The sequence below is a fragment of the Polaromonas sp. AER18D-145 genome (assembly GCF_002379095.1).
Taxonomy (GTDB): domain Bacteria; phylum Pseudomonadota; class Gammaproteobacteria; order Burkholderiales; family Burkholderiaceae_C; genus Polaromonas.
This window is the reverse complement of sequence record NZ_NBZV01000014.1, coordinates 1-57,671: the sequence shown is the minus strand read 5'-3', so window position 1 is coordinate 57,671 and position 57,671 is coordinate 1. Positions and strand designations below refer to the sequence as shown.

At 59.6% G+C, this 57,671-nt stretch carries 53 protein-coding genes (1 of these 53 running past the window's edge); 14 read left to right on the top strand and 39 right to left on the bottom strand.

Features of this window, described 5'->3' with window-relative positions; genetic code table 11:
- From wecB to B7G52_RS09305, 26 genes are all read right to left on the bottom strand, one after another.
- Positions 1-259 carry the 5' end (the start) of a non-hydrolyzing UDP-N-acetylglucosamine 2-epimerase gene (gene wecB / locus B7G52_RS09425; protein ID WP_096697351.1) on the bottom strand. 881 nt of this gene lie to the left of the window's left edge, so the window shows 259 of its 1,140 coding nt (coding positions 1-259); its start codon is at positions 257-259; its stop codon lies beyond the left edge, outside the window.
- Entirely contained in the window at positions 252-1,262 is a 1,011-nt protein-coding gene (locus B7G52_RS09420; RefSeq protein WP_096697350.1) for a polysaccharide biosynthesis protein, read from the bottom strand. The genes wecB and B7G52_RS09420 overlap by 8 nt, the downstream gene beginning before the upstream one ends.
- 15 nt (positions 1,263-1,277) lie before the next feature.
- Positions 1,278-2,138, bottom strand: a complete 861-nt coding sequence (locus tag B7G52_RS09415; protein ID WP_096697349.1) for an SDR family oxidoreductase — start codon at positions 2,136-2,138, stop codon at positions 1,278-1,280.
- A gap of 6 nt (positions 2,139-2,144) precedes the next feature.
- Positions 2,145-3,380, bottom strand: coding sequence for a glycosyltransferase family 4 protein (locus B7G52_RS09410; protein ID WP_096697348.1), 1,236 nt, complete (start codon positions 3,378-3,380; stop codon positions 2,145-2,147).
- Between the two features lie 214 nt (positions 3,381-3,594).
- Complete coding sequence (locus tag B7G52_RS09405) at positions 3,595-4,710, bottom strand: hypothetical protein (RefSeq protein ID WP_141397421.1); 1,116 nt, start codon at positions 4,708-4,710, stop codon at positions 3,595-3,597.
- Entirely contained in the window at positions 4,707-5,879 is a 1,173-nt protein-coding gene (locus B7G52_RS09400) for a glycosyltransferase (RefSeq protein ID WP_096697346.1), read from the bottom strand. The genes B7G52_RS09405 and B7G52_RS09400 overlap by 4 nt, the downstream gene beginning before the upstream one ends.
- Complete coding sequence (locus tag B7G52_RS09395; RefSeq protein ID WP_096697345.1) at positions 5,879-6,844, bottom strand: NAD(P)-dependent oxidoreductase; 966 nt, start codon at positions 6,842-6,844, stop codon at positions 5,879-5,881. Before B7G52_RS09395 ends, B7G52_RS09400 begins: the two co-directional genes overlap by 1 nt.
- Positions 6,845-6,867: 23 nt before the next feature.
- Entirely contained in the window at positions 6,868-7,755 is an 888-nt protein-coding gene (locus tag B7G52_RS09390) for a glycosyltransferase (RefSeq protein ID WP_170954728.1), read from the bottom strand.
- Positions 7,752-8,705, bottom strand: coding sequence for an NAD(P)-dependent oxidoreductase (locus B7G52_RS09385; RefSeq protein WP_096697343.1), 954 nt, complete (start codon positions 8,703-8,705; stop codon positions 7,752-7,754). Before B7G52_RS09385 ends, B7G52_RS09390 begins: the two co-directional genes overlap by 4 nt.
- The gene (locus B7G52_RS09380) at positions 8,702-9,166 is read right to left on the bottom strand and encodes a dTDP-4-dehydrorhamnose 3,5-epimerase family protein (protein ID WP_096697384.1); all 465 of its coding nucleotides are present in this window, start codon (positions 9,164-9,166) and stop codon (positions 8,702-8,704) included. The genes B7G52_RS09385 and B7G52_RS09380 overlap by 4 nt, the downstream gene beginning before the upstream one ends.
- 11 nt (positions 9,167-9,177) lie before the next feature.
- Positions 9,178-10,278, bottom strand: coding sequence for a CDP-glucose 4,6-dehydratase (gene rfbG, locus B7G52_RS09375; protein ID WP_096697342.1), 1,101 nt, complete (start codon positions 10,276-10,278; stop codon positions 9,178-9,180).
- Between the two features lie 4 nt (positions 10,279-10,282).
- Positions 10,283-11,050 carry a glucose-1-phosphate cytidylyltransferase gene (gene rfbF / locus B7G52_RS09370; protein ID WP_096697341.1) on the bottom strand — a complete coding sequence of 256 codons (768 nt, stop codon included), beginning with the start codon at positions 11,048-11,050 and terminating at the stop codon, positions 10,283-10,285.
- Between the two features lie 57 nt (positions 11,051-11,107).
- The gene (locus B7G52_RS09365; RefSeq protein WP_096697340.1) at positions 11,108-12,028 is read right to left on the bottom strand and encodes an NAD-dependent epimerase/dehydratase family protein; all 921 of its coding nucleotides are present in this window, start codon (positions 12,026-12,028) and stop codon (positions 11,108-11,110) included.
- Between the two features lie 39 nt (positions 12,029-12,067).
- On the bottom strand, positions 12,068-13,258 hold the full coding sequence (locus tag B7G52_RS09360) for a glycosyltransferase family 4 protein (RefSeq protein ID WP_170954727.1): 1,191 nt from the start codon (positions 13,256-13,258) through the stop codon (positions 12,068-12,070).
- Positions 13,255-14,022 (bottom strand): bifunctional 2-polyprenyl-6-hydroxyphenol methylase/3-demethylubiquinol 3-O-methyltransferase UbiG, encoded by a 768-nt coding sequence (locus B7G52_RS09355; RefSeq protein ID WP_096697383.1) that lies wholly within the window; start codon positions 14,020-14,022, stop codon positions 13,255-13,257. The genes B7G52_RS09360 and B7G52_RS09355 overlap by 4 nt, the downstream gene beginning before the upstream one ends.
- Before the next feature lie 94 nt (positions 14,023-14,116).
- A complete protein-coding gene (locus B7G52_RS09350) occupies positions 14,117-15,943 on the bottom strand; it encodes an LIC12162 family protein (RefSeq protein WP_141397420.1) in 1,827 nt (608 codons plus the stop codon).
- The gene (locus tag B7G52_RS23290; RefSeq protein ID WP_141397419.1) at positions 15,909-16,235 is read right to left on the bottom strand and encodes a hypothetical protein; all 327 of its coding nucleotides are present in this window, start codon (positions 16,233-16,235) and stop codon (positions 15,909-15,911) included. The genes B7G52_RS09350 and B7G52_RS23290 overlap by 35 nt, the downstream gene beginning before the upstream one ends.
- Positions 16,236-16,364: 129 nt before the next feature.
- On the bottom strand, positions 16,365-17,408 hold the full coding sequence (gene pseI / locus B7G52_RS09345; protein ID WP_096697337.1) for a pseudaminic acid synthase: 1,044 nt from the start codon (positions 17,406-17,408) through the stop codon (positions 16,365-16,367).
- Positions 17,399-18,994 (bottom strand): UDP-2,4-diacetamido-2,4,6-trideoxy-beta-L-altropyranose hydrolase, encoded by a 1,596-nt coding sequence (pseG, locus tag B7G52_RS09340; RefSeq protein WP_096697336.1) that lies wholly within the window; start codon positions 18,992-18,994, stop codon positions 17,399-17,401. Before pseG ends, pseI begins: the two co-directional genes overlap by 10 nt.
- 16 nt (positions 18,995-19,010) lie before the next feature.
- Positions 19,011-21,038: an aminotransferase class III-fold pyridoxal phosphate-dependent enzyme gene (locus tag B7G52_RS09335; RefSeq protein WP_096697335.1), complete on the bottom strand. Its 2,028-nt coding sequence runs from the start codon at positions 21,036-21,038 to the stop codon at positions 19,011-19,013.
- Positions 21,035-21,907, bottom strand: a complete 873-nt coding sequence (locus tag B7G52_RS09330) for an aldo/keto reductase (protein ID WP_096697334.1) — start codon at positions 21,905-21,907, stop codon at positions 21,035-21,037. Before B7G52_RS09330 ends, B7G52_RS09335 begins: the two co-directional genes overlap by 4 nt.
- Complete coding sequence (locus B7G52_RS09325; RefSeq protein WP_096697333.1) at positions 21,900-22,550, bottom strand: class I SAM-dependent methyltransferase; 651 nt, start codon at positions 22,548-22,550, stop codon at positions 21,900-21,902. Before B7G52_RS09325 ends, B7G52_RS09330 begins: the two co-directional genes overlap by 8 nt.
- A gap of 50 nt (positions 22,551-22,600) precedes the next feature.
- The gene (gene pseC / locus B7G52_RS09320; protein WP_096697332.1) at positions 22,601-23,758 is read right to left on the bottom strand and encodes a UDP-4-amino-4,6-dideoxy-N-acetyl-beta-L-altrosamine transaminase; all 1,158 of its coding nucleotides are present in this window, start codon (positions 23,756-23,758) and stop codon (positions 22,601-22,603) included.
- 66 nt (positions 23,759-23,824) lie between these two features.
- Positions 23,825-25,603: an ABC transporter ATP-binding protein gene (locus tag B7G52_RS09315; RefSeq protein WP_205853043.1), complete on the bottom strand. Its 1,779-nt coding sequence runs from the start codon at positions 25,601-25,603 to the stop codon at positions 23,825-23,827.
- A gap of 59 nt (positions 25,604-25,662) precedes the next feature.
- Entirely contained in the window at positions 25,663-26,016 is a 354-nt protein-coding gene (locus B7G52_RS09310; protein WP_096697331.1) for a MarR family EPS-associated transcriptional regulator, read from the bottom strand.
- 281 nt (positions 26,017-26,297) lie between these two features.
- Positions 26,298-27,119 carry a hypothetical protein gene (locus B7G52_RS09305; protein WP_205853042.1) on the bottom strand — a complete coding sequence of 274 codons (822 nt, stop codon included), beginning with the start codon at positions 27,117-27,119 and terminating at the stop codon, positions 26,298-26,300.
- A gap of 227 nt (positions 27,120-27,346) precedes the next feature.
- Between B7G52_RS09305 and B7G52_RS09300 the strand changes: the two genes are divergently transcribed.
- Together B7G52_RS09300 and B7G52_RS09295 are read left to right on the top strand one after the other, a co-directional pair.
- Complete coding sequence (locus B7G52_RS09300; protein WP_096697381.1) at positions 27,347-27,907, top strand: sugar transferase; 561 nt, start codon at positions 27,347-27,349, stop codon at positions 27,905-27,907.
- A gap of 33 nt (positions 27,908-27,940) precedes the next feature.
- Positions 27,941-29,896 (top strand): nucleoside-diphosphate sugar epimerase/dehydratase, encoded by a 1,956-nt coding sequence (locus B7G52_RS09295; protein WP_096697329.1) that lies wholly within the window; start codon positions 27,941-27,943, stop codon positions 29,894-29,896.
- On the opposite strand, the gene rfbC is transcribed toward B7G52_RS09295, so the two are convergent.
- From rfbC to B7G52_RS09270, 5 genes are all read right to left on the bottom strand, one after another.
- Complete coding sequence (gene rfbC / locus B7G52_RS09290; RefSeq protein WP_096697328.1) at positions 29,893-30,435, bottom strand: dTDP-4-dehydrorhamnose 3,5-epimerase; 543 nt, start codon at positions 30,433-30,435, stop codon at positions 29,893-29,895. The two genes, B7G52_RS09295 and rfbC, sit on opposite strands and share 4 nt — an antisense overlap.
- The gene (rfbA, locus tag B7G52_RS09285) at positions 30,432-31,313 is read right to left on the bottom strand and encodes a glucose-1-phosphate thymidylyltransferase RfbA (protein ID WP_096697327.1); all 882 of its coding nucleotides are present in this window, start codon (positions 31,311-31,313) and stop codon (positions 30,432-30,434) included. The genes rfbC and rfbA overlap by 4 nt, the downstream gene beginning before the upstream one ends.
- A 10-nt stretch (positions 31,314-31,323) precedes the next feature.
- Positions 31,324-32,220 carry a dTDP-4-dehydrorhamnose reductase gene (gene rfbD / locus B7G52_RS09280; protein ID WP_096697326.1) on the bottom strand — a complete coding sequence of 299 codons (897 nt, stop codon included), beginning with the start codon at positions 32,218-32,220 and terminating at the stop codon, positions 31,324-31,326.
- A gap of 197 nt (positions 32,221-32,417) precedes the next feature.
- Positions 32,418-33,479: a dTDP-glucose 4,6-dehydratase gene (gene rfbB, locus B7G52_RS09275; protein ID WP_096697325.1), complete on the bottom strand. Its 1,062-nt coding sequence runs from the start codon at positions 33,477-33,479 to the stop codon at positions 32,418-32,420.
- Between the two features lie 153 nt (positions 33,480-33,632).
- Positions 33,633-35,630 carry an SDR family oxidoreductase gene (locus tag B7G52_RS09270; protein WP_096697324.1) on the bottom strand — a complete coding sequence of 666 codons (1,998 nt, stop codon included), beginning with the start codon at positions 35,628-35,630 and terminating at the stop codon, positions 33,633-33,635.
- A gap of 415 nt (positions 35,631-36,045) precedes the next feature.
- On the opposite strand from B7G52_RS09270, the gene B7G52_RS09265 reads away from it, so the two are divergent.
- From B7G52_RS09265 to B7G52_RS09255, 3 genes are all read left to right on the top strand, one after another.
- Complete coding sequence (locus B7G52_RS09265) at positions 36,046-36,570, top strand: phasin family protein (protein ID WP_096697380.1); 525 nt, start codon at positions 36,046-36,048, stop codon at positions 36,568-36,570.
- 376 nt (positions 36,571-36,946) lie between these two features.
- The gene (locus B7G52_RS09260) at positions 36,947-37,606 is read left to right on the top strand and encodes a TetR/AcrR family transcriptional regulator (protein WP_096664057.1); all 660 of its coding nucleotides are present in this window, start codon (positions 36,947-36,949) and stop codon (positions 37,604-37,606) included.
- A 319-nt stretch (positions 37,607-37,925) separates the two neighbouring features.
- Positions 37,926-38,699: a hypothetical protein gene (locus tag B7G52_RS09255; protein ID WP_096697323.1), complete on the top strand. Its 774-nt coding sequence runs from the start codon at positions 37,926-37,928 to the stop codon at positions 38,697-38,699.
- Positions 38,700-38,777: 78 nt separating this feature from the next.
- Here B7G52_RS09255 and B7G52_RS09250 read toward each other — a convergent pair whose 3' ends face one another.
- Genes B7G52_RS09250 through B7G52_RS09225 form a run of 6 tightly spaced genes read right to left on the bottom strand, consistent with a single transcriptional unit; the run spans position 38,778 to position 45,099 of the window.
- Positions 38,778-39,875, bottom strand: coding sequence for a M14 family metallopeptidase (locus B7G52_RS09250; RefSeq protein ID WP_096697322.1), 1,098 nt, complete (start codon positions 39,873-39,875; stop codon positions 38,778-38,780).
- A complete protein-coding gene (locus B7G52_RS09245; protein WP_096697321.1) occupies positions 39,872-41,068 on the bottom strand; it encodes a M20 aminoacylase family protein in 1,197 nt (398 codons plus the stop codon). The genes B7G52_RS09250 and B7G52_RS09245 overlap by 4 nt, the downstream gene beginning before the upstream one ends.
- A gap of 40 nt (positions 41,069-41,108) precedes the next feature.
- Positions 41,109-41,774 carry an HAD family hydrolase gene (locus B7G52_RS09240; RefSeq protein WP_096697320.1) on the bottom strand — a complete coding sequence of 222 codons (666 nt, stop codon included), beginning with the start codon at positions 41,772-41,774 and terminating at the stop codon, positions 41,109-41,111.
- Positions 41,762-43,309, bottom strand: coding sequence for a glycosyltransferase family 39 protein (locus tag B7G52_RS09235; protein ID WP_096697319.1), 1,548 nt, complete (start codon positions 43,307-43,309; stop codon positions 41,762-41,764). The genes B7G52_RS09240 and B7G52_RS09235 overlap by 13 nt, the downstream gene beginning before the upstream one ends.
- Positions 43,310-43,321: 12 nt before the next feature.
- Positions 43,322-44,248 carry a lysylphosphatidylglycerol synthase transmembrane domain-containing protein gene (locus tag B7G52_RS09230; protein ID WP_240523378.1) on the bottom strand — a complete coding sequence of 309 codons (927 nt, stop codon included), beginning with the start codon at positions 44,246-44,248 and terminating at the stop codon, positions 43,322-43,324.
- Positions 44,245-45,099 (bottom strand): decaprenyl-phosphate phosphoribosyltransferase, encoded by an 855-nt coding sequence (locus B7G52_RS09225; protein ID WP_096697318.1) that lies wholly within the window; start codon positions 45,097-45,099, stop codon positions 44,245-44,247. The genes B7G52_RS09230 and B7G52_RS09225 overlap by 4 nt, the downstream gene beginning before the upstream one ends.
- A gap of 115 nt (positions 45,100-45,214) precedes the next feature.
- Here B7G52_RS09225 and argE point away from each other — a divergent pair, with 115 nt between their 5' ends.
- Complete coding sequence (argE, locus tag B7G52_RS09220; RefSeq protein WP_096697317.1) at positions 45,215-46,402, top strand: acetylornithine deacetylase; 1,188 nt, start codon at positions 45,215-45,217, stop codon at positions 46,400-46,402.
- 88 nt (positions 46,403-46,490) lie between these two features.
- On the opposite strand, the gene B7G52_RS09215 is transcribed toward argE, so the two are convergent.
- A complete protein-coding gene (locus B7G52_RS09215) occupies positions 46,491-47,624 on the bottom strand; it encodes an ABC transporter substrate-binding protein (RefSeq protein ID WP_096697316.1) in 1,134 nt (377 codons plus the stop codon).
- A 171-nt stretch (positions 47,625-47,795) separates the two neighbouring features.
- Positions 47,796-48,926, bottom strand: a complete 1,131-nt coding sequence (locus B7G52_RS09210) for an ABC transporter substrate-binding protein (RefSeq protein ID WP_096697315.1) — start codon at positions 48,924-48,926, stop codon at positions 47,796-47,798.
- Between the two features lie 62 nt (positions 48,927-48,988).
- Here B7G52_RS09210 and B7G52_RS09205 point away from each other — a divergent pair, with 62 nt between their 5' ends.
- The 8 genes from B7G52_RS09205 to B7G52_RS09165 all read left to right on the top strand — a co-directional run bounded on the left by B7G52_RS09205 (position 48,989) and on the right by B7G52_RS09165 (position 57,339).
- Positions 48,989-51,103, top strand: a complete 2,115-nt coding sequence (locus tag B7G52_RS09205) for a molybdopterin-dependent oxidoreductase (protein WP_096697314.1) — start codon at positions 48,989-48,991, stop codon at positions 51,101-51,103.
- 5 nt (positions 51,104-51,108) lie between these two features.
- Complete coding sequence (locus tag B7G52_RS09200; RefSeq protein ID WP_240523377.1) at positions 51,109-52,221, top strand: aminopeptidase; 1,113 nt, start codon at positions 51,109-51,111, stop codon at positions 52,219-52,221.
- Positions 52,214-52,546 (top strand): polyhydroxyalkanoic acid system family protein, encoded by a 333-nt coding sequence (locus B7G52_RS09195; protein WP_096697312.1) that lies wholly within the window; start codon positions 52,214-52,216, stop codon positions 52,544-52,546. The genes B7G52_RS09200 and B7G52_RS09195 overlap by 8 nt, the downstream gene beginning before the upstream one ends.
- A 224-nt stretch (positions 52,547-52,770) precedes the next feature.
- A complete protein-coding gene (locus B7G52_RS09185) occupies positions 52,771-53,706 on the top strand; it encodes a LysR family transcriptional regulator (RefSeq protein WP_096697310.1) in 936 nt (311 codons plus the stop codon).
- Between the two features lie 37 nt (positions 53,707-53,743).
- Positions 53,744-54,955 (top strand): CaiB/BaiF CoA-transferase family protein, encoded by a 1,212-nt coding sequence (locus B7G52_RS09180; RefSeq protein ID WP_096697309.1) that lies wholly within the window; start codon positions 53,744-53,746, stop codon positions 54,953-54,955.
- Positions 54,952-55,893 carry a hydroxymethylglutaryl-CoA lyase gene (locus tag B7G52_RS09175; RefSeq protein WP_096697308.1) on the top strand — a complete coding sequence of 314 codons (942 nt, stop codon included), beginning with the start codon at positions 54,952-54,954 and terminating at the stop codon, positions 55,891-55,893. Before B7G52_RS09180 ends, B7G52_RS09175 begins: the two co-directional genes overlap by 4 nt.
- Positions 55,890-56,282, top strand: coding sequence for a VOC family protein (locus B7G52_RS09170; protein ID WP_096697307.1), 393 nt, complete (start codon positions 55,890-55,892; stop codon positions 56,280-56,282). The genes B7G52_RS09175 and B7G52_RS09170 overlap by 4 nt, the downstream gene beginning before the upstream one ends.
- 67 nt (positions 56,283-56,349) lie before the next feature.
- A complete protein-coding gene (locus B7G52_RS09165; RefSeq protein ID WP_240523376.1) occupies positions 56,350-57,339 on the top strand; it encodes a tripartite tricarboxylate transporter substrate binding protein in 990 nt (329 codons plus the stop codon).
- Positions 57,340-57,671 lie beyond the last annotated feature (332 nt).

Here is a 57,671-nt window from a genome sequence, read left to right as displayed (position 1 = left end):
GCTTTTCAAGAACCAGCACATCGTCGGCTTTTTCAATCACCGACGCGATTGTCTTCGCGGCCGTATTGCCCGCCACCTCGAGGAAATGATCCGGCTTACGAATGCCCAGGTCGTCAAAAAACACCTGATTTAGCTCGTAGTCGTAATTCTGTCCGGAGTGGACCAGCACATGGTTGACCTGGGCATCGAGCTCCGCAATGACCCTGCTCATCTTGATAAGTTCGGGTCTGGTTCCGACCAGCGTCATCACTTTAAGCATTGAGCGCCTCGCGCACTTCCGCCAGCTTCATCAAGGTGGTTTTCACGCCCTCAATGTCGAGGCGCTCGGTATTGTGGGAGGTGTAATCGTCCAGTTCGGAAATATGCGCCTCGCCTTCCACAAAAAACTTGTCGTAGTTAAGGTCGCGGTTATCGGCGGGAATGCGGTAGTAACGCCCCATGTCAACCGCCTTCGCCATTTCTTCACGCGAGATCAGCGATTCGTAAAGCTTTTCCCCATGTCGGGTACCGATCACCTTCACGGGCCTTGTGTCGCCGAACAACTGCTGCAGGGCGGCAGCGAGATCGGCCACGGTGGAAGCCGGCGCCTTCTGCACGAAAAGATCACCCTGTTGCGCATGTTCAAAGGCATGAAGCACCAGATCAACCGAGTCTTCCAGCGACATCAAAAACCGCGTCATGTTGGGGTCAGTGACGGTCAGTGGTTTTCCGGCCCTGATCTGGTTAATGAACAAAGGAATCACGGATCCGCGAGACGCCATAACGTTGCCATACCGCGTCGAGCAGACCACGGGGCCCGAAGCGGAAATGGTGCGCGACTTCGCGACAGTCAGCTTTTCAGCCATGGCCTTGGAAATACCCATGGCGTTGATCGGGTAGACCGCCTTGTCGGTGCTCAGCACCACCACACGTTTGCAGCCATTGGCAATCGCAGCGTTGAGCACATTCTCCGTCCCAAGCACATTCGTCTTCACGGCTTCCATGGGATAGAACTCGCACGACGGCACCTGCTTGAGCGCAGCGGCATGAAAAACATAGTCCACGCCGCGCAGCGCGTCGTTGACGCTCTGGTATTCACGGACATCGCCGATGTAGAACTTCACCTTGTCGTTGTTCAGCGCAATCCGCATGTCTTCTTGTTTTTTCTCGTCACGGCTGAAGATGCGGATTTCCGAGAAATCGGAATCAAGAAAACGCTGAAGCACGGCATTGCCGAAAGAGCCCGTCCCGCCGGTGATCAGAAGTACTTTATTTTTGAACATTGCAAACTTTCAACACTATTTTTCAGACTCGTGCATCACCCGAATCATTTTTTCCCACGAAGGAGGCCGGTAACCTGTCACCTGCTGAAATCGTGACGAGTCAAGTGACCGGTCGATCACCAGGCTGTCGTCCGGCCTCACCTCGATGGTCTTCCCATATTGCGCGGCCACCAGCTTGAGGAGTTCGAACTTGCTGATGGGCGCCGACGACACATGGTAAAGCCCATGCAGCGAAGGATTGGGCAACACTACGTCGCGCATGATCCGCGCCAGTTCGATGGCCGTCATGCCTGAAAAAATGCTGCGCCTGAAACCGTGAACCGCGCCTTGCTGGGCAAGAAACCAGTCCACCAGCGCGCGGCTGGAATTGAGCTCACGCCCCACGATGGAGGTTCTCAGGGTCACCGCATGCGCGGCATCACGCAGCTCGCCGATGTATTTGGACTTCCCGTACAGGTCTTCCGCATCGGACGGGTCGTCCTCCGTATACATGCCCTTGCGGCCGGAAAAAACGCAATCGGTGCTGATATGCAGCAAGCGGACATTCCGGGGCGCGCACAATGCCGCCAGCCTGTGGGGCAACATCGCGTTGATGGGCAGGACTACCAAGGGATCTTCCGCATGGTCCTTTTGCTTGATCAGTCCAACGCAGTTGATGATCACGTCGGGGCGCACCTGACCTACCGCCGCAGAAAGAGCTGCTTCGTCAAGAACGTCGACACCGGTCACGATCCTGTGTTGCTGGGCGGGCGAGAAATAGAGCAGGAAAGCCGGGTTGCGCACAAGCCCCCAGACTTCATACGGCGCGTGTCCATCAAACTCCCGAAAAACCGCACTGCCCAGCATGCCGCTTGCGCCGAGTACCAGTACACGCATCTGTCATCACCCTTTCAAGCCAGCGCGGCGCGCCTGCAATATTTCCACAAGCCGTCCCACCTGCCGATTCATATCAAAATGTTCGTTGAAATAACTTCGTCCGCTGCGACCCATCGTATCCCTCTCAAACGGCGTTAAAGCCTTCAAACTCAGAATGCAAGCCGCCAGCGCCGCCGCATTCTCTGGCTCGCAAGTCATGCCGGCTCCAGCCTCAACTACTACCTTGGCCCCTTCGCCCTGCAGCGACGCAATGATGGGACGACCGGCCGCCAGATAAGCCTGTATTTTGCTGGGCACGGTGTACGCAAGCGCCCCACCACTTTTCAGGGACACCAGCAAAGCCGAAGCCTTGTCGAACAGCTGTGGCATCAGATCGGCCGGGAAACGCCCTGGTAGCACGAGATTATCCAGCTTTAGGAGGACCTTTTGGTTGCGCGCCCAATCCAGCATGCTGCCGCTGCCGACAAGTACAAGGCGCACGTCCGTGTTGTTTTTAAGAAGAACGGCCGCCTCCACCAGCGTTTCGACGGCTTGCGCCCTGCCGATATTGCCGGCAAAAACGACAGTGAAACACTGAGCCAACTCATGACTTAACGCTGCCGGGAGTGGTACACCAGAATCAGCCGGGACATCCGGATTGATGGAATTGGGAAAATAAACAAGCTTGTCGCGCGCGGCATACCGAGCCACGGGCTCATAGAAAGCCCTCGACTGCACCAACAATGTGTCGCACATGGCGTACATGAACCGCACCATCCAGCCAACCATCTTCAGTATGGTCCGATTACTTACAAAACCGGTCGCTGCAAGGCTTTCTGGCCACAGGTCTTGCACCCACAAGGCCAAATGCGCCCGTTTAAGCAACTTCAGTAGGATGGCGGGAATGACTTGCGTCACAGGAGATGGGGCAAATACCAAAATTGCATCGAATGCTCGGGAGCGTAATAGCCACGGCAATAAAACTGCAGCGGACACGACAAAAGATCCATAATTCAAAAGGAGGTTGAGCGCACTGCCATTTCCGCGCGGCCAAATCGGTACCCTGAAGACGTCTACCTTGTTAAGAAAACGTTCATACCCCACCCCTGCAGCGCGATAACCGGCATGCACTTTTCCATCGGGATAGTTGGGCTTACCTGTGGCGACCACAACTACGTGGCCTTGCTCGCACAATTTCGCGACAAAGTCATTGATGAGGAAACTCTCTGGCCAGAAATACTGCGACACGACCAATATTTTCATACCGCACCGTCCAGCAACCGCCGCGAAGACGCGGCGCCACGCAGTCCTAGTCCTGCAACGAAAAAACAAGGCCGCATGAGCGTGCACGCTCGAACACAAATACTGCTGGGGGACGTTACAAAGCAACTATGAACGGTTTCGACGGCGTTGACGAAGCCAATACCGGCACAACTTAATGACTCAAAAATTGAATTTGAAAGGTCCATGGCGGCGTCTAACACATAAGTGTAGAAGGCCCTATCCGTGCTGACGCATGGGCTTGAGGCAATTTTCGTAAAGCTAAAAATAGAACAAGGGGATACGCTGGCAGCAGATAGCGTTGGTGAATAAACGGCACAAGAACAACTGCGAACAGAATCATGACCAGCAAGAAAAAGACGTCGTCAGCGAGCCTAAATCTAGAATTTATTGCAGCCGAAAGAAAAAATACGCTAAAAAGCAATGAAAAAACGATCATAGGCACTAGCAGGTAGATATCAACGGCGTCGAATCGCAGCAAGTTGATCGGCCCCTCCATCAGGACGAGTAGTAGACGAGGCACGGCAATCACCACAAATAGCCCGTATCTGCTTCCCAACTCATGGAGAAGATGGACAACCCCAATTGAAGTTGGGGGGGCACCGCTACTGAGGGCCGCGATCCTGACGGCATCACCAATGAAGCTATAAAACAGCGACGCAACGATGATTGCGACGACAACCAAGATCGACCTAAAACGCGCCGGAAAGCGATACACGGCTAAAAAAGTAGCAGCCAACACGAAAATCTCCAGCTTCCCAAATAACGCACACGCCAGCGCCATCAAAGCGTAGCGCTGATTTTTTGAACAGACATACACGATAAGAAAAAGCATGGAGAAGATCGACAGGATCTCCTTATTTGGCGTCAAAAGGTTAAGCAGGACCAAGGGGTTAAGCAACAATAAAAAAACAAACTTACCAATACGAACATCGGCGTGCTTTGCCAAGCCGGCTACTGCCAACCCGAAAATCATGAAGTTAACGCCGCAAATCAGGTCAGCATTAGAGCCCATCAGCTTGACGAAAATAATCGGACCCCAGATGTTGCTCCTAAACATTTCGAGCAATTCCTGCAAGCTGTAGGCTGCCGCCATCGACATGTAATACAGCGCGTCTGCCGGAATAAGTCCGGCTACGGCCGTTTCCTGCGGCGCGCGGTTGCCCATCAATAAATCACGCAAGGCGTAAAAATAAAGGCCCATTGCCACGCCGATTAGGACTGCGGTGCCTAGTCCCCACGCACTGGTGCCGAGCAAAGACTGAACACAAAAACGGGAAAAACTGATGGGAGAACGTGCCTGAATAGTCATGGCGGTGTAGTGGCCCTACTGAGCGCCGAGAGCCGGGCTCCGATGATTTTTTTGTAGAGTGTCGTGTACTCCCCAATGATAATCGACCACGCGTAGCGTGTTTCTACAAACTCCTTCAGCCGCTGTCCCACTCGCGCCAGAACTAACGGGTCGGCTAACAGGTCAACCATCCCAGTAGCCAGGCCGGGCACCGTTGCGGAAACAACAAGCCGCGGGTCAATCGAAACCGCCAACTCATTAAATCCACACTGATCCGTGATGAGCACTGGTGTCCCGAAAATGCTCGCTTCCAATGCAACAATGGACATAGCCTCTTGACGCGATGGCACCACCAGCAAGCTGGCAGAACGATAGACATTCGCCTTGGCCTCGCCATCAACATGCCCCAGAAAATGGACCCGGCGAGCCAACTCCTGCTGTTCGACCGTTGCGCGCAATTCCGCCAGCATACCCCCGTCGGGCCCAGCAAACAAAAGATGAAGCCCCGGCAGCTGGCTGGCAATGGATACAAATGCTTCAAGCAATAGATCGGGACCCTTTATCCTGTTGAGCCGGCCCATAAATAATATATAAGGGGTTGCCGTCAGCTCCTTCTGCGCGATAGAGACACTGCGACCTAACAACGCAGCGTCGGGAACACTCACGCCGTTGGGAATTATTGTCACGGCTCTTGCTGCAATCCTGTATTGTTCAAAATGTGAAAATTCGCCCTCTGTTACCGCAATCCAGGCCGCCGCATTACGAATAATGGCATTGCCGATCAGCAGGTTGTAGGCTCGCTTGATCCAGGCCGAACGTCCGAATAAGGGCAAAGCACCAGCCGGGCAAACGACGTATGGCTTGCCCGCACGTCGCGCTGCAAGGTAGACCAGCGCATTCAGCACGCTCCAGTGCCCCATCAGATGGATGACATCGGCTTGGTCAACCAAGCGCCGAATACGCTGCCACCCGAGAGACGGCACGTAAAACCGCGGCAATAAGCAATCCAGCGCCTCGACCCGTACGTGTGCAAGCTCTTGGACTCGCTGAGTATCAAGCCCCAAATTCAGGGTCAGCACGGTGCATGTCACACCATCCAGGGCTAGGAACCGGCTCATCTGGAACGTGCGTTCGGCTGTGCCTCCGCCGGTCTTGAGATCGAGAGAGTTGGTGACGTTGAGGACTCGCATCAGCGTTGCCCTCCAGCCGGAACTTGCTGATAGCTGGACTGGTACCAAGCGATGTATTCGGCCAATGCAGCATCAAAGGCCATGGGACGCTCAAAGCCCAGCGCCAGCAGCTTGCGGGGGTCGTAACTGCACAGAGGATTGACATTGTTGCGTCCGAGCGCCGTGAGTACCAGATGCAGCATGGCCGGCGGTAGCGGGAGCCTGGGCAAGGGATAAGGCGCGACCCCCAGCCCGCCCATCAGGCTAAGTTCGACATTTAGAAAATTGTTACAGGGATGATCATCATCCGACACAAAGAAGACTTCACCGTTGAGAGCATCTGAGCGTTGGGAGAGGAACCGGATCGCAGCCGTGACATTCGCAACATGAACAAGATTCATACACCTGCGCCCAAATAGACACGACTTCAGATAGTTACGTAGCCGGCTACCTGTGACAAGGTCAGCAGCCAGCTTTTTCAGTGGTGCCCCCTCGATACCCATTACGGCCGTCGGTCGCAGGATGGCGCAATCAAAAACCCCCCGTGCTGCTTCGACAATTTCTCGTTCTATTCTCAACTTGGTCACGCCATAGTCAGTCACCGGACGACAGGTCGTCTCCTCGGTAATGACATTCCCGGCAGCGCGTCCGACCACTGCTGCTGTGCTGCAATGGATGAGCCGACCGACTCGGGCGGTCTTGCATGCCTCGACCAGCGTCCGAATAGCCGCAAGGTTTTCGGCTTGGCCTGCATTCCAGAAATAAACCAGGTTAACGACAGTGCAGCCCGGCTCGAACAGACGTTGAAGCGATTTCAAGTCGCGGATGTCCCCCACCACTAGTTCGGTACGGTCAGGCTCTGCTCGACCGGCCAGCTCACTGCACGGGGTGCGCATCAGCAACCTAAGACGGCCTTCCGACTGCCCCGCCATCTCGGCTACCAAGTGTTTTCCGATATAGCCCGTGCTGCCCAGGATGGCCATCATCGTTCCACTGCCCGCGCTACGTGTCACCACATACCCCTAGCCTGCAGCAGCACGGCTGCGTAAGTCCGGGGATAAAACGGCGCACAGGCCAACGACTTACCAAGCATCGGCCATGCCTGGTGGAACTTCCCGCCGCGTTGCAAGGCCCGCGCGGCACTGTAGTAGGCTAGTCCAATGCGTCGTTGAAGTCGCCTGCGCGTGTACGGATTGTGCTGCGGCATGCCTGAGAAAAATTCCTGTACGACCTGCAGCACCGAATTGAGGTGCCGAATCACTGCGCTGCTCTGATTTCCCTGGTGAATTCGATACCTACCGAGGAGCTCAGCAAGAAACTTCATCCGGGTGCCGGCTTGCGCAAGCTTGAGCCAGAGGTGGTAGTCCTCAGATGTGACGATACGAGGATCCTCGGAAAAATTACCGGCAGCTGCTAACGCGGCCTTTCTCACCACCGTTGCCGAGGGCGTGATGCAGTTACCCCGGTCTAGCAGAGCATCAAAGCTGGCCCGGCTGGCTGGGCCGCAAAACATATCCACTTCAACATCTCCGAAACAGCGCAATCCATGACAGACCAAATCGGTCTGATCATCGAAGTTGTCCATACAACGAGCCAGCTTCTCCGGTAGCCACAGGTCATCGGAATCAAGGAAGGCAATGAAGGCCCCCCTTGCCAAGGCAATACCCCGATTTCTCGCCGCGCCAATAACCCCTTGATTGTGAAAATTTTCTAAGCGAATACGCGCGTCTGCAAATGACTCAACCACGGCAATGGTATCGTCCGTTGAGTAGTTGTTGACCACGACTACCTCCCACTCCAAGAAGGACTGAGCCCGCACTGAGTGCAGGGCTTCGCGCAGGAAATTTGAATGGTTATACGTTGGAATAACCACTGTGACCAGAGGGGTGGATTTCAATTGAATACCCCCCATACGTCTTGGCAAAGAAGCAGCGTTGCATCGATCTCCGCCAGGGCATTGCCGGCGGGCACGAATCCCGTTGCCAGCAGCTTGTCGATCCTGTAATTAAGCTCGTAGTCGTTACCGCCTTCAACAGGCTGAGAAACGACCAATCGAGGCGTGAAGTGAAGCGTGGCGGCACAGCGCGCTTGGATGGACGTGGCCATATCGACAATCCGGGTGGGTCGCGCGCCGCCTACGTTGAACACTCCGTCAGCAAGCGCCTGGCTAGGCACTTGCAAAAGGTGCTCGACAGCACAGCAAGCATCTGCGAGGGGCACAAAGTCGCGCTGCTGCTGTCCCGCGGAATGCAGCACCATATGTCGCGATACTACGGCTTGTCGGCACAAATCGTTGACGAGCAGGGACCAGCAGTTGGCGTTGCTGTGCGCTGGCGCACCGAAGGCATTGGACAACCGAATAACGACGCCTTCAATCTGCCCTCGCTCGTGCGCGCTACGGACAACATCTTCTCCCGCCCTGTGGCTACTGGCATAAGGATGCAAGTTGAGCGGGCAGTTGGCCTCCGTGATACGCCCCATCAGTGGATTGGCATAGACATGCGCCGTGGAAACGTAGACAAAGCGCCTGACGTTCATTCGACAAGCGGATGCGAGCAAGTGGGCGGTAGCAACGCCATTGCATTGCAAAGCGGCAGCTGGCGCGTTAGCACTGTCATGCGCATTCATACCCGCAAGATGAACGACGGCATCCACACCGGCACAGGCTCGGTCAAGACTGGCGCTATCGCCCCACGCGGTCTGCACGACTTCAGCCTGAGGCAGCCATGCCGGTGGATTCGACTCAGATCTGGAGCCAAGAATGACGTGCGCATACGCCCCCACGATCAACTGTTGCGCCAGCCGTCCGCCCAGATAACCAAACCCGCCGGTGATCAACACCCTCATGTCAGAATACTCCCGCCGTGCTTCGCCCAATCGTACGGTATGTCGGGATCATCGATCGGACACTGGATGGATTCCGCCGGATCATGCGGCAGATCGGCGCAATTAACCAGGAGAGCAGGCAAGCCGCTTACGCAGGTAAAGCCGTACCAGAGGCCCGGTGGAACCGTGAGCCTGAAATAGCGGTCGGGACGACCCAGCTCAATTGAGTCGAGTTGTCCGCATGTCGGGGAGTCCGCGCGATCATCGTAGATCACCATGCGAATTCGGCCGATAGGCACGGCCAAGTTCTGGGTCTGCTGACTGTGGCGCTTCCAAGCCTTTACCGCACCTGGCTGCACCTCGGAGAAATAGCACTCGCCAAAACCAAGAAAACCCGGCGCGTCACGCCGCAACATGTGCAATACCGCACCTCGCCCGTCGCTTATCTCCCGCAGCTGTGTTATTACAATGCCTGAAATCATGACCGTGGCCGTCACGCGTCAACCCAGGTCGCACCACGGGCCTGAGCCAACTGACAATAGGCGTCAATTTGCCCCAGCGTATAAGATTGGAGATTCTCGTGACCCTCTCGCCAGACGCGGTACCAGTCAACAGTGAATGCGACGGTTTCCGGAAACTGCAGAACCGCTCGCCAAGCTAAATGAAACAACACCTTGTCACATGACAGTTTCAGCAACATGGCTTCATGCCCGACCTGCTCAAAGCCTTCGGGTACCTGCCAGCGCACCTCGGGCCAGCGCGCAGCCATGGCTTCAAGCAATTTTTCCACCGTCTGGTTGACATGCGCATCCGGGCCGAAGTTGAACGCCTCGCCGTTAAGACCATCGGCCTGCTGCCACAGCCGTGCTCCCAACCACAGGTAACCACTTAAGGGCTCGAGCACGTGCTGCCAAGGTCGCGTGGCTTGCGGACTGCGAACGTCGACTGATTCGCCCTGTGACCAGGCGCGGATGCAGTCGGGTACGATGCGGTCGTCGGCCCAGTCGCCGCCGCCAATGACATTCCCCGCCCGCGTGATCGCAATGCGTGTAGGCGAATTACGCAGGAAGGAGTGATAGTACGAATGTGCTATCAGGTCAGCGCAGCTCTTCGAACCGCTATACGGATCATGTCCACCTAGCGCATCGGTTTCGCGATACCCCCAGCACCATTCGTCGTTACGATACGCCTTGTCACTGGTGATAAGCACGGCCACTTGAATCCACGGACGAGTACGCACACATTCAAGGACATTAACCATGCCCATCGTGTTGGTCTCGAAGGTAGTGACCGGATCCGCGTACGAGCGCCTGACCAAGGCCTGGGCCGCCATGTGGAACACCAATTCGGGCCGAAACTCATCGACAACCTCGGCAAGACGCACCCGATCCCGGATGTCACCAACATAATGCCTCAGACGCTTTTCGAGACCCAGTAGTTCGAAGTTGGATGGATTAGTTGGCACATCGACAGAATAGCCTGCGACCTCGGCGCCGATATGCGTGAGCCACAGCGCCAGCCACGAGCCCTTGAAACCTGTGTGCCCGGTCACTAACACTCTTCGGCCGCGATAAATTTCGGCAAACTGGCTCATACCATCAATCCTTCCATGGCGCAATACCGGCAGCCCAAAGCTCTTCAAGATGCTGCTTGTCACGTACAGTGTCCATGCACTGCCAGTACCCGGGATGATGATAGGCCATCAACTCACCCTGCCTCGCAAGTTGCTCCAGTGGCGCGCGCTCCAACATGGTCGTGTCATCCTCGATAAAGTCGAAGATGCCCGGTTCGAAAACAAAAAAGCCGCCGTTGATCCAGCCCTCTCCAGCCTGCGGTTTTTCTTGAAAACTGGTCACGCAGTTAGCTTCGATTGACAACTCACCAAAGCGCACAGGGGGACGAACTGCAGAAACAGTCGCTATGCGGCCATGTGAGCGGTGGAAGGCCAATAACGCCGTCACATCGACATTCGAGACACCGTCGCCATAAGTCAGCATGAACGTCCCCGAACCCTCCAATTGCGACTTCAGACGAAGTAGACGCCCCCCCGTCATTGTCGTCGCGCCGGTATCGATGAGCGAAACGTTCCAGTCTTCGGCCGTCGGGTTCGAATAATCGACCTTCCCGGTTTTCAGGTGCACAGTCAGATTGCTCTGCCGGGCATGATAGTTAAGGAAGTAGTCTTTGATAACTTCACCCTTGTACCCAAGTGCAAGCATGAAATCATGCATGCCATGGCGTTCGTAAATTTTCATAACATGCCATAAGATCGGACGCCCACCAACTTCCACCATAGGTTTCGGCTTGACCTGAGTTTCTTCAGCCAGACGGGTACCAAGCCCCCCACACAGAATTACGACTTTCACTGTTTAATCCAATCTCAACAAGACATTAATAACTATTTCAAGCACAGCCACTCGCGATTAGGAACCAGACATCTTGATGCCGTGATAGGCCAATGTCCTGGCCAGCCCCTGCGAGAGCGTAACTTGCGGGGTACATCCCAAGACAGTTTTTGCCCGTGCAACATCCAGAATGTTCGTGGGGATATCCGCAAAACGGGCATTCGTGTAGACGATCCGGATCGGTTGGGCCGTAGCAACGCGAAATGCATCGATGATCTCATTCAGGGATACCCCTTTGCCGGTTCCGACGTTGAAGACGACCTCGTTCGAATCGCAGCCCCCCGCTAGATGCAGCGCCGTGCATACGTCATCGATATAAATGTAGTCCCGAACAGTCGAGCCATCTCCCCGCACTTCCACTTCCTCACCTGCAAGAATTTTCCCTACGGCAATGGCTATAAAACCCTGGCGGCCCTTGATACTTTGCCCAGGTCCGTAAGGGTTGCTCAAACGTATGATTTTGCAATCCAGACCATGTTGATGCTTGTAAAGCTGAAGATACTTCTCGATCGCCAGTTTATGGATCCCGTGAGAACTGATCGGGTCGGTCGATGCAGATTCTGGCACCGGGAAGCTATCTTGCATACCGTAAACGGAAGCGGATGAAACGAAAACAATACGGCGGACACCTTGGCGCACACACAGCTTCAAAAGCTGAAGTGTCTGCACGACGTTCTGGATCAACTCTGCACCCTCGTCGGTAACATCCCCCGGCACCGTGCTGGAAACAAAGTGAAAAACAATCTCGATACCGTCCAGCGTTTTCCAGACGGCTTCCGTGTCGCCCAAGTCGCCCTTGACCCAAAGCAATCGGCCCTCGAACTCAGCCGGACAAGCCTTGTGATCCAGAACGCGCAGATTGTAGCCATACCGAAGCGCAAACCTGATGAAATTAAGGCCGATGAAGCCCGCCCCTAATACGGCAGCATTTAGTGGCATGAGCACAGCAAGTTGATGAGCCGAGACACCGAACGCACCTCAGGTTAGGCCGCGAAGCAGCACAGTGCGGGCGCGACGATACATTTTCTGCAAAGACAATTCCGCTTCGAATTTCAGTCGCGCATTGCGGGCCAGTGTGTGACGGAGATCGGGCGCATCTATTAGGCGTTCAAGTGCCGTAATAATCTCGTCACTGGAGCTTGGCTGGATCAAAAGTCCCTGTTGCCCATTGGCGATTGCCTCAGGAATTCCGCCTACATTGGTCGCCACAATGGTGCAACCTGATCTCATCGCTTCGACAATACTGTAAGGAAAGCCCTCCCAAAGCGACGGAAAAACGTAGACGTCAAATGTGGCAAGCAGCGCAGTCACGTCACCGGCGTAATGGCCTAAGAAACATACCCGATCTTGCAACCCCAATTCAGCCGTGCGACGGACGAGCTCGCCAGAGGCGTCCCCCTCCCCTGCCAGCACCAGTCGCAAGGCCGGCCGCTCCGGTGCAAGGGCAGCAAAAGCATCCAGCAGGAAAAGGACTCCCTTGAGCGCATCCATACGGGCGATGCAGCCAATGACGAAACGCTGTGCTGGATCACCAACCGCCCGGCTGACAGGTAGATCTTCCAGCCCGTTGTACACCACGGCCACCCGCCCGGCGGGCATATCTCGCAGCGTGCCAAGGGCCGCGGCGATGGCCTCGGCGTTGACTATCACGATCGTGATGGCCCACCAGACCAGGTGGTCGATAGCCTTCTCGTAGAGTTGTCGATGAGCCCTGCGAGCGGTCGGCATACTCACAATGCTGAGGGCCACCGGAATACCGACCAGCTTCGCGCCGACGGCCATCGCTAGGCAGGCTTGCGCAGCCGGATAGCCCCCGTTGCAGCTCAGCACCTGCGTCGGCCGCAGGCGCAGGAGCAGCGCGACGAATGCCAACACGTTAATGAGGAAAAGCAGCGGCTCCAACAGAAGCAAGGACAGGCTCACCGCCCTGCGGACGATTGCAGCGCGCCCCCGTATTGCGTGGGTCAGAGATACCCGTGTAAAGAACATCATCCTGCGATGGACGGCAGGCCGCTCCAGGCGGGCAAGGTCTTCCGCAAAAAGTCCCCCGACATTCGCGGCCAGAACGACCTCATCAAAGTCGGCGGCACCCGCATTGACCAGATCGATCATGTAGCGATTGCCCCCCCCCCTGGCATAGTTCTCGGTGAATACCAGCAGGCGTTTCAATGACCCTCCCTCTTCTTGTAGATGGCCAGAATGTAGCAACTGAAGAACGGATGGTTCCAGCGATCGAAAAACCTGAACCGGCGGATGATCAACCCAATCCGGATCAAACATTTGACAAGGAATTGCAAGGGATTGCCGAAGCGATGCTTGGCAATCGGCAGCGACGGCTCGAACGAGCCGATGTAATCAATGAACACTGGGGTCAAGTCAAAGCGCTTCGCCACGCCGAGAAAATAGTCCGGATTCATGATGTTCAAGTTGTGTTTGTCGAGTATTTCTTGATCCAGAATGCGCTGCGCTAGGCCATACACCCCACGAAAGTTCGGCACCCCCAGCACAAGCGTTCCACCCGGTTTAAGCCAGCGCAAATGACGTTCGATAACCGAATCGACATCGGTGAAGTGTTCGATAAAACCAAGAGATATTACCGCGTCAAACTTTCGCGGCGGTTCCAGCTGAAAGAAGTCCCCGGTGAAGATTTCATTTGGCGACATTCCAAGGATGCTGAAATTCTTCAGCGTCGCCTTCATTCCGGCCTCGGAGTATTCAATCCCGCTCGGGTTCATACCAAATGTTTTTGCCATGAACGCCAGCCATTTTCCCGGTGCGCAACCCACCTCGAAGACGTCGCCCTGAATGCCTACCAAGTTGTCTTTCAACCCTTGCGCAAGACATCGATCAAACGCCAGGCTTTCATTCACGACACAGGGGAGCTTGAAATTTAACCAGTACTCGTCCCAGAATTTCACCTCGGTCAGTTCCAACTTTTTCTCCTAAAACTAAAGAATAGCCAATGGGCCATCCCAAATGACCGGGCTAGTTGATTAAAAAAGGGCGAAACTTGCCAGCGCACCCAAATCAAAAAGATGATGCCAGAAGGGCTTTCATCTCTCGAACCGGCTCTTTTGAAGACTTGGCATATTGATCGCAAAATCTCTTTCGTGCGCCCTGAACATTAGCTTGCGTCCACCATTCAGGTATCGAGTCCCACACCTCGTTAACTTTCGCGGCAATGGATTCGGGGGTTAAATGTACGATTCCGGCGTCTACCAGTAATTGGTAATAAGGCTTTGCACTTTCGCGCAGATGGTCAAACCCATTTTGCCAGAAAGCTAATGTAGGTATGTCTTGCGACAACGTTTCAAGGATCCCGGTTGAATCGTAGCTATGCACGATGAGTCGGCTGCAGGAAATTAGGGCTTGCATAGGCAAATCGCCTCGTTCAATCTTCAACTCTGGATCCTGCTCCAACCAGCGCTCTTCCTCAGACCAGTACAGTTGGCGAGAGAGGCCGTGAAGCCTGATGGTCAAGTTTTTCTTAGGTTGATCATCCAACTTGCGGACAAATGCCTGTTGCTCTGAAAAATAGTCTGAAAATTCGCTTGTACTGTCCCATGTATTAATCCGCTGCGGCAGGCAAACTTCAATTAACAACAAGCCCCCGCTTGGATTGCATTGCAACGCTGGACGCCCTGCCGTCTTGAAAATAAAAGCGGGGACATGCTGAGGCAGTTCGCCAAGCCAACCCCACGTAAAAAATCTGTCCGCCGTCAATTCTTCGATGCTAGGGTCCAGATGATTTCGCGATACACCATAGTTATTCCCATGCTGCCCCACGCAATAGGTTGCTCCCGATTCTGCTTTGGTCGCAGCCCATAATTTAAAAACCTCGTCAGTGTCGAAGTTGTTGCTGGTGAAAATAAATCGCGGCTGCTTGGGCCAAGCTAAACCGGCGACCTGTCCAGCGAGTGACGCAAAACCCTCCAAATAACACACCGGCATTAATTCAAAAACCATGGTTCGCACAACGCGAGACAAATCGCTATCGCAAATCCCCCTCTCAAGCGCTTTCGATAGGGAGATTCGTAATGTTGAGTTCGGCAATGCAGTTTGCGCCAAGTTGGGCGAGCGGTGCATTTGGGGAAACTGCCCCAAACGCACCTGGAGTTTGATTTCGAGATATTTCGACAAGTAACTGTTGAGAACAAGACCGTCCGTATCCTGGATGAAAAATTTCATTATTCCCCGTACGGTCTTGTAACCCCACTCCACCACCTGTGACTTGAGTGAGGTTTTAGCACTCGATTCAGGCCTGCGATACCCCTCAAAGTCATCACCCGGGATTTTTTCTGCAATACAGTCACCCATATCCATTAGTTGAAGCAAACGTGCATAGAGCACGTGATTCCATCGCTCATCGCCAAAAGCCCAAATGGCAGCGTAGGAATCCAATGGCGCAAGTGAATATCGATGATCGTCAATGACGACGGTGGTGTTGGGTTCGTATTCGTGCAGGCATTGTTCCAGCGTCCTTACACGATTGAAGAGAACATCAACGCAACGGGAGAACCAGTGCCCAATCACCATCCGCCAGAAGCGCGGCCCATGCTGCGTTCCATGGTGATGATTAAGGACTTCACACAGGCAGGGGAAAATTTCCGCTTCAATCGCACGTGCCTCCATGTGGTCGGAATCCTTCTGCGTCTGACCCAAACCATAAGGTCGGGCCACCACCGCGTCCATCTGCGACCAGAGGTGTTTTCGGTCATATCGAAGACACCACTCACCAAGGAATACGACCGGGCGGTCTAATTTCCATGTGCGCTCGTCGGCAGTGGTTACCAAAAACCTTGCTACTTTTTTGACCATCTCAATCGGCTTGCCGGCATATGCTTTGGTAAACACTACTCCGCACCTCGCCCGCACTCACTTCAAAAATTCGATCCCCTGGCTGGATCGCAGATCGGCTCAGATCGGGCAGTTCCGCGCACCCACACTTCTGAAAATCGGGCCTGCGTCGCACCTCTGCAACATCGCTGTCAACTCGCTGGTCGCAGGCAACTAGCGTCGAGACAACAGTGGGGCCGTACTTGGTGTATTTCAGCCATGCCCATTCCCCCATGTCGTTATCTCCGCGCTCATAAGCACTACGCGCTCCGAGCATGAGACGCCGAAGTTCCTGACTTTCAAATTTCATGGAGTTATAGATTTCTTGATGTTAATCTTCTAATTCGTACGCCGAATACCGCCACTGGTTCCCGCCAAGAATCCAATCCGTGGCACTCATGCAGGGGGCCAAACTTAGAAAAATCAAAGGGGGGTAGCCTTACCCTAGCAGATCCCAATCCATTGGCGTTCCTTTGGTAACGTCTCGATTAACCCGACGTCCTAGCAGAATGTCATAAAATTTTGGAGGCAAGCCCATGCCTGGCCGTATGCACCGCAAGCTCTCTTGGGTGAAAACATCTCCAGCACTCATGTCCAGTGCAACATAAATCGAGCGTCTGAACACCATAGATTTCTTCTCTGCGTCGATGGGCCCATAACTTACGTGACCCAACGCCTCCCAAGCGCGGCCTGTCTCCACGACCAGTTGCTTCATCTCCGCTGGCTCCATGGAAAAGCTGCTGTCCACACCTCCATCGGCGCGGCTGAGGGTGAAATGTTTTTCGATGACAGTGGCACCCAAGGCTACACTGGCCACAGAAACACCCACGCCCATGGTGTGGTCGGACAGGCCGACCTCGCAACCAAACAATTCATGCAGATGTGGAATGGTCAGGATGTTGGTGTTTGCTGCCGAGGCCGGATAGGTGCTGGTGCATTTGAGCAGCACCAGGTCTTTGCAACCCGCCCCGCGAGCTGCCCGCACGGTTTCATCGAGTTCTGCCACAGTGGCCATGCCAGTGGAGATGATCATCGGCTTACCTGTGGCTGCCACACGGCGGATCAACGGAAGGTCTGTGTTTTCAAAGGACGCGATTTTGTAGCATGGCACATCCAGACTTTCGAGAAAGTCCACGGCCGTGTCATCAAAAGGGGTGCTGAAGGCGATGATGCCCAGCTCGCGCGCCCTGTCAAAAATCGGTTTGTGCCATTCCCATGGCGTGTACGCTTCGCCGTAAAGCTTGTAAAGCGAGGTGCCTGCCCATAAACTTTTGGGGTCACTGATACGGAACTCGCGCTCGTCCAGATCAAGCGTCATGGTGTCCGGCGTGTAAGTCTGGATTTTCAGCGCGTGCGCGCCAGTCTTCGCCGCGGCCTCGACAATTTCGAGCGCACGTTCGAGAGACTGGTTATGGTTGCCCGACATTTCGGCAATCACAAACGGCGTCGCATCCCGACCAATCTTTCGATCACCTATTTGCATTCTTGTCCTTTCGGTGTGGGTTGGGTCAACTTTCGCTGTACAAACTTGCCTACTGTTACGACGTTCGCCTGCTCGTTAAACATGGCGCTAAACCCCAGCGAATCAAATACCCTCAAAGAGGGACGGTTGTCACTTTTTACGCGCCCAAAAATTGACGCATCGCCGATCTCATCAATGAACTTCGCAAGCGCCTGCTCGAGCATCTGGCGACCTAAACCGCGACCTCGAAACGCAGGCGACAGTGCATAGTGCACTTCCCAAGAATTTTCAACGCGTTCGAGACGAACCTGACCTGCCGATAAACCTTCGTCCGTTTCAGCAATGTAAATCCGGCAGCCGGCTTTGTTTTCTAACCGGCGCTGAAACCACTGGTGGTGCGTCGTCGAATCGATTTTGGCCGGCACCAACGCATTACGCCGGGTTGTCGGTTCGTTAGCCCATTCAAGCAAAATATCTTCGTCCAAAGGAGTGGCCGGACGGCTTCGCAGATGGACCGCCCCCGGAGCAACCATGGCAGCGCAAACCCGCTCCGCGCCGCAGCCATCAACCACGGTAAGACATTGAAGTGACCAGTCATTGCTCAAGCCATCCTCCAGGATTAAGGCGAGCTCCTTGGCGATCGTGACTTCATCGACATCGTTGCCATCTTGAAGAAATCTAATCAGCCCGCGCCTCTCGAGTTCCGTTGCGACCGGGATCTGATTGGCCGCGAGCGCAATCACAATCGAGGGCAAGCCCAAGCATAGTCGCTCCCAATTCGTCGCGCCGCCAGCGCCGATCCCAAGATCAGCGCTTTCAATAAGCGACGCAAGCGTCGAAAGCCCACTATACAAATGGACGTTGGACCGATCCTCCACCTGCTGCCGAATCGCATCTATATGCGGACTCACCGCGCTGACCACCACATCAATCTCGATATCGGGGCGTTCCAAACTCAGCACGGCCCGCAAGCTACGCCCGGTCAGATTGTTGGTGTCGGCGCCTCCAAAATATATGAAAATGCGGCGCACGGCCCCATTTCTCGGTGCGATGTGCGCGCGTCGCTCGGCGTAATCGAGCTGCAACAGCGCGTATTGCGGACCCAAAAGTTTCCTACAATTTGGAGGGACCTTGTCGTCGTAACGGGCCTTCATCTGCGCAACAAGGTTTTGATCAAGCAACATGTCACAGTCATGCGGCCGGTCAGCCAGATCGTCAATCACCATGATGCGGCCAACGGCAGGCCGCAAGCATGTTTCCCAACGATAGTCGATGGCGTAGTGGTCGACAACCAGCCAATCTGGTCTCAACCCGATGGTCTCGAGGAAGGCCAGGAATTGCGCTGCATCCTGCTCCCAGCTCGCCCCAAGCCAGCTCGCGTGAGCCGGAGAACTGATGCCCGCGATCTGCCGCTCATCGCCGCGTTCAAGGGCGTGCAGCGCAAAACCCATTTCCAGAATCAAGGCGCAAAGATGGCCCGTATGTTTTCGGCACACGAACGACACGACCGCACCGCGCTCACGCAACGCCCGCGCCAGCGTCAGGCAGCGTATCACGTGTCCTGTTCCAGCGATGGACGATGCGTCGGTGCGGAAGACGATGTTCATATGCGGCGCGAAAGCTTCAATTCAGGCGCGTGAAGCCGGCATGGCAGATCGGCCCCTTCAGCAAAGCGTGAATGTCACGGCCATCTTCACACTCACGAATCACCCCGAAAATTGGTGACAATGCTTCAAAGTAGCCGTCAATGATGTCAGGCGTATGCGCCGTGCACGCGTAAACGCTGTTGCTGGCCAAATATCCTTTGGCCAGCATTTCCTGCGTGATCAAAGTCTTGTACGCGAGCGAGTTGACGCCTGGAAGCGTGAAGCCCGCAAGCGCCGGCATGCCCCACTGCTCGATCTGCAGGCCGTGCTGAACGGCCAGCTGACCCCAGCGCTGTTTGATGGTGTTGCCGACGGCGGTAATGACGTCCCAGGACTTCTCCCGAGCCATGACTTCCAGCGTTTTCAACGCGGCGCTCGGGCCTATCCGCTCGGTCCAAAAAGTGCTGCTGATGAATGTGGTCTGCGCGGCCTCCATCACCTCGCGACGCCCTATGGTCGCGGTGATCGCGTAGCCATTGCCCAGGGCCTTGCCGAACATCGCCATGTCAGGCTCAACCCCATAAAGCTTGTGCAAGCCACCAAAGGTCTGACGAAAACCGGAGGTGCATTCGTCAAAGATCAAAACAATGTCATTGTCGGTAGCGAGCTTGCGCACCTTCTCAAGAAAGCCATCCTCCGGGCCCATATTGCGCGAGACTTCCATTTTGATCACACCGATCTCGTGATTTCTCACCAATTCTTCCAATTCGGGGAAATTGTTGTAGCGGAAAGGCAGCACGCTGCCGCGGAGATTCTGCGGAACCCCCTTGGGCTCAAGGCCGGGTAGCAAGTGCCCCGCGAGGTTCTGCTCGTCTCCCAGGTTGGCGGCCAGGTACCAGTCGTGCCAGCCGTGATAACCACAAATGGCGACTTTGTCGCGGCCGGAAGCGGCCCGGGCAATGCGGATCGCGACGGCATTGGCTTCGCCACCGCTGCGTGCCAGGCGCACCATGTCAGCCCATGGATGCAACTCGACCAGCCGCTCGGCCAGATAAACCTCTTCCGGACAATTAAAGGTGGACATGTTTCCGGCCGTGACGGTCTGATGCACCGCCTCGTCCACTTCGGGGTGTCCGTAGCCGAGCGTATTGGTGCCTATCCCCATGATGGACATGTCGATGTACTCTTTGCCGTCCAGGTCCCAGACCTTGCAGCCTTTGGCCTTGCTGAAGTAGGCGGGCCATTGGTCGGGCAGGAACATCTCGGCCCGCTTGGAGAGCAGCATGTTGCCGCCGGGAATGACGCGCTTGGCGCGTTTCCAGAGTTTCTGACCGGCGCCGAGTTGCGCACCTTCGTTGCGAATCAAATGCTCATTTGCCATAAACCACTCCGGATGTTGTTCGGACAGTGCCAGTACTTCAAGCCAACTGAAGTCACGGCGGGGATGAAAGTACTCAAAAACACTGATCACTACTTGGAAATCCTCAGGCTCGTCAACCGTCCAGCGCTTGTCGGAGTGATCATCTGAAAAAGTCACGTTCGTCTGACTGAACTGCTCTGCTTCGCGGATGAAAGGCGTGACATGCTCACGCTGACCGCCTTCCTTGGCTTGCTGCCAGGCGGTTTCAAGCGCTTCATGGGAAAAAACTTCGGTATCCAGCCCATCGGGATAGGTTGGCGGTGACGTGTTGGCGGCATAATCGGCGCCAGACTCGCGAAATTTTTCGATGACAGCATCTACCAGTGCCGGGTCGAGTAAGGGGCAGTCACCGGTAATGCGCACCACCGTATCAGCCCCTACCTCTTTCGCCGCTTGGTAGTACCTGTCAAGCACATCGTCTTCACTGCCCCGATAAACCACGTAGCCGAGTTCGCGCACGTAACGTGCCAGGGCGTCATTACGCGGATCTTGCGAAGTAGCGAGCACAATCTGGTCGACAAGCTTGGCTTTGGCCAAGCGCTCCAGCAGCAGGCCAATCATGGGGGTGCCGCAGATTGGCCGCATAACCTTGTTGGGAAAACGCGTGGAACCCATGCGGGCTTGGACAATGGCAACCGTCTTCAAGTTAAGCTCCAACGGGCGGGGTTGATGAGGTCGAGGTCCTGGCTGGCCAGCATTGTTGGCGGCACGACGGCCGGTGCGTCGGCACTCGCCAGAATTCCCCGTAAGTGCTCAAGGCTGTCTATGCCTAACACCACCCGGCCGACTTCGGGCTGGGCCAACACAAAACCGAGACAGGCTTGCAGCGGACTGAGTGCCTGTTCCATCAGCCAGCGGTGCCATTCTTTCCACAACGGCTGCCAGCGCTGAAAAGACGCCGGGCGCCGCTGCTCATCCATCAGCAATAGTCCCTGCAGGAATGCCGACCGAATGTGGACTTCCGTGCCGCTCTGGTGCAACTTCTTCAGCCAACCCGAAGTTGCCATGCGGCGGTCAACTATATTGAAGGGCGCCTGGACAAGATCGAAGCGGAAGTACGGACATAGTGCGTCGAGTTCTTCAGGACCGTAAATAGAAACTCCAATCTTCGCGACAAGGCCTTGCTCTTTGAGCGCACTCAGCGCGCGATAGAGTATTTGGCCCTGGTCGCCGAGCAGTTCCTGGGGGCGGTGTAGCAACAGACCGCTTAACTTGGGTATTCCGAGCCGTGCCAGCGACCCGAGCACCGATTCGTGGACCCACACGGCGACGTCCAGGCACGACGGTGGAATGGCCGGAAGCTTTGAGATGACCTGCCAGCGCTCAACGCCAACTTCACCCAAACTAAGCTCGCTTTCACCATACGCCATCGCCGTATCGAGTGTGTCTATGCCGACATCCCGGGCGTGAGCCAGTATCGCGCCCGCCTCATGGCGGCCAACTTGTCCTGTATGGTTCGCGACCCCATAGGGCAAACCGAATTGAGCGGTACCCAACGCAAGACGTTTACTCATTGCGTTCAAGATTCTTGCGCAGCAGAGATGTCGCCATCCACTCGGTCTGATCGTCAGTAAAGCCTGAATCCGAATGGTGGCGAACCTGATGCGAATAATTCGTATACCCGGGATTCCACGTAAACCGCGTGCGGTAGTCCATCTTGTGGCTGAAAAGGCCCGAGCGGTGGTGGTATTCGCGCTTGAGTGGCGCCGGGCTGTAAAAGTCAAGGATCAACAGCCAACCCGGATTCCGCAATACCCGGTCAGCCTCACAAGCCACACGAAACAGGTCATCACGGCCGCACAAATATAGACAGAAACCAAAAACAACGATGTCAAATGAGTTGTCAGCAAAAGGCAGCTTTTCGGCCGTGCCCTGACATGCTGTGATGCCGCGCGCAGCTGCCGCCTGAACCGCTTGGGCCGATGATTCGACACCATAGCAATCAAAGCCACAATTGTCCTTCAGCCAAGCCAGCCGCGTTCCGTCACCGCAGCCAATTTCCAGAATTTTTCTCCCCTTTTTTGTTGCGATATCCAGTTTTAAAATTTCCATTAGCGTCGGATCCGAATCGGGAAGCTTGCGAGAGGCCAGTAACTCCGCATTCCGCTCAAACCATGCGTTGCCCTCGGATTGCAGAAAAATACTACTTTGCTTCATGAGAATTTTTTAGACGTCTGCGCTAGGCTGACATTCGGCTTTAGACTTCTTCACAGAACCAGTTTTTTCAACGTACTGATTACGTGGTCCTGATCGTTGATAGAGAGGCTGGAATACATGGGAAGCGTGATCGCCTCCCGGTGATATTGCTCGGTTTCTGGAAAGTCTCCTGGTTTGAATCCCATCTCACGGTAGTAGGGATGCAAGTGCACGGGGTTGTAGTGGACATGGGCGTAGATGCCGGCCTGGCGCAAACCATCGAATACCTCGCGCCGGGTTCTGCGGATGCAGGTCAGATCGAGGCGAACCATGTATAGATGAAATGCAGAAAAACAGTCGGCGTCCTGCCAAGGCAACGTCAGAGGCAGGCCAGCTAGTCCAGTGTTGTAACGAGCCACCAAGGCATGCCGGCTTGCAACGAATCCATCGAGCCGCCGCAATTGGCTGGTGCCAAGCGCAGCTTGCATATCAGTCATGCGGTAGTTGTAGCCCAGCATTTGCATTTCCAGCATCCATGGCGAATGATCGTCGCCCACAAAGCGCGAGGGGTCGCGCTCGATGCCATGGCTGCGAAGCAAATCCAAGCGGGAGGAGAGTTCCGCGTCATTCGTCAAGAGCAGACCGCCCTCGCCGGTCGTGATGATCTTGACAGGGTGAAAACTAAAAACACTTATATCGGAGTAGCGGCAATTGCCGACCGGTTCACCGCGATATTTCCCACCGATGGCGTGGGAAGCGTCTTCAATAATCTTGAAGCCGTATCGGTCGGCCAGCGCCTTGATCTCCCTCATCTGACAAGACTGCCCGGTGAAATGAACCGGAATGAGAATTTTTGGTAGGCATCCATCGCGCTCAGCCACTTGGAGCTTGTGTTCCAGCGCGGCAACACTCATGTTGTAAGTGCGGGGATCGATATCAACAAAATCAATGGCTGCACCGCAGTACAACGCGCAATTGGAGGAAGCCGCAAAGGTATTGGATGCGGTCCATAGGATGTCACCCTTCCCCAATCCCAAGGCTAGGCAAGCCAGATGCAGGGCCGCGGTCGCATTGCATACTGCCAACGCATGGCTTGCGCCGCAATAAGCGGCCATGGCCCGTTCAAAATGGGTGACTGCAGGACCTTGCGTCAGCGTGTTGGATCTTAAGACATCCACCACTGCTTGAATATCCTGCTCACTGATGTCTTGTCGGCCGTAAGGAATCATTTTTTTACCAGGAAATTAGCAGGAAAATACTAGCGCTTACTGGCGGCAGCCAGCCGGCAATTTGGTTCAGGACTCGACATGGCTCATCTGCCTGAAGCTGACGCTACTTGCCATCAACTGTTCATAGGTGCCCTGTGCCGCCACTCGCCCACCGTCGAGCTCCACCACCATGTCGCATCGCCTGACCGTAGACAGGCGATGGGCGATCAACAGGATTGTCAGGTTGCGATCGAGTCCTTCAATAGCGTCCATCACCAGTTGCTCCGTCGCATTGTCGAGAGCACTGGTCGCCTCGTCGAACACGAGTACGCTGGCACTCTTATAGAGTGCGCGGGCAATACCAATTCGTTGCCGCTGGCCGCCCGACAGACGCACGCCCCGCTCGCCGACAAATGCTCCATAGCTCTCTGGGTGGCTTTCCACGAATGCCGCGATTTGGGCCTGTTGTGCCGCACTTTTTACTCGTGTCATGTCGATCGCCTCACGCGGTACGCCAAAAGCGATGTTCTCTGCAATGGTGGCATCCGCCAGATAAATGCTTTGAGGGACATGCGCGATTGCTCCCTGCCAGGCACGCAGTCTGGCACCGCTTATGGGCTCTCCGTCGACCACCAACGCCCCCTCGGTTGGCAGCAGCAGCCCCATGAGCAAATCCAATGTAGTACTCTTGCCGCTACCAGTCCGTCCAATGAAACCGACGCGGCTGCCCTTGGCAATCGACAGACTCAGCCCGTTGAGCACCCACGCCGACGCCTCGTTATAGCGAAACCGTACATCGTCAAAGCGGATGCTATGCCGCAAGACCAGCGGCAGCCTCGTCAGCAAGGTTTGAGCTGCTGGCATGGGCTGCTCCAGCAGTTGGATCGTATCAACCAATGAACTATGGTTGCCGCTAATGCTGGCCCAAGCGCTATAGCCCTGTTGCAAAGTTGGAAGCAGGCGCTGCGCACCCAGCGCCAGCGCACCCAAGATAGGCAAAGCGCTGGAAATGCCGCCACTTTGCCTACTCAACCCATAGGCTAGCGCCGCGATTAGCACCATGCCCATCGCCTCCATAGCAAAGCGCGGGCTCCCACTGATGAAAATATTGTTGCCCTGAGCGCGACGCAAGGGTAAATCAGAGCGGCTATAGATTTCGCAATAAACCGGCTGGAGGCCGTCCAGCAACACGTCGCGAATACCTCCCAGTCCTTCCTGCAGCGCCTTGATGACCTGAGTTTGCTCTTTTGCTATACGCATGCCGTTGCGACGCAGACGCTGGCGCGAGACCAGTGTAATAGCGCCGTAGGCGATACCGAATCCGCCAATGGCCAGAATTGCAACCACTGGATTCATGACCAAGAGGGCGAGAGTTATAGCCAGCAGGAGCACCGCCGAACTCATCAGCGTCAATAGCTGATAAAGCACCTGGACCGCTGCACCAACTTTGCTAGTGATCGCGCTAATAACCTCGCTGCTGTTGCGCGCCACATGCACGTGATAGGGCTGGTAAAGCGTGCGACGGTAAACCTCCATACTCAGATCTGCGCCGGCACCAAATGCCAGCTTGGTACTCGCCCACAGTAGCAACATGCGCAAGGCACCCGCAAGCAGGGCTGCAGCGACAAAAACCAGCGTCAATGGAAGTACGAGCTGATCTGCAGTACTGATGCCTAATGCCCGCGACAGGGCCGACACGATGGGCTGACTAAACACCCGTTCAGGCGCTGTCAACACTCCAAGGAAAGGAAGCACGGCCCCGAGGCTAACGATTTCGGCAAAGGCACTTACCAGCATTAGCCCGGACACCATCATAAACTGACGCCGCCGATGGCGGTCTAGGTGACGCCAGAGGCGGGCGAGCAAACCAAAGGAATTCTGATCTTGGGCCGGCCTCATGAGGGACAAGCCATCTGGGCCAGGCATCATCGGTTAAGCCCTTTGGGATCGTTCGCACCCTCAAGCTCGCGCTGCATGGTGCGAATCTCAACTTCCAAGCTTTCATATTCGGCGAGTTTGCGCTTGAGAAAGTGTGCCGTGAGATCGGCTTTCTCAGCGATTCCCAAAGGTGTCAGCAAATAAATATAAGCCATCTTGTTCTGGCTACCCCTAAAATTCTGAACCTTGATCATGCCTTTGTCGACCAACGCTTTGAGGCAATAGTTGGTTTTACCCAAACTGACACCCAACGCCTCGGCCAGTCCACGCTGGTTCAAGTGCGGATTTCCATCTACAAGGCGCAGGACCTTAAGGTGGTTTTCTTGCTGAAGAACGGACATGCGAAAGACTACGTCAATTAAATCAGTAAAAAGTTGAGCCGAACACTGATGAACTACCCCCATCATTCAAAGCGGCCACCACGCCACAAACAACATGCGCCTTAGAAATTTCAGCCAATTTACATCCCGTTCATCATTTGAACAAGTATAGCAGGCATTGCCTCTCTGACAATAGAGACTATGACAGCCTACGACTTGGGGCCCACTGGGACTGCGACTGCGACACTATTTGGGTCAACCTCACCTGAACCAGCAGTCTGACACCAAGCCTGCACTGTTTGCTAAATCTCTTTGACGCACATCGTGCTACGCCATGCGTGGCGCATGAATACAAAAAGCAGCAGCAAGAATCCTGTCATCACACTGGCTAGAAGAACTATTGAAAGTACCTTGGGCTTGACTTGCTGAGTGGGAAGGGTAGGCGCCTGCAACACAACATCTGAATCTAGCCCATCTAAAGCACGTTCAATAATTGTTATGTCGTCCCGACGTCGGGCTTGAAGCTCATTCAAGGACGAAATTAATGCACTGCGCTCCTCAACATCAAGACGCGGGGAGGAGTCACCAAATTCCCGCGTGGAATTTATATGGCTAATCAGAAGGCGCAACGCACGAAGTGAAGAGCGCACCTCCAAAAGTCTTGATTCAAGATCGGCGCGGTCTCTTTTTCGCGGGACAGTCGTCGTCAACCAAGCGTCGACGATAGCTTTTGCAGTTTTTTGCGCTTGCTCTGCCGATTCGGCCGAAACAGACAAGCGAATAGTACCGTCTCCAGCAGCCTCGACCTGTAACTTGGAGGCCAGGGCTACGCGCTGCGCCTCAAGAGCCGGCCCATTCAAAGGCGTCAGCGAAATGAGCGCAAGGTCTAGAACGCGCGGTGATCGGATCATGACGGCCACACGCTGTGGCGTAGGTGTTGACACCACTGCAAATGCCGTCGGTGGCATGACCAACAAGTCTCGATCAGGAAGAGCAATGGTGGCGTAGCTGATGAACGTCTTTGGCATGCTGGACGCGACGCCCCAAGCCAGCAGACCCGCAATAATCGGACCCAGCACTAAGAGCTTGAGATTGCCTGCAGCCACCATAAGCAGGTCAAGCACGGTGATTTCAGCAGCTGTGGATGTTGGCGCCTCAGTTTTCATAATGTAATGGAGCTTAAACTAACGAGAAGGAGCGATTCTATGCGGGAGGGACAACATTCAACTCGAATACTTAATTTGACGAAATTGCGCTTGCCACATCGGCAAGTAAGGCGGTTTTTTCCGCCTTTCTTTCTATGTTAAAGCGCACTCTTCTCGGCTCGTCCAGAAACGAACGGCAGCGTGTTTTGAAGCGGGTCTTTGATTTAATCATGGTAGCTGGTATTTTGCTGATTTTCGCCCTCCCACTTCTTCTGATCGCCGTCGTCGTTCGCCTGACTTCTCCTGGACCGGCTCTCTACTGGTCGAATCGCGTCGGCCGCCACAACAGAATTTTTCGCATGCCCAAGTTCCGGACGATGCGCGTTGGCACCCCCGTCGTAGCAACTCATCTGCTGACCAACCCGGTTGCGCACCTAACCCCGGTCGGCCCTTTCCTGCGAAAAAGTAGTCTCGACGAGCTGCCACAACTTTGGAGCATCCTCATCGGCGACATGAGCTTCGTAGGGCCCCGGCCCGCACTATTTAATCAGGAGGACCTAATTGTCATGCGCGTCCAGGAAGGCGTACATGACCTACTGCCAGGCCTCACGGGTTGGGCACAGGTCAATGGCCGCGACGAGTTGCCGATACCCGACAAGGTGGCGCTGGACGCTGAGTATTTGCGCCGCCAGTCGCTCTGGTTCGACATCCGGATTTTGTGGATGACGGCCGTCAAAGTATGGCGCCGCGACGGCGTCTCCCATTAATTCAATTACAGCCGAACCTACGATCCAAAGTCAATGATCAAAACCAAATTATTGAATCAACCAAGACATGTCAAGCAACTGGTCGTCCTGCTGGCTGATGCTTTGATGGGCATCGCAGCCGTATGGGTGGCCTACTCGCTTCGGCTCGACACTTTTCATTGGCCTTACAGCACCCATCAGTGGTGGCCCTACGTGCTCGCGCCGGCACTGGCTGCGCCTATCTTCTGGCGCAACGGCCTTTACCGGGCCGTCTTCCGGCACAGCGGCATGGCTGCCATGCGGGCACTGGTAGCCGCCGTATCGCTGTACGCCGTGCTTTTTTTCAGCGTGTTGATGTTGATGGAGTGGCCTGATGTGCCACGCTCCATCGGCCTTCTGCAGCCGCTGATTTTGATGCTGCTGGTCGGCGGGAGCCGGGCTGCAGCGCGCCAGTGGCTTAGCAGCCTTTCTACCGGCCAACGCCGCAACGTGTCGGTCAGCCGTCTGTTGATTTACGGCGCGGGATCCGCTGGAGTTCAGATTGCCAACGCCATTGCCACTTCCCACGAATTCAAACTGATGGGGTTCGTCGATGACAGCCCGGCTTTGCAAGGGTTGACCATCAACCACGTGCCGGTCTATGCGCCGCACGATCTCGACAGTCTGGTCGAGAAATGCGAGATCACTGACATGCTGCTGGCATTGCCGTCAATCAGTCGAGCGCGCCGTAACGAAATATTGAACGAGTTGCAGCCACTTCCGGTCCATGTCCGGTCGCTGCCCGGACTGACCGACCTGGCCCACGGGCGGGTGGCTCTTGCGGACATCAAGGATCTCGATGTGGAGGATTTGCTGGGCCGCGATGCGGTGCCGCCGGACAGGGCCTTGTTGGCACGCAGTCTCACAGGCAAGGTGATCCTGGTAACCGGCGCCGCGGGCAGCATTGGCAGCGAGCTGTGCAGGCAGATCGTCCAGGAACGCCCCAGCCGCCTGCTGCTCGTGGAACATAGTGAATACGGCCTGTACAGCATCCACCAGGAACTGCAACAGCTCTGCGCCCGCATGACGGAGCGCCAGGGCACAGCACCCGAGCTGATACCGCTTCTGGCGAATGTGCGCGACTACCGCCGCATGGCCGATATCTGCACGGCCTACCGACCGCACACGATTTACCATGCTGCCGCCTACAAACACGTGCCGCTGGTCGAGCACAACCCTGCCGAGGGCATCGCCAACAATGTTCTGGGAACCCTCAATGTGGCACGCGCTGCAATCGAGACGGGTGCCGGTCATTTCGTGCTCGTCTCGACCGACAAGGCGGTCCGCCCGACCAATGTCATGGGCGCCAGCAAACGCCTCGCGGAGATGGTGCTGCAGGCACTCTCGGCCTTGCCGCGCGTCGCTTTTGACGGGGAGAGACAACCCGTCGACAACCTAACGCGCCTTGCCATGGTGCGATTTGGAAATGTGCTTGGCAGCAGCGGCAGTGTCGTGCCCCTGTTTCGACGCCAGATCGAGTCGGGCGGACCGATCACGCTGACGCACGCTGACGTGACCCGTTACTTCATGACCATTCCCGAGGCAGCCCAACTCGTGCTGCAAGCCGGGGCCATGGCCGAAGGCGGCGAAGTGTATGTTCTGGACATGGGCGAACCGGTGAAGATCATCGACCTCGCCCGCCGGATGGTGAAACTCTCAGGCTTCACAGTACAGGAAGAGGCACGGCCTGACGGCGACATCGCCATCGAGGTGACCGGTTTGCGTCCAGGAGAAAAACTCTATGAAGAGCTGCTGATCGGCGACAACCCGGTTCCCACCGTACACCCGCGCATTCTGAAAGCCCATGAAGATTTTGTACCATGGGAGGACTTCGCCATCGATCTCGATAAGTTGCAGCAAGCGATTGTTGCCAACGACACCTCAACTTTGCGAGCCATTCTCTTAAAACACGTCAGTGGATTCACACCTGACGCGCAGGACGGTGACCTCGTGAACCTCGCGAACAGTTAAGCCGAACGACGCTCAAAAAATTGGCCTGCCGCGTCCTTGACAGATAAAGTTGGGGCAGATCCTGCCAAAGGCCAATCTATTGCCAGCGTAGGGTCATTCCACGCAATACAGCGCTCTTGCGCCGGGGCATAGTAGTCCGTTGTCTTGTACAGGAAGTCGGCACTGTCACTGAGTACCAAAAAGCCGTGCGCAAGCCCAGGCGGAACCCAGAGCTGGCGGTGATCGTGCTCGTTCAACTCCATGCCAAACCATTTGCCGAACGTCGCAGAGCTGGGCCGGATATCGACCGCCACGTCAAAGACCGAGCCTCGCACCACCCGCACCAGCTTGCCCTGAGGTTGACCGACTTGGTAATGCAGTCCACGCAACACGCCTTTGGCCGAGCGGCTATGGTTGTCTTGCACAAAGCTCAGGTCTGTGCCTGTCGCGGCATTGAAGTCCCGCTGATTGAAGCTTTCAAAAAAGAAACCACGCTCGTCGCCGAACACTTTGGGCTCGATGATCAACACATCGACGACAGAGGTGGCAGTGGCTTTCATACTTGATCCCTGAGCAGACGCAGCAAATACTGCCCATAGCCGCTTTTGGCAAGCGGCTCTGCCAGTTTTTCCAGTTGTGCACTGTCGATGAAACCGTTGCGCCAGGCGATTTCTTCCGGACATGCTATCTTGAGGCCCTGACGGTGCTCAAGCGTCGCAATAAATTGCCCGGCATCCATAAGGCTGTCGTGGGTTCCGGTGTCCAGCCACGCATAACCACGCTGCATGATTTGCACGTTCAGCTGTCCGCGCTCAAGATAGGCTTGGTTGACCGCCGTGATCTCCAGTTCACCACGAGCACTCGGCTTGATGGATTTGGCAATCTCGACGACCTGGTTGTCATAGAAATACAGGCCTGTCACGGCATAGCTGCTTTTCGGCGCAGCCGGCTTTTCTTCAATGCTACAGGCCCTGCCGGCCGCGTCGAAGGCCACGACCCCATAACGCTCGGGATCCTTCACATGGTAGGCAAACACCGTCGCGCCCGCTTGCTGGGTATCGGCCTCCAGCAGCAGCTTGTGCAGGTCGTGCCCGTAGAAAATATTGTCGCCGAGCACCAGCGCGCTGGGTGCACCGGCCAGAAATTCCTCGCCGATGATAAAAGCCTGCGCCAGCCCGTCGGGACTGGGCTGCACCGCATATTGAAGCTTCATGCCCCATTGCGAACCATCACCCAGCAGTTGCTTAAAACGCGGTGTGTCCTGCGGCGTGCTGATGATCAGTACCTCGCGAATGCCCGCGATCATCAGCGTGCTCAGTGGGTAATACACCATGGGTTTGTCATAGACCGGCAGCAACTGTTTGCTGATGGCCAGGGTGGCCGGGTGCAGGCGGGTGCCGGAGCCGCCTGCGAGGACGATGCCTTTGCGTTGAGTCATGGGTAGGTCGTCAGATGATTTCTGCCAGCATACGGGCAACACCTTGCTGCCACGCGGGAAGCTGCAGGCCAAAGCTGGCCTGAAGTTTAGCGGTGTTCAGGCGGGAGTTGTGCGGACGCGTGGCCGGCGTGGGGAACGCCGTCGTTGGAACCGGATCCACCGTGGCGGGAGATGCCTTGAGGCCCAGGCCGGATTTTGACGCGAAATCGATGACGAAACGCGCGTAACCGTGCCATGAGGTCTCGCCAGCAGCAGCAGCATGGTAAATCCCCGCAAGATCGCCAGCGGCTCCAGACAGCGCGCTGCGCACCATGTGGGCCGTGAGGTCGGCGAGCAAGTCGGCCCCCGTCGGCGCGCCGAACTGGTCGTTGATGACGCTCAAGCGCTCGCGCTCCCTGGCCAGCCTGAGCATGGTTTTGGCAAAGTTGCCACCGCGCGCCGCGTAGACCCAGCTGGTGCGCAAAATGAGGTGCTGCGCGCACTGGGCCGCGATGCGCTGCTCACCTTCGAGCTTGGTCCGGCCATACACGTTGAGCGGGCCGGTCGGGTCGCTTTCTCTCCAGGGTTGGCTACCGCTGCCATCGAAAACATAATCGGTCGAATAGTGAACCAGCCATGCACCGACGACGCTGGCCGCCTCGGCGAGCGCACCCGGGGCTTCTGCGTTCACCAGATGTGCCATCGCCGCATCGCTTTCGGCTTTGTCAACCGCGGTGTAGGCGGCGGCATTGACGATGACATCGGGCCGCACCTGGCGCACCGTCGCGCTGATTCCGGTCAGATTCGCGAGATCGCCGCACAGGTCCGTGCTGTGCCGGTCAAGCGCGATGAGTTCGCCAAGAGGCGCCAGGCTGCGCTGCAACTCCCAGCCGACTTGGCCATTTTTACCGAAGAGGAGGATTTTCATGGGTGGATGCTCTCGCGCAGATGGTGCGGGGCGTCGCAGAAACTTGGGCAGGATCTCCTCTGCCTCCGGGAGAAGGAGAAAGCCCGCCGCCCGCAAGAATGGCATTGCTCCCCCCAAATGCAGTTACCCTCACCCCTGCCCTCTCCCAGAGGGAGAGGGAGCCAGAAGAAGATGCGGCGGCCTCGATCAACACGGAATCAGGAAGTCGCATACTGCGTATCAACCCACGCACGGTAAGCGCCGCTTTGCACATGGGCCACCCATTCGGGGTTGGCCAGGTACCACTGCACCGTCTTGCGTATGCCGGTTTCAAAGGTCTCCGCAGGCTTCCAGCCCAGCTCGCGCTGGATTTTTCCGGCGTCGATGGCGTAGCGGCGGTCATGGCCAGGGCGGTCCTTGACATAGCTGATCTGCTCGCGGTAATGTTTTCCATCGGAGCGCGGCCGAAGTTCGTCGAGCAGGTCGCAGACGATGTTCACAATAGCGATGTTGGGCTTTTCGTTCCAGCCGCCCACGTTGTAGACCTCGCCCGCCCTGCCGGCTTCGAGCACACGGCGGATCGCGCTGCAATGGTCTTTCACGTAAAGCCAGTCGCGCACCTGCATGCCGTCGCCATAGACCGGCAGGGGTTTGCCGGCCAGCGCATTGACAATCATCAGGGGAATCAGCTTTTCGGGAAAATGGTAGGGGCCGTAGTTGTTGCTGCAGTTGGTGGTCAGCACCGGCAAACCATAGGTGTGGTGATAGGCACGCACGAGATGGTCGCTGGCGGCCTTGCTGGCTGAATAGGGGCTGTTGGGCTCGTACCGGTGCGTTTCCGTGAAGGCGGGTTCCGTGGGTGCGAGTGAGCCGTAGACCTCGTCGGTCGACACATGCAGAAAACGAAAGCCGGCCTTGGCTTCAGCGCCCAAGCCGCCCCAGTAGGCCCGGATCGCCTCCAGCAACCGGAAAGTGCCGACGATGTTGGTCTGGATGAAATCTTCCGGGCTTGAGATGGAGCGATCGACATGGGATTCGGCCGCAAAATTGATGATGGCGCGCGGTTGGTGCCGGGTCAGCAGCTCACCCACAAGCACGCTGTCACCAATGTCGCCCTTGATGAAAACATGCCTCGGATCGTCCCGCAAGGTCGCCAGGGTTTCCATGTTGCCGGCGTAAGTGAGCTTGTCCAGATTGACAACCGGCTCGTCGCGCCCGGCCAGCCAGTCAAGAACAAAATTGGCGCCGATGAAACCCGCGCCTCCGGCAACCACAATCATGAGCCTGTCCCTCTATGTCTCTATGCGCCTGCGCCGCTTGACGCCCACTTGCATTATGCCTTTGGCGCTCACGCCAACTCCCATCTTCGTCGGCAGCAGCACAAACAAAAAATCGCCCTCTGGGAGCATTTTTTTTTGCAGACCGTAAGACAGTCAGAAGTGGATGCCCCGCATCATCTGCTGCAGCGCCACGGCCTCGGGTGACAGCGTCTGCTTGACCGGCTTGTCGCCCGGCTTCGCGCCGTTGGCGGCCGATGAATCGGGGAACATGCGAAAGCTGGTGTTCATGGCGATTTGGGCCACGCGCGGCAACAGGGCATGCAGCACTTGGCCGGCAATGCCCAGGCGGGTGGCGATGCGCACCGGCTTGAAGATGCAGGCCTGGGCCACCAGGTCGGCAGCCTCTTCCGGGCTCAGGGTCGGGACGTTGTTGTACAGGTTGGTGGGGGCGATCATCGGTGTGCGCACCAGCGGCATGTTGATGGTGGTGAAGGTAATGCCCTGATCGGCAAATTCGCTGGACGCGCAACGTGTCCAGGCGTCCAATGCCGACTTGGAGGCCACGTAGGCCGAGAAGCGTGGGGCGTTGGTCAACACGCCGATCGAGCTGATATTGACCACGTGGCCCTTGTGTTTGGCGACCATGCCGGGCAAAAAACCCATGGTGACCCGCAGGCAGCCGAAGTAGTTGAGTTGCATGGTGCGCTCGAAGTCATGGAAGCGGTCGTAGCTGGCCTCGATGGCGCGGCGAATCGACCGGCCCGCGTTGTTGATGAGGAAATCAACGCCACCGTGTTTTTCGATCAGCGTCTGTACAAAGCGGTCGCAATCGGCCATGTCGGCAATATCGGCTGGATAGGCAATGAAGTGGTAGCCCTTGGTCCGGGCCTCCTTGCAGGCCTCGTCGAGCTTGTCCTGGTCACGGCCGCAGATGAGGGTGATGGCGCCGGCTTCGGCAAACTTGTGGGCCGCCGCCAGGCCAATGCCCGAGGACCCGCCGGTGATCAGCACCACCTTGCCGCTGACGGTGCCCTTGAGCGAACGGTCGATATGCAGGTCGGGGTCGAGGTGACGCTCCCAATAGTCCCACACGCGCCAGGCGTAGTCCTTCAGGTTGGGACATTCGACGCCCGAGCCCTTGAGCGCGGCAAGCGTTTCGCGGCAGTCAAAGCGCGTCGGGTAATTGACGAAGGTCAGCATGTCCTCGGGCAGGCCCAGGTCGGCCATGATGGCATTGCGCACGCGGCGCACCGGTGCCAGCGCCATCAGACTTTTCTTGACGCTGCGCGGGATGAAACCGAGCAGGGCTGCATTGACAAACAGATTCATCTTGGGCGCATGCGCAGCCCGGCTGAAGATGTCGAGCACGTCACCGACGCGGTAACCCACCGGATCGACCAGGTGGAAGCATTTTTTGGCAATGCTGGCCTTGTGGCTGATGACGTCCAGCGCATCAACCACAAAATCGACCGGCACGATGTTGATGCGGCCCCCTTCCAGACCCACGGCCGGCATCCACGGTGGCAGCAGCTGGCGCATGCGCTGGATCAGCTTGAAGAAGTAATAAGGCCCGTCGATCTTGTCCATCTCGCCGGTGGTGCTGTCGCCCACCACCATGGCCGGGCGGAACACGGTCCAGGGCACCTTGCACTCCTTGCGCACGATTTTCTCGCTCTCATGCTTGGTCATGAAATACGGATGGTCGTAGTTCTCGGCTTCCTCGAACATGTCCTCGCGGAACACGCCTTCGTACAGGCCGGCCGCAGCGATGGAACTCACATGGTGGAAATGCCCGGCCTCGATGGCCTTGGCGAACTCGACCGTGTGGCGGGTACCGTCCACATTGACGGCAATCTGGCTTTCCTCGTCGGCGCTCAGATCGTAAACAGCCGCGAGGTGGTAGAAATGGTCAATCTGGCCTTTGAGCTTTTTGGCGTCTTCGCTCGAGACGCCGAGTTTCTTCGCCGTGAGGTCGCCATGCACAGGAACCGCCCTGGCGGCGCTGACGCTCCAGTACTCACGCAGGGCATCGACCTTGCCGGCACTTTCCTTGCGGATGAGGAAATACACCGTCGCCCCCTTGCGCGCCAGAAGCTTTTTGACCAGCCGTTGACCGATGAAGCCAGTGGCTCCCGTGACGAAATACTGCATTGTGTTCTCCGCAAGATAACTCCATTTGTAACTACTCAGGTAGTTTGGGCTGGTTTTACTCCCTCTCCCCCTGGGAGAGGGCGGGGGTGAGGGCAAGCGGCGTGTGCGTAGAGCTATCGTCTGTTGTGGCTTGCTGGCCCTCACCCCAACCCTCTCCCAGAGGGCGAGGGGGCAAGAAAAGCGCGCTGCATGCGGCGACCTGAGTAGTTACCTCCATTCTTGCCCAAGCCCCGTTGCCTGCCGGTCAGCAGAAACCCGCGCTCGCCCTGTTTGGCAGCGTTTTTCCGCAGGGGCGGATCACTCGCGTTTTAGGAGCAAACACCTAAACCTGCGCTCCTGCAGCGCTTATATTTTGACAAACGTGTCGCCCAACGGCGGCGCCAACCAGCCATCCACCTATCGACAGGAGTCCATCATGGTCAAGAAACTGCAAAAAATGAGCGCTGACAAAAAATCCGGCCCCCAACTCTCGGGCGCCGTGAAGGAATCGGCCCAGCAGATCTGGCTGGCCGGCCTCGGGGCTTTTTCCAAGGCGCAGGCAGAAGGCGGCAAGGTCTTCGAGACCCTGGTCAAGGAGGGTCTGTCCATCCAGCGCAAGACGCAGGCTGTTGCCGAAGAGAAGATTTCCACCGCCACCAGCAAGATGGCCACCATGGCGACCGACATCACCTCGAAAGCCGGCACCCAGTGGGACAAGCTGGAGAACATTTTTGAAGAGCGCGTCGCCAAAGCCCTGAACAAGCTGGGCGTGCCCTCTGCCAAGGACGTGGAAGCCCTCATTACACGGATCGATGAGCTCAACAAAAACGTGCAGAAGATGGGCGCCAAACCGGCTGCCTCCAAGGCAGCGCCACGTGCCGCTACAGCAAAACCCGCTGCCGGCAAAACCGCAGCGCGCAAGCCGGCCGCCAAGCGCGCGCCGGCCCGCAAGTCCGCCTGATACCTGGCACCTCGAACCCCCAAAGGACGTTGACGCGTCCTTTTTTTCGTCCCCTCACCCCGTCCCTCTCCCAAGGGGCGAGGGTGAGCGCCGTCCAACTCACTGTCGTGTATTTGGAAAAGATCGTAACTACCCAGGTCGCGGCATGCAGCGCGCTTTTCTTGCCCCCTCGCCCTCTGGGAGAGGGTTGGGGTGAGGGCCAGCAAGCCACAACAGACGATAGCTCTACGCACACGCCGCTTGCCCTCACCCCCGCCCTCTCCCAGGGGGAGAGGGCGTAAAACCAGCCCAAACTACCTGAGTAGTTACAAAAGATCAATAATTCCAACACCCGGGCGAGTGGGTTAGAGTCGAACAAAAATACGAGGTAGACACCATGGCGAAAAAAGCGCCGCGCCGAACTGCTGAACGCATCCTGGAAGTGACGCTTGATCTGTTCAACCGTTTTGGTGAACCCAATGTGTCGACCACGCTGATCTCGGCCGAACTGGGTATCAGCCCCGGCAACCTGTACTACCACTACCCCGCCAAGGACGAGCTGATCAACTCGCTGTTTGACCGCTACGAGCGCTCGCTGAGCGAGCTGCTCAATGCCAGCGACAGCGTGCGCGATGTCGAGGACGCCTGGTTTTTCATGCACACGCTGTTCGAGCTGATCTGGCAATACCGCTTCCTGTACCGCGATCTCAACGACCTGCTCAGCAAGAACCGGCGGCTCGAGACGCATTTCCAGTGGGTGCTGAAAAACAAGACCCGTTCGGTCAAGACCATGCTCGACAGCATGAGCCGGGCCAACACCGTCAGCATCGACTCGCGCGAGGTCGAGGCCACGGCCACCAGCATGGTGGTGGTGCTGACCTACTGGCTGAGTTTCGAATACGTGCGCGACCCACGCCATGCACTGGAGCCGGAAAATGCCCAGGCCGCCCTGCTGCGCGGTGCGCACCACGTCCTCAACTTGCTGATTCCCTATCTCGAGCAGGGCCAGCGCATGCACTTGCAGGCCCTGGTGGGTGCCTACACCAGCCCCGCATGACCCCGATTTTTCAGCCAACCAACAACAAGAACTTGTCCGCAAATAATTGGGGGTCGCGCAAATGGATTTTCGGGATGGGATGCAAGGCGCAAAATCCAAGGCAAGGCTGCTGGCCTTGCCTGATTTTGCAACGCCGCAGACCGCCCGACAATCCGTTTGCCCTCCGGGTTGGGGCGAAATCGGGCGATTTGCCCACCAAATTCCTTGCATGGGCATTCAGCCCATGCTGCGGCATGTTGGCGGACAACTCATCCCGATTGCGCCCCAACGCGACCCCCAATTATTTGCGGACAAGTTCTAAATTCCAAGGAGACGACCGATGGCCAAATGGACTGCTTTCCCCCACGCGGGCGACTATGCATTCGATGCCGCCAGCCTGAAAAAAAACTGGGCACGCCTGCACCAGGGGGACTGCGAGCCCCTGCCCAAGGACGCCGCCGTGTTGCAGGCCTGGGTGCTGTTCCACAACGGCGAATTCCAGCAGGCCGCCGAAGCGGGCCTGAAGGCAGGCGGCGCCGGCATCACCGTGGTCAACAAGGCCACGTCCATTTACGCCAACTACCTCGAGAACAAGGAAAAGACCAAGCTCGAGCTGTTCATGGACGTCGCCCAGCGCGCCGAAGCCCAGCAAGCCGCCGACCCCCAGAACGCCAACGCCTGGTACTGGCAGGCCTACGCGCTCGGGCGCTACAGCCAGGGCATCAGCGTGGCCAAGGCGCTCGCCCAGGGCCTGGGCAGCAAGGTCAAGAACGCGCTGGAGCAGGCCATCAAGCTCTGCCCCAAACATGCCGACGCGCACATTGCGCTGGCCGCCTTTCACGCCGAGGTGATTGACAAGGTCGGCTCCCTGATTGGCGGCATGACCTACGGCGCCAAGAAGGACGTGGGCCAGTCCCTGTTCAAGGAGTCCCTCAAGCTCAACCCGGGCTCGGCCATCGCCATGATCGAATACGCCAACGGCATGGTGATGCTGGAAGGCGACAAGCGGATGAAAGAGGCCACCAAGCTCTACGAGCAGGCCGCCGCCAGCACACCCCTGGACGCGATGGAGCGGCTCGACGTGGAAATGGCCAAGGCCGAACTGGAAAACTGAGCCACAAAAAAAAGGCGCATCCGCTATATTTTTTATAGCTGGGTGCGCCCGTATCTCAAGGGCTTGAGCCCGAAAAGACTATGAAGTCAGGCCGTCCACCGCCTGGAACAGCGACTCCCGTGCCTGGCTGATGATCTGGTCTTTCCAGGCGTCGGTGTCCACGTAAAACGCGTCCATCATCTGCTGCCGGATCTGGGCCGCCAACGCCGGCGGCGCATCGGGGTGGACATTGAGCCAGTGTTCGGCGCGCAGCGCCTGCATCATCTCGAAGGGCGGCAAGGTGCCGTACTCCATCGCGATGCCGGTGTATTCCGCGTCGGGGCACTCGTCGTAAATCGAGGTCCACATCAGGCCGGTCAGGAAAGCCGAACTCGACGAGCCATCGTAAATCGAGGTGACCGGTGTCGCGCCGCCGCCGCCCCACCAGGCGCGTGCCCGGGCCAGCGCCGCCTTGTCATCGCGGCAGGCGCAAATGCGTTCGCCGACACCGCTGGGGCCCAGGCCGGTGTGGATGTCAATCCACGCCACCCGCCTGGCCTGGCGCGCATGGGTCTGCAGCACCTTGCGCAGGGTCTGGTTGCTCCAGGTCGGCACGGTGCCACCGAAAAACAGGCCCTCGGGGAATTCATGCTGGCCGCGGGTGATGGCTGCCTGGTAGGCATCCATGCCGCGGCTGCCGATGTAATGGTCGGTGGCCACCTTGTTGTCGTCGTTGGGCGGCCACTGGTCGGGCAGCAACAGCGGCTGCAACTCGCGGTAAGCCTCGTTGACGGGCAGCGTCTGCGAGAAGTCATGGAAGTTGCGGTTCAGGTCCACGTTTTCATGGGTGGCGCGCCGGATGTGCGAAAAGCCATAAGGGTTGAGCGCATGCACATACAGCACCGCCACACCCTGCGCGCTGGCCTTGGCACGCCACTCGGCGTCCCTCAGCGCAGCCACCTGCACGCCGGAGCCGCAATACCCTTCGACGCCATGGCAGGCGCTGCTGAGGATCAGCAGGGAGCGGGCGTCGGCCGGTCCGTCCAGCACCACGTCCATGGCCAGCACTTCCCCCTCGCGGCCGGTTTCGGGGTGCAGCTGCGAATCCGCCTGCAGGCCGGCCGCCTCGGCCGCTTCCAGGAATTTGCCGCGCGCCTCGGCATAGGTGCCGGAAAAAGCGTCGGTCACTCCGCTCATGCTGCGTCCTGGGCCAGCCAGCTTTCGCTCAGGCGCACCCAGAAGGTGGCCCCCAGCGGGATCAGGTCGTCGTTGAAGTCATAACTCGGGTTGTGCAGCATGCACGGCCCTCCGCCATGGCCCATCTCGCGGTGCGCGCCGTCACCGTTGGCAATAAAGACATAACAGCCCGGCTTGGCCTGCAGCATGTAGGAAAAGTCTTCCGCGCCCATGGTTGGTTCCTGGGCAATCACGTTGGCCTCGCCAACGATCTCGGCCATCACCTTGCGCGCAAACTCGGTTTCCTTCGCATGGTTGATGGTGGGCGGGTAGTTGCGCACAAACGCAAACTCGCACTGGGCGTCGTGCGCAGCGCAGAGGTGCTCGGCGATCTGCTGCATGCGTTTTTCAATCATGTCCAGCACTTCCAGCGTGAAGGTGCGCACCGTGCCCTGCAGCTCGCAGCTGTCGGGGATCACGTTGGTGGCCTCGCCGGCATGGATCATGGTGACCGAAATCACACCGGCGTCCACCGGCTTCTTGTTGCGGCTGATGATGGTCTGGAAGGCCTGCACCATCTCGCAGGCCACCGGCACCGGGTCGACGCCGTTGTGCGGCAAGGCGGCGTGGCCGCCCTTGCCGCGAATGGTGATCTTGAACTCGTTGCTCGAGGCCATCACCGGACCGGTGCTGGCGGCAAACTTGCCAACCTGCGTGCCCGGCCAGTTGTGCATGCCGAACACCGCGTCCATGGGAAACTTGTCGAACAGGCCGTCCTTGATCATCTCGCGCGCGCCGCCGCCGCCCTCCTCGGCCGGCTGGAAAATCAGGTAGACCGTGCCGTCAAAATTGCGGTTTTTTGCAAAGTGCTGAGCGGCGGCCAGCAGCATGGCGGTGTGGCCGTCGTGGCCGCAGGCGTGCATCTTGCCGGCATGCTGGCTGGCGTGTTCGAAGGTGTTGAACTCCTGCATCGGCAGGGCGTCCATGTCGGCGCGCAGGCCGATGGCGCGGCTGGAGGTGCCGTTCTTGATGATGCCGACCACACCGGTGGTGCCCATGCCGCGGTGAATGGGGATGCCCCACTCGGTCAATTTTTGGGCCACCACGTCGGCCGTGCGCACTTCCTCGAAACACAGCTCCGGGTGGGCGTGGATATCGCGGCGCACGGCGGCAATGCCGGCGGCCTGGGTGACGATGGAATCAATGACTTTCATGAAAACCTTTGGGTGATCAGGCCCACCCCACCCGCTGGTTTCAGGATGATTGGCGGACCCAGGGTTGACCTTGGTAGTGCGCATAGTCTGCCAGATTTAGCAGCGGCACGTCGCCGCGTGAGTCGCCATACGCATGCAAAACGACCGCAGCGGCAGGAACGCCGCGATTGGCCAGCCAGGCCTGCAGGCGCAGCACTTTTTCCTCGCCATGGCAATTGCGGGTCGCCATGCGCCCGGTGAGCACGCCGTCACTGACCTCCAGCTCGGTGCAGAGCACCGCATCCATGCGCAGCACCTCACCCACCCCGTGCAAGTAAATGCCGGGGGAGGCGCTCACCATCACGCAGCCATGGCCCTGCTGCTGGTGCCAGCGCAGCCGTGCCAGCGTCTCTTCCTGCCATTGCCGGGGCAGGTACTGCGCCACAAAGTCGGCCGACCAGCGCTCGATCTGCGCCGCGCTGCACCCGCCCAGGCTGGCCTGCAGCAAACGCGCCTTGGCCCGGTGGTTGCTGGTGAGCCGGCAGACGTAGGCGGCCAACCAGGGGCTGCTGCGCAGCAAGGCGAGCAGAAACCGCGGCCAGCCCAGGCTGCGGCGCAGGTAGGGAAGCAGCGTATCGCGCCGGGTCAGGGTGCCGTCGAAGTCGAAAGCCGCGACTTCCACGGCCGGGGTTTTGCCTGCGGCTTCTCCTGCTTTTACTTCGTGCATCGCACCTGGCCGCAAAGGCGTTCGCAAAACGGGCAGCCGGTCATGGGCAACCAGGCCGGGATGTTGTAGTAGCGGCTGTGAATGGTGGCCAGCACGCCCTTTTTATAAGCGGCGTAATTGAAGCCCCGGCCCTCGACCGCGTAAAAAGGCACGCCTTCCTGCGAAAAACTGAGCACCTGCACGCTGTCGAAGTAGGGCTGGTACTCCTCGATGCGCGGCGCATCCATGCGCAGGATGCGCACGGTTTTTCCCTGGTACAGCGAAAAATCAACCAGCATGTCGTCCTGCCGCGCGTGGAAATTGCCCGGGCCGAACACCGGCACGTACTTGCGCAGCGTGTAGCCATAGATGGACGCGGACGTGTAGGCACTGGCCATCAGCTCCACGCCGGGTGCCGCCACCTGCTGCAGCATCTCGGCGGTCTTGTAGCTGCGGATGATTTGCGGATACAGCCTGGTGCTTTTCCAGTTCTCGAGTGAACTGGCATGGAGGCCGGCCACCACCAGCACATGCAGGCCGGCAAACGCGGCCATGCCCAGTGCACAGGTTCTGAGCTTGTCCAGCGGCAGGGCAAAAGCCAGCAGCGCAAAACCGAAGGGGTAAAACGACAGCACCCAGTGCAGCCCCACCACCTTCTTCAGCGACAACAGCGCAAAAAACAGCAGCGGCACGACCACCACGCAAGCCAGCAGCCGTTGCTGCCGCGCCGCGGCTACCAGCGCCCCGCGCTGCTTCCAGGCCAGCCAGGCCGCCATCGGCGTGACCAGGTAGACCAGCATGGCCAGGTACAGCAGCGGCTTGTTCCAGGCGAAGCTCTCGCCTTCGTTGCGGTTGTAGAGGTTGAACATGATGTTCGACCAGCCGTGCGACATGTTGTAGGCGATGTTGATGGCCGGGCCGGGCAAGGCGCACAGCACCAGCAGCGCAAACGCCGCCCAGCGTTCGCGCCGGTAGACCGCGAAATACACGACGTAGGTCAGGCCCAGCACCACCGAGAAGTACTTGGACAGAAAGGCGCAGCCCAGCGCCAGGCCCGACAGCGCATACAAGCCCCAGGCCGTGCGGTCCATGCACTCGCGCCGCTCGGCGCGCAGCAGCAGGGCCACCGACAGCACCGACCAGGCCATCAGCGGCGTGTCGGTGGTGATCAGCACGTTGAGCCAGTTGATCGGGGCCAGCCAGAAAAACAGCACGGCCCAGGCCGCACGCACGCGGTCCAGCGGGGCCAGCGCCCAGGCCACCAGTCCGCCGAGTGCCAGCGGCAGCAGGACCACCGGCAGGCGTATCGCCCAGGTCGTGTCGCCCAGTGTCGCGCGCACCAGGGCAATCAGCCAGCCGACCATGGGCGGATGGTCGTAATAACCCCAGTCGGGGTAAACGCCCCACCAGTAGAAAAAAGCCTCGTCGCCGGTGATCGGGAAGGTGGCGGAGAGCCACAGCCGCAAAGCCAGCGACAGCGCACCGGCAGCGACCAGCCCGCGCACCAGGAAAGGGGAAAGAAGGGGGGCAGCCGGGGCGGCGGAACGTTCAAGCATGGGCAGGAAGACTTATCTGAAACTGATGTCGCGAATGGCGGCACTATAGACCAGCGCCAGCGCACCGATGGCCACCGCCAGCCACAGGGTCAGCACCCGGACCAGCACGGTGATGCCCAGCGCCTGCGCCGCACCGGCGCCGTGGAGCACCAGCAGGCCGGTCAACAGCGCCTCCATGCCACCCAGGCCCGCCGGCAGCAGGGAAAGCGCGCCGCCGACCATGGCGACGGCGTAAAAACCAGCGGCCTGCAGCACGCCAATGGACAGGTCCGCCTCACGGCAGAGCAGCCAGACGGCCAGGCCCTGCGCGGCCCAAGCCACCCCGGTCAGCGCCAGCCAGACAGCGGGACGCGTCGCCAGGCACTGCCAGGCATCACGCAGCCAGGACAGCCGCAGCAGCAGGCGCCGCCGGAATGCAAAAAGAAGCACCAGCAGGGCGAGCGCGGCAACGCCGCTGCCCAGCGCCAGGCGGTAAGCCACGGGACCGCCCAGCGCCGCCAGCCACCAGGCCACCGGCAGGCACATCAGCAGCAGGCACAGCAGGTCGGCCAGACGTTCCGCACCGAAAATCGCCAGGCTTTGCGCCGGGCCCAGCGGACGGCGCGCCAGCATGAGCCCACGCGCCGCCTCGCCGATGTTGCCGGGCGTCGGCGTGAAGGTGTAACCCGCCAGGTACAGGCGCAGACCTTGCGCGAGACCGAGTGCCCGCCCGTAATGGGCCATCCACATGCGCCAGCGCAGGCCGCGCAGCAGGTAGTTCAACAGGCACAGGGCGGCGGCTTGCAGGCCCGCGAGCGAACCCAGCCGCTGCAGGGTTGCCAGGGCGCTGCCTTCGCCGAACACGGCCAGCGCCACCGCATACGCCGTGGCGGCCAGGCCCAGAACCAGCAGCAGCGGCTTGAGCGGCAGGCGTGGCGCCGGCCGGGCCGACGGCTTCAAAAGCGGCGTCCCAGAAACACCAGCAGCCAGGCCACCAGCGCCGTCAGAATCCAGGGGTCGCGCACCAGGTCGCGCGACACGTCCTCGCCGCGCCCCCGGTGCACCTGGTAGGCGTAACGCAACATGGCAAACACGACGATGGGCACGCTGTAGACCAGCCGGTTGCCGTGCTGCAGCTGCGCTTCGGCGCTGGTGGCAAACAGGCCGTAAGTCATGAGGCTGGCCGTCATGGTCACGGCCATGAACATGTCCAGCAGGGCCGGCGGGTAGTGATCGAGCACGGCGCGCTGGGCGGCCTCGTCGTGAAAGGTTTCGGCCTTGCGTTTTGAAAATCCCAGGAACAGGGCCACGAACAGGCCGGCCAGCAGCATCCAGCGCGACGGCGGAATCCCCACCGCCAGGGTGCCGGCCAGCAGCCTGAGCATGAAGCCCGAGGCAATGATGGACACATCGACCACCGGCACATGTTTGAGCCGCCATGAATAGGCCAGGTTCAGCGCAACGTAAATGCCCAGCAGCGCCAGCAAGGTCCCGTTGCCGGCGGCAAAAGCCAGACCCGCGACCAGCAGCAGCGCTGCCAGCGCCAGCGCCAGCGCGGGCGACACGGCGCCGCTGGCCAGCGGCCGCAGGCGCTTGACCGGATGGCGGGCATCGCTGGCGCGGTCCAGCCAGTCATTGAGGATGTAGACCATGCTGGAAAAGCAGCAGAACGCGGCAAAGGCCTTCAGCACCTTGAAGGCCATCGGCCCGTCGCCCCAGCTCTCGCTGAACACCAGCCCGGCAAACACAAAGGCGTTTTTCAGCCATTGGTGGGGGCGCATCAAGGTGACGAGGCGGAACAATAAACGCATGGGCGGAGGAAAACTCGGTTGGGGCGGTCGGGCGGGGACAAGCATAGACCACGTGCGCGCGGTCGGGTTCAAGCATAACCGCCCCGCAGCGGCGCCAATTGGGCCAGAATCAGGCATGACTTTGCCCCACACCCTGCCCTCTTCCGGCCTGTCCGCCCCGGCCCTGGCACTGGCGCAGACGCTGGTGCGCATGAACACCGTCAGCCGCAACTCCAACCTGGAGCTGATCCATTTCGTGCGGGACACGCTGAAAAAGTCCGGCGTGGCCAGCCGCATCACCTGGAACGCCGATAAAACCAAAGCCAACCTGTTTGCCACGCTGGGAGAAGGCAAACCTGCCGGAGTGATCCTGTCGGGCCACACCGACACCGTGCCCTGGGACGGGCAGGACTGGTCGGTCGATCCGCTGTCGGCCCTGGTCCGCGACGGCAAGCTTTATGGGCGCGGCAGTGCCGACATGAAAAGTTTCATCGCGCTGGCGCTGGCCCAGGCGGACGCCTTTTTGAACAGCCCGGCGCCTTTTGCGATTCACCTGGCGCTCAGCTACGACGAGGAGGTCGGCTGTTTCGGCGTGCGGGAGCTGGTGGCCGACATGAAGGACGCCGGCATCGCGCCGCTGGCCTGCATCGTGGGCGAGCCCACCAGCATGGTGCCGGCCATCGCCCACAAGGGTGTCTACCGCTACAAGTGCTGTGTGCGCGGCAAGGAAGCGCATTCGTCGCTGACCCCGCAATCGGTCAACGCCATCGAGATGGCCGCGCGGGTGGTGGGCAAGCTGCGCGACATGGCCGAGGGTTTCGAGCGCGACGAGCCGCGCTACGAAGGTTTCGATGTGCCCTTCAGCACCGCCAGCGTCGGCCAGTTCCACGGCGGCATTGCCGACAACGTGGTGCCGCGTGACGCCGAGTTCCGCTACGAATTTAGGGACCTGCCCACGGCCGACGCGGCCGCAATGCAAAAAGAGGTGCTAGCCTATGCGCAGCAAGCGGAACCAGCTATGAAAAGTATAGCGCCCGAAGCTGGCTTCCGCTTTGAGACGATTTGCGAAGTGCCGAGTTTTCTGGGATCGGCCAACGATGCGGTGACGCGGCTGGCGCAGCGCTTGAGCGGCGAGTCACGCACCACGCAGGTGGCGTTTGGCACCGAGGCCGGCATCTTCAAGAACTCCGGCATTTCCACTGTGGTCTGCGGACCGGGCAGCATCACGCAGGCTCACCAGCCCGATGAGTTTGTCAGCCTGGAACAACTCGCACGCTGCGAGGCCTTTCTGCGCGGGCTGGCTGCGACGACCAGCATCGCCTGATTCCCGGCACCGGAGATCGCCCGATCGGCATAAAAAAAGCGCCCGACATTCAGGCGCTTTTTTTTCGGGAGGCGATGACCGATGAAGCTCAGGTGCGCACACGCCCGTCGCCGGTCAGCATGGACAACTCCACAAAGTTCGAGGCCACATGGTCGGTCGGTGAGAAGGACACGGAAAAGCCGCCCAGCGACTGGCTGCCCAGGCCCTCCAGGCCGGCAATCAGCGATTCGCGGCTGAGCTTGCCGCTGGCGCGCTTGAGGCCCTCGACCAACAGTTTGGCAGCCACATACCCTTCCATGCTGGAGAAATTGACCTGGGCATCCTTGCCGGCGGCCTTGACGGCATCGGCAAACTCGCGCGCGATCGGGCGCGCCGCGTTGTAGGGCGAAGGCATGACCTGGGACACCACCACACCGGCACCGTCCTTGCCCAGCTCGTCGGCCAGCGCCTGCGTGCCGACAAAAGACACGTTGTAAAACGTGCCGCCGTACCCGGCCTTGCGTGCAGCGCGAATGAAGGCGGCACAGGATTTGTAGGCGCTGATCTGCACCACGGCATCCGGGGCCGCGGCGACCAGGGTCTGGACCGCCTTGGCCACATCGACGGAATTGCGCTCCACCGTGGCCTGCGCCACCGTTTTGAGCCCCAGGCCGTTCAGGGCCAGCGTCACGCCGTCCAGGCCGGCCTTGCCGTAGGCGTCGTTCTGGTAGAACACCGCGATTTTCTTCAGTCCCAGGCTGGTCAGCTGCTTGACGATGAGGCCGGTCTCGTCGTTGTACGAAGCGCGGACGTGAAAGGCGTATTTGTTGAACGGCTCGCGCAGGCCCATGGCGCCGGTGAACGGGGCAATAAAAGGCACCTTGTCCTTGACCGCCAGCGGCAGGGCCGCCAGGCTGGTCGGGGTACCGATGTAGCCAAACAGCGCAAACACGTCATCGGCAATCAGCTTGCGGGTGTTCTCGGCGCAGCGGTCCGGCTCGTAACCATCGTCCAGGTTGCGGATTTCAATCTGGCGCTTGCCCACGCCGCCCTGGGCGTTGACCTGGTCAAAACAGACCTTGGCCCCCTGGTAAAACTGGATGCCCAGTTGTGCGGCAGGACCGGTAAAGGCGGCCGACTGGCCAAGGATGATCTTGCTGTCGGACTGGGCCCGGGCAATGTTGAAGCCGGCCAGCATGGCGGCGCCGGCGGTGAATGAGAATTTGCGACGATTGATAAGCATGCGTACATTTTCAGCATGCAACATGCCCTGAACCTGACAGCCGGATCACCCCCCGCTTCGCCCTGCGAGGAATTGAATGATTTGGTTTTAAAAAATCCCAACTCCAGGGGTTAACCCTCGAAATCAAGTCAGAAAACTGTCAGCCTTGTGTCGCGCCTCACCAACTGCACCCTACTCCCTGACCCGCCCCTGCGAGTCGATCAAGCCCAGCTCGACCAGCCGCGAACCCACGCGGTCTTCAACAAAGTGAATGCGAAAGCCGCCGATACTGAGATCGTCCAGGGCCTCAATGGCCTTTCTGAGCTTGGCTCGCGTCGGGTCCTTGCTGATGCGGCGCAAGGCCTCGGTGTACACGCGCGCAGCGATGTAGCCTTCCACCATGTAGACATTGGGTTTGCCCAGCTTGGCCGCGGCGGCGTCGGCCTGCAGTTCACGCACCAGGGCCACCTTGGAGCCATCACTTTTGGGAACCACGCGTGCAACCACCACGCCGGCACCTGACTTGCCAAGCTGTTCGGCCAGCAGGCTTTCGCCGGTATTGGAAAAACCATAAACCGGCCCGCGAAACCCTTTGGCCCGCAGCTCCCGCACCACCGACGCCGCACTCTGCGAGTCACCGATCACCAGCACCGATTCGGGACCGGGCGCCAAGGCCTTGTCCACGCTGCCAGCCACGGCTCCGCTGGAAAAGGCAGCATTGGCAAGAAGGTTCGCGCCCATGCTGGTCATGGTCCGTTGCGCCGAGTCCAGTGCAGCCAGCGACTCACCATCGCTGGCATGCAAAATGGCCAGCTTGCGCGCGCCCAGGGCGGCAGCATGTTTGGTGATGGCCGCTGCCTCTTCCGAGTAGCCGGGACGCAGCGAGTACACATTGGCATAAAGCGCGCCGCGAAACTCGTCGGCCGCCGCCATGGGGGCGAACAAAATGATGTCGCGGTCCTTGATCAGGGGATAAGCGGCTGTCACCTGGGGCGAACCGTAAAAACCGAACAAGGAGAGCACCCCCTGGTCGAGCAGCTTCTTGGTGTTGGCGGCGGTGTTGGCAGGGCTCCCCTGGTCGTCCAGCGTGACCAGTTCGATCTTGCGCCCGTTGACCCCGCCAGCCGCGTTGACGTTGTCAAAGTAAAGCTTGGCGCCTTGATGAAAAGGCTGTGCCAGCGAGGAACCCGGGCCGGTCAGCGCCAGGCTCTGGCCGAGCACGATGGCGGTTTTGCTGACCCCGTCCTGGCTGTGCACCACCGCACCGGCGAGCGCCAGGACAGCTACGATAAGGGTCTGCCCCAGAGTGTGTAATGTTTTCATATTGATGGCCCTGGCTGAAACGCAAGCAGGGCGACTCCTTGTAAGAAAATGTAGTTCTATTTATGACGGTTCCCATCAGCATCTCCCCTAGTGTCAGTTTCGTGAACGGCACGGCCAAGGTGCGCGGCGCCTGCCCGCACGACTGTCCCGATACCTGCGCCCTGTTGACCACCGTGGAAAACGGTGTGGCGGTCAAAGTCCAGGGCAATCCTGAACATGCACAAACCGGCGGCGTGCTGTGCACCAAGGTGTCGCGCTACACCGAGCGCAGCTACCACCCCGACCGCATCCTGCAACCGCTCAAGCGCGTGGGGCCCAAGGGCTCCGGGCAGTTTGAACCCGTCAGTTGGGACAGCGCGCTGGACGAGATCGCAGCCCGGCTCCAGGCCATAGCGCAGCGCGACCCGCAGGCCATCGCGCCCTACAGCTACGCCGGCACCATGGGCCTGGTGCAGAGCGAAAGCATTGCCGCACGCTTTTTCAACAAACTGGGCGCCTCGCTGCTGGACCGCACCATCTGCTCGGCGGCCGGCACCGAAGGCCTGACGCAAACGCTGGGCGGCAAGGTCGGCATGAAGGTCGAATTTTTTGCCGAAGCAAAACTCATCCTGATCTGGGGCAGCAACTCGATCGCCAGCAACCTGCATTTCTGGCGTCATGTGCAGGAAGCCAAACGCCAGGGTGCCAAAGTCATCTGCATCGATCCGCGCAAGACCGAAACCGCCGAGAAATGCCACGAACACATCGCCCTGCAACCCGGCACCGACGCCGCGCTGGCGCTGGGCATCATGCATGAGCTGATCGTTCACGACTGGCTGGACCACGCCTACCTTGAAAGCCATACCGTCGGCTGGCCCTTGCTGCGCGAGCGTGCCCTGCTATGGAATCCGGAGCGTGTGGCAGACGTATGCGGGGTGCCGGCGGAACAGGTGCGCTCGCTGGCGCGTGACTACGGCGCGTGTTTCGTCAATGGGCAAGCGGCGGCCATCCGCCTGAACTACGGCATGCAGCGCGCGCGCGGCGGCGGCAACGCCACCAGGGCCGTGGCCAGCCTGCCAGCACTCATTGGTGCCTGGCGGCACCGCGGCGGCGGCGTGTTGCTGTCGAGCTCGGGCATGTTCCCCATCAACCGTGCGGCCCTGCAGCGGCCCGACCTGCTGGCCGGCCGCCAGCCGCGCACCCTCAACATGGTCACCGTCGGCGACGACCTGCTTCGGGACAGTTCACCGGCCTTCGGCCCCAAGGTAGAAGCGCTGATCGTCTACAACAGCAACCCGGTGGCGGTGGCCCCGGACTCGGGCAGGGTGGTGCAGGGCTTTGCACGGGAGGACCTGTTCACCGTGGTGCTGGAGCATTTCCAGACCGACACCGCCGACTACGCCGACTTCATCCTGCCGGCCACCACCCAGCTGGAACACTGGGACGTGCACGGCGCCTACGGCCACACCGATGTGCTGCTGAACCGCCCGGCCATCGCCCCCGTGGGCCAGGCCCGGCCCAACACCGAGATTTTCCGCGGCCTGGCGGCCCGCATGGGGTTCACCGAGCCCTGTTTTGCGGATGACGACGAAACCCTGTGCCGCGCGGCCTTCAGCCACCCGGACGGCGACAGGATTGATTTCAACGAACTGCTGGACAAGGGTTTTGCCACGCTACCCGGTCCCGACGCGCCGTTTGCCGAGGGCCGCTTTCTGACCCCGTCGGGCAAATGCGAATTTTTCAGCGAACGGCTTGCCGCGCAGGGACTGGACGGCCTGCCCGACCATGTGCCCAATTACGAGGCGGCCGGCACCTCGGCCAGCTACCCGCTGGCGATGATCTCGCCACCGGCGCGCAACTTCCTGAACTCCACCTTTGTCAACGTGAAAAGCCTGCGCGACATCGAGGGCGAGCCGGTGCTGGAGATCAGCGCGCGGGACGCCGCCGCGCGCGGCATCCTCACCGGCAACGTGGTGCGGGTGTTCAACCAGCGCGGCAGCTACCGCTGCAAGGCCAGGGTGTCCGACCGGGCGCGCGCCGGCGTGGTCCACGGCCTGGGCATCTGGTGGCGCAAGTTCGGCCTGGATGGTACCAATGTCAACGAACTGACCAGCCAGCACCTGACCGACCTGGGGCGCGGCCCGGTGTTCTACGATTGCGTGGTCGAGGTGCAACTTGATGGAGCGCCCGCGCTCTAAGCCTGGTGCGACCCAACCCCTTCACGCCCCGCACGGCCGCCCTGCTGGCAGGCACCCTGCTGCTGGGTCTGTCCGGTTGCGCCAGCCTCGGTTATTACTGGCAGTCGGTCAGCGGCCACCTGCAACTGATGAACGCCGCCCGGCCGGTGGATGACTGGCTCCAGGACAGCGACACCCCCGACAAACTCAAGGCCAGGCTGGCCCTGACCCAGCAGATCCGGCGCTTTGCAGTGAGCGAACTGAAGCTGCCCAACAACGCCAGCTACCAGCGCTACGCCGACCTGCGGCGCAAGGCCGTGGTGTGGAATGTGTCGGCCGCGCCCGAGTTTTCGCTGACCTTGCAGACCTGGTGTTTTCCGGTCACCGGCTGCGTGGGTTACAAAGGTTATTTTGACGAGGCCCAGGCGCGTGCCGAAGCCGACAAGCTGAGCGCGCAGGGGCTGGAAGTCAGCGTCTATGGCGTGCCAGCCTACTCCACCCTGGGCTGGATGAACTGGGCCGGCGGCGACCCGCTGCTCAGCACCTTCATCGGCTACCCCGAGGGCGAACTGGCGCGGCTGATCTTTCATGAGCTGGCGCATCAGGTGGTGTATGCCGCCGACGACATGGACTTCAACGAATCCTTTGCCACCGCCGTGGAACGCCTGGGCAGCGCACGCTGGCTGGACACCCACGGCAGCGCCGCCGTCCGCCAGGAGTACGCGCTGTACAGCGAGCGCCGCCAGCAATTCCGCGCGCTGACACTGGGACTGCGCCGCGAGCTCAGCGAGATTTATGAGCCAAAAACGGCACCAGCCCTTGTCCGTCCTGCGCAGGAAGCTATGAAAATGATAGCAATGCAGACCTTCCACACGCGTTACGCCGCCCTCAAGGCCGGCTGGGACGGCTACGCCGGTTACGACCCCTGGGTGGCCCGCACCAACAACGCCTCGCTGGGCGCGCTGGCCGCCTATGATGAGTTGGTGCCCGGCTTCGAGGCGCTGTTTGCGCGCGAAGGCAGCGACTGGCCGCGGTTTTATGATGCGGTCAGGCGGCTGGCCGCCCTGCCCAAACAGGCGCGGCACGACGCCCTCCGCCCCTCCCTCACGACGCAAAGCAAGGAAACACCCCATGGCTGACATCCATATCGAACGCGAGCACAGCCTGGGCCTGGCCCAGGCACGCAAGATCGCCTTCCAGTGGGCCGAACAGGTCGAGGAAAAGTTCGACATGAGCTGCACCTACGAGGAAGGCGACACCGGTGACGAAGTCGGCTTCACCCGCTCGGGCGTCAGCGGCACGCTCAAGGTGACCAAGGACCAGTTCGAGCTCGACGCCAAACTGGGCTTTCTGCTCGGCGCCTTCAAGGACCGGATCGAAGGCGAAATCGTGAAAAACCTCGACACGCTGCTGGCCCAGAAGGCGCCGGCCGCCAAAAAGGCCGCGGCGAAAAAGAAGGTCTGAGGCGTGGGGGATCCCTCTTCACCAGCCGGGGCCGCGGAACCGACCTTGGCCTGTCCTGAGCCTGTCGAAGGGCCGGGCCGCAGGCGCAGCGCCCCTGAGGGGCCGGAGTCTGCGGCTCCCAACCTGCCTGTGCAGGTTGGGACAGACGACAGAAGCGAAGCCTGTGGCGAGCGGCGGCCTGCAAGGCCTCGCGCAGTACACGAAGTGACAAGCGTGGGGGCCCTTTGAACCTCGCGCGGTTTGACCTCGTGTCCATCCGGCTGGCGGTGGCCTGCGCCCAAACCGGCAGCCTGACCGCTGCGGCGCGCGATTCGCACCTGGCGCTGGCCGCCGCCAGCCGGCGCATCCGCGAACTGGAAGGCGCCCTCGGCGACACGCTGTTCGAGCGCCATGCGCGCGGTCTGCTGCCGACGGCGGCCGGCCGGGTCTTCGTCAAACACGGCCTGACCCTGCTGCAGACCATGGAGCACCTGGACAGCGAACTGGCCGACCTGCGCCAGGGCATTGCACGCCACATCCGCCTGTGTGCCAGCAGCGCGGCCATCAGCCAGTTCCTGCCCACCCTGCTGGCGCAATATGGCCGGCTGCATCCGCAGGTGCGCGTCGATCTCGAAGAGCAGGTGTCCGAAGCCGTGGTCACCACCTTGCGCGAGGGCCGCGCCGACGTCGCCGTGTTTGTCGAGGGGCCGGACACCGGCGGCCTGGCCACGCGGCTGTTTCGCGAGGATGAGCTGGTGCTGGTGCTGCCTGCCAAACATCCGCTGGCAGGCAAAAAAACACCCATCGCCTTTGCCGACACGCTGGACGAGGAATGGATCAGCCTGACGCCCGGCGCCGCCATGCTGCAGCAGCAACAGCAGGCCGCGCTCGCCGCGAACCGGCCGCTGAAACTGCGCATGCAGGTGCGCAGCTTCGACGCGGTCTGCCACATGGTGGCCTCCGGCCTGGGTATTGCGGTGCTGCCCAAGGGCGCCAGCCTGCCCATCGTCAAGACCATGAAACTCGGCTGGCGGCCCCTGAGCGACGCCTGGGCGCAGCGCCGCCTGCTGGTGGCGACGGCGGCCGGCGACAACGAAGCTGCGATTGTGTCGCTGGTGGATTTTCTGGCGGCGGGCGCCCAGCCTTCGCAAAAGGCGAAGGCTGGGCACCGCAACAAGTAATGGACGCCGGGTGCCCGGGGCGGCACACTGCGCGGCCATGGACACCTCTTCTTCTTCATCCGCCGGGCCGCTGGCCGGCCTCAAGGTTCTCGAACTCGGCCAGCTGATCGCCGGGCCCTTTGCCGCCAAGACCCTGGCCGACTTCGGCGCCGAGGTGGTCAAGATCGAACCGCCCGGCGCGGGCGACCCGCTGCGCAAGTGGCGGCTTCTCAAGGACGGCACGTCGGTCTGGTGGCAGCTGCAGTCGCGCAACAAACGATCGCTGGCGCTGGACTTGAAGACGCCCGAGGCCCAGGACATCGTGCGCAAACTGGTTCTGGAATCCGACGTGCTGATCGAGAACTTCCGTCCCGGCGCCATGGAAGGCTGGGGCCTGGGCCCGGACGAACTGCTGCAACTCAACCCGCGCCTGATCATGCTGCGCATCAGCGGCTACGGCCAGACCGGCCCCTACCGCGACCGGCCCGGTTTCGGCGTGGTGGCCGAAGCCATGAGCGGCCTGCGGCACCTGACGGGCGAGCCCGGCCGCGTGCCGGTGCGTGTCGGCGTCAGCATAGGCGACACGCTGGCCGCGCTGCACGGCGTGATCGGCATTTTGCTGGCGCTGCAGCATCGCCATGCGTCAGGCCTGGGCCAGGTGATCGACGTCGCGTTGTACGAGGCGGTCTTCAACTGCATGGAAAGCCTGCTGCCCGAATACAGCGCTTTCGGCGCGGTGCGCGGCCCGGCGGGCAGCGCCCTGCCCGGCATCGCGCCCAGCAATGCCTACCGCTGCAAGGACGGCGGCTATGCGCTGATCGCCGGCAATGGCGACAGCATTTTCAAGCGCCTGATGACCGTGATTGGCCGCGAGGACCTGGGGGCGGACCCCGCGCTGTCCGACAACGCCGGCCGCGTCGCGCGGGTCGCGGAGATCGACGAAGCGATCGGCCAGTGGGCGGCGCAGCGCACGGTCGACGAAGTGCTGGCGCTGCTGGACCAGGCCTCGGTGCCGGCCGGCCGCATCTACACCGTGGCCGACATCGCCGCCGACCCGCACTACCGGGCGCGCGGCATGCTGGACGAACGCCGCATGGACGACGGCAGCAGCTTGATGCTGCCCGGCATCGTGCCCAAACTGTCTGCCACGCCGGGCAGCCACCGGCGCAATGCACCGGCGATCGGTCAGGACAGCGACGCCGTGCTCAAGGAACTCGGCCTGAGTCCCGAACAGATTCTCGGCCTCAAGGAAAAAGGAATCGTGGCATGACACAACGCATTTTCTTCAACGAAGTCGCGACGCGCGACGGTTTCCAGATCGAGCCCGCATTCATCCCGACCGACACCAAGGTGGCGCTGGTCGATGCGCTCGGCGAATGCGGCTACGCCAAGATCGAGGTCACCTCCTTCACCTCGCCCAAGGCGATTCCCATGCTGCGCGATGCGGACGAGGTCATGGGCCGCATACGGCGCGTGCCGGGTGTCGAGTACACGGTGCTGGTGCCCAACCTGCGCGGCGCCGAACGCGCACTGGAGGCCAGGGCCGACGAGCTCAACCTGGTCATGTCCACCTCGGAAACGCACAACCTCGCCAACCTGCGCATGCCGATGGCGCACAGCTTTGCGGCCTTGTCCGAAGTCATCCAGCTCGTCGATGGCCGAACGCCGGTCAATGTCTCGCTGTCCTGCTGCTTCGGCTGCCCGATGGAAGGCGAGGTGCCGCAGGCCAACGTGCTGGACTGGGTGGCTCGTTTTGCCGATCAGGGCGTGCGTGGCGTGACGATTTGCGACACCACCGGCATGGCGCACCCGGCCCAGGTCAGCCGCATGGTGCAGGCGCTGCAGGCGCGCTTTCCCAATCTGCAGCTCACGCTTCATTTTCACAACACGCGCGGCATGGGCCTGGCCAATGTGCTGGCCGCCGTGCAGGGTGGCATCACACGTTTCGACGGCTCGCTCGGCGGCCTGGGCGGCTGCCCCTACGCCCCCGGCGCCAGCGGCAACATCAGCAGCGAAGACGCCATCCACATGCTGGATGCCATGGGTTACGACACCGGCATGGACCTGCCCCGGCTGCTGGCGATTGCACGCCAGATGCCGGACATCGTCGGCCACGAAGTGCCGGGCCAGGTCGCCAAGGCGGGACGCATCACCGACCTGCATCCGGCGCCCGACTTTGTGCAGGAACTCCGCAGCCAGTTTTCATGATCGATCACCTGGACCATCTGGTGTTGACGACAGCCCACGAAGCGGCCTGCGTGGACTTTTACACCCGTGTGCTCGGCATGGCGCTGGAGACCTTCACCGGCGGCACGCCGCCTGTTGAGCGCAAGGCCTTCAGGTTTGGCCAGCAGAAGATCAACCTGCATCTCCAGGGCGCGGAGTTCGAGCCCAAGGCGCACCGGCCCCAGCCCGGCGCGCTGGATCTGTGTTTCATTGCGAGCGTGCCGCTGGCCCAGGTCATGGCCCGGCTGCAACGCGAGAACTGGCCCCTTCTCGAAGGCCCGGTGCTGCGCACCGGCGCCACGCAAAAAATCCGCTCGGTCTATGTCCGTGACCCGGACCTGAACCTGATCGAGATTTCCGAGCTGGCCTGATCACTGCCCCCTCCCTTTTTCCCTTGCTTCCCTTGCTTCCCTTTCCCAACATCCCAGGAGACAACCCGTGACCCCAATTTCCAGAAGAACACTGATCACCGGCGCCGCCGCCGCGGCCACCGTAGTCGCAGCCCCCACCTTCATGGCCAGCGCCTTCGCGCAGCCCGCCGGCAAGCCCATCACGCTGGTGGTGCCCACCCCGGCGGGCGGCACCACCGACATTGCGGCGCGCCTGCTGGCCGAGCCGCTGGGCAAGCTCCTGGGCACTTCGGTGGTGGTGGACAACCGCGGTGGCGCCAACGGCAACATCGGCGGGCAGCTGGTCGCCCGTGCGCCCGCCGACGGCACCACCCTGCTGGTGCAATACTCGGGCTACCAGTGCATCACGCCGCTGCTGCAGCCGGTCGCCGGCTTTGACCCCGGCAAGGACCTCAAGCCCCTGGGCCATTTGATCGACGCGCCACAACTGATGGTGGTGCGCAGCAATTTCCCCGCGAACACCTTTGCCGAGTTCCTCCAGTACGCCAGGGCCAACCCGGGCAAGGTGAACTACGCCTCCAGCGGCAATGGGTCACTGCAGCACGTGACCACGGAATTGCTGAAGGACCTGACCAAAACCTACCTGGTGCACATCCCCTACCGCGGCACCGGCCAGGCCCTGACCGACCTGCTGGGCGGCTCTGTCGACTTCACCATCACGACGCCGCCACCGCTGCTGCCGCATATCCGCTCGGGCAAACTCAGGGCGCTGATGGTCACCGGCCGCACGCGGCTGGCCGCATTGCCGGAGGTGCCGACTGCGACCGAACAGGGTGTTCCGCTGGTGGCATCTTCCTGGTTCGCCGTGTATGGCCCGAACGGCATCCCCACCGAAACGTCGGCGCGGATTTCAGCTGCGATCAAGCAGGTGGTGGAGTCCGACACCTTCCGCAAACGCGCCGAAGAACAGGGTGCCAAGGCGGTGTTTCTGAACAGCGCGGAACTGGCCAAACTTGAGACCACCGAGCGCGGCATGTGGAGCCGCATCATCAAGGTGTCGGGTATCAAGGCGGATTGATGGCAGGGGTTCAGCTCGTGCCGTTGCTATTTAATTCATAGCATATTGCGATCGTCCGTATTGGGCTGATGGCCTGTTGCTTATGGAAGCTTTCGGGCTGAACATGGCCGGACCCTTGCTCGCCTGGGCTCTTGTTGTGCTTCGGGCAAGCCGGGTCTCGCCCCGGCGGGCGACTCCCTTTCTTTTGCGTCGCTGTATAGACAGGAGACATGGGAAACAGGTGTTCGGAGACATAGGAAACACCTTGGATTCTCAGCCAGCAGCGTTGAGTGCGCTCAAGTCCAGCCGCATGAAGCGGTGATGGCAGAAGAACACATCGTAGCAACCGTCGC

Bases quoted from the DNA above. Each gene is read 5' to 3' on its own strand.
- B7G52_RS09170 (WP_096697307.1), top strand. From the start codon at position 55,890: ATGATCGATCACCTGGACCATCTGGTGTTGACGACAGCCCACGAAGCG.
- rfbG (WP_096697342.1), bottom strand. From the start codon at position 10,278: ATGAGCCAGTTTGCCGAAATTTATCGCGGCCGAAGAGTGTTAGTGACC.
- B7G52_RS09225 (WP_096697318.1), bottom strand. From the start codon at position 45,099: ATGCGTTTATTGTTCCGCCTCGTCACCTTGATGCGCCCCCACCAATGG.
- B7G52_RS09405 (WP_141397421.1), bottom strand. From the start codon at position 4,710: ATGACTATTCAGGCACGTTCTCCCATCAGTTTTTCCCGTTTTTGTGTT.
- pseG (WP_096697336.1), bottom strand. From the start codon at position 18,994: ATGAACATCGTCTTCCGCACCGACGCATCGTCCATCGCTGGAACAGGA.
- B7G52_RS09410 (WP_096697348.1), bottom strand. From the start codon at position 3,380: ATGAAAATATTGGTCGTGTCGCAGTATTTCTGGCCAGAGAGTTTCCTC.
- B7G52_RS09175 (WP_096697308.1), top strand. From the start codon at position 54,952: ATGACACAACGCATTTTCTTCAACGAAGTCGCGACGCGCGACGGTTTC.
- rfbD (WP_096697326.1), bottom strand. From the start codon at position 32,220: ATGAAAATCCTCCTCTTCGGTAAAAATGGCCAAGTCGGCTGGGAGTTG.
- B7G52_RS09330 (WP_096697334.1), bottom strand. From the start codon at position 21,907: ATGAGTAAACGTCTTGCGTTGGGTACCGCTCAATTCGGTTTGCCCTAT.
- B7G52_RS09205 (WP_096697314.1), top strand. From the start codon at position 48,989: ATGACGGTTCCCATCAGCATCTCCCCTAGTGTCAGTTTCGTGAACGGC.
- rfbB (WP_096697325.1), bottom strand. From the start codon at position 33,479: ATGATTGTGGTTGCCGGAGGCGCGGGTTTCATCGGCGCCAATTTTGTT.
- B7G52_RS09235 (WP_096697319.1), bottom strand. From the start codon at position 43,309: ATGCTTGAACGTTCCGCCGCCCCGGCTGCCCCCCTTCTTTCCCCTTTC.
- B7G52_RS09265 (WP_096697380.1), top strand. From the start codon at position 36,046: ATGGTCAAGAAACTGCAAAAAATGAGCGCTGACAAAAAATCCGGCCCC.
- B7G52_RS09310 (WP_096697331.1), bottom strand. From the start codon at position 26,016: ATGTCCGTTCTTCAGCAAGAAAACCACCTTAAGGTCCTGCGCCTTGTA.
- B7G52_RS23290 (WP_141397419.1), bottom strand. From the start codon at position 16,235: ATGAAATTTGAAAGTCAGGAACTTCGGCGTCTCATGCTCGGAGCGCGT.
- B7G52_RS09295 (WP_096697329.1), top strand. From the start codon at position 27,941: ATGATCAAAACCAAATTATTGAATCAACCAAGACATGTCAAGCAACTG.
- B7G52_RS09180 (WP_096697309.1), top strand. From the start codon at position 53,744: ATGGACACCTCTTCTTCTTCATCCGCCGGGCCGCTGGCCGGCCTCAAG.
- B7G52_RS09385 (WP_096697343.1), bottom strand. From the start codon at position 8,705: ATGAGGGTGTTGATCACCGGCGGGTTTGGTTATCTGGGCGGACGGCTG.
- B7G52_RS09255 (WP_096697323.1), top strand. From the start codon at position 37,926: ATGGCCAAATGGACTGCTTTCCCCCACGCGGGCGACTATGCATTCGAT.
- pseC (WP_096697332.1), bottom strand. From the start codon at position 23,758: ATGATTCCTTACGGCCGACAAGACATCAGTGAGCAGGATATTCAAGCA.
- B7G52_RS09245 (WP_096697321.1), bottom strand. From the start codon at position 41,068: ATGAAAGTCATTGATTCCATCGTCACCCAGGCCGCCGGCATTGCCGCC.
- rfbC (WP_096697328.1), bottom strand. From the start codon at position 30,435: ATGAAAGCCACTGCCACCTCTGTCGTCGATGTGTTGATCATCGAGCCC.
- B7G52_RS09250 (WP_096697322.1), bottom strand. From the start codon at position 39,875: ATGAGCGGAGTGACCGACGCTTTTTCCGGCACCTATGCCGAGGCGCGC.
- B7G52_RS09415 (WP_096697349.1), bottom strand. From the start codon at position 2,138: ATGCGTGTACTGGTACTCGGCGCAAGCGGCATGCTGGGCAGTGCGGTT.
- B7G52_RS09400 (WP_096697346.1), bottom strand. From the start codon at position 5,879: ATGCGAGTCCTCAACGTCACCAACTCTCTCGATCTCAAGACCGGCGGA.
- argE (WP_096697317.1), top strand. From the start codon at position 45,215: ATGACTTTGCCCCACACCCTGCCCTCTTCCGGCCTGTCCGCCCCGGCC.
- B7G52_RS09270 (WP_096697324.1), bottom strand. From the start codon at position 35,630: ATGCAGTATTTCGTCACGGGAGCCACTGGCTTCATCGGTCAACGGCTG.
- B7G52_RS09260 (WP_096664057.1), top strand. From the start codon at position 36,947: ATGGCGAAAAAAGCGCCGCGCCGAACTGCTGAACGCATCCTGGAAGTG.
- B7G52_RS09240 (WP_096697320.1), bottom strand. From the start codon at position 41,774: ATGCACGAAGTAAAAGCAGGAGAAGCCGCAGGCAAAACCCCGGCCGTG.
- B7G52_RS09380 (WP_096697384.1), bottom strand. From the start codon at position 9,166: ATGATTTCAGGCATTGTAATAACACAGCTGCGGGAGATAAGCGACGGG.
- B7G52_RS09195 (WP_096697312.1), top strand. From the start codon at position 52,214: ATGGCTGACATCCATATCGAACGCGAGCACAGCCTGGGCCTGGCCCAG.
- B7G52_RS09215 (WP_096697316.1), bottom strand. From the start codon at position 47,624: ATGCTTATCAATCGTCGCAAATTCTCATTCACCGCCGGCGCCGCCATG.
- B7G52_RS09420 (WP_096697350.1), bottom strand. From the start codon at position 1,262: ATGTTCAAAAATAAAGTACTTCTGATCACCGGCGGGACGGGCTCTTTC.
- B7G52_RS09395 (WP_096697345.1), bottom strand. From the start codon at position 6,844: ATGATGGCCATCCTGGGCAGCACGGGCTATATCGGAAAACACTTGGTA.
- rfbA (WP_096697327.1), bottom strand. From the start codon at position 31,313: ATGACTCAACGCAAAGGCATCGTCCTCGCAGGCGGCTCCGGCACCCGC.
- B7G52_RS09325 (WP_096697333.1), bottom strand. From the start codon at position 22,550: ATGAAGCAAAGTAGTATTTTTCTGCAATCCGAGGGCAACGCATGGTTT.
- B7G52_RS09365 (WP_096697340.1), bottom strand. From the start codon at position 12,028: ATGCCACTAAATGCTGCCGTATTAGGGGCGGGCTTCATCGGCCTTAAT.
- pseI (WP_096697337.1), bottom strand. From the start codon at position 17,408: ATGCAAATAGGTGATCGAAAGATTGGTCGGGATGCGACGCCGTTTGTG.
- B7G52_RS09210 (WP_096697315.1), bottom strand. From the start codon at position 48,926: ATGAAAACATTACACACTCTGGGGCAGACCCTTATCGTAGCTGTCCTG.